General features: G+C 54.8%; 50 protein-coding genes, 1 tRNA gene and 1 other RNA gene (2 of these 52 running past the window's edge). 31 read left to right on the forward strand and 21 right to left on the reverse strand.

Translation table 11 applies throughout. The features are described from left to right. Nucleotides 1-145: the beginning of a TraB/GumN family protein gene (locus tag ACN0YD_RS11535; protein WP_417319902.1), read on the reverse strand. 785 nt of this gene lie to the left of the window's left edge; 145 of the gene's 930 nt are visible here — the first part of the coding sequence; it begins with the start codon at nucleotides 143-145; the stop codon falls past the left edge of the window. 284 nt (nucleotides 146-429) lie between these two features. Here ACN0YD_RS11535 and rpmI point away from each other — a divergent pair, with 284 nt between their 5' ends. The 7 genes from rpmI to lepA all read left to right on the forward strand — a co-directional run bounded on the left by rpmI (nucleotide 430) and on the right by lepA (nucleotide 8642). Then, complete coding sequence (rpmI, locus tag ACN0YD_RS11540) at nucleotides 430-627, forward strand: 50S ribosomal protein L35 (RefSeq protein WP_417319906.1); 198 nt, start codon at nucleotides 430-432, stop codon at nucleotides 625-627. A gap of 11 nt (nucleotides 628-638) precedes the next feature. Then, a complete protein-coding gene (rplT, locus tag ACN0YD_RS11545; RefSeq protein WP_417319908.1) occupies nucleotides 639-1001 on the forward strand; it encodes a 50S ribosomal protein L20 in 363 nt (120 codons plus the stop codon). 98 nt (nucleotides 1002-1099) lie between these two features. After that, nucleotides 1100-2176 carry a phenylalanine--tRNA ligase subunit alpha gene (gene pheS, locus ACN0YD_RS11550; RefSeq protein ID WP_417319910.1) on the forward strand — a complete coding sequence of 359 codons (1077 nt, stop codon included), beginning with the start codon at nucleotides 1100-1102 and terminating at the stop codon, nucleotides 2174-2176. 17 nt (nucleotides 2177-2193) lie between these two features. Next, nucleotides 2194-4581, forward strand: a complete 2388-nt coding sequence (gene pheT, locus ACN0YD_RS11555) for a phenylalanine--tRNA ligase subunit beta (protein ID WP_417319912.1) — start codon at nucleotides 2194-2196, stop codon at nucleotides 4579-4581. A 144-nt stretch (nucleotides 4582-4725) separates the two neighbouring features. Beyond that, complete coding sequence (locus tag ACN0YD_RS11560; RefSeq protein WP_417319914.1) at nucleotides 4726-5748, forward strand: methyltransferase domain-containing protein; 1023 nt, start codon at nucleotides 4726-4728, stop codon at nucleotides 5746-5748. Nucleotides 5749-5762: 14 nt separating this feature from the next. Further along, nucleotides 5763-6746, forward strand: coding sequence for a class I SAM-dependent methyltransferase (locus ACN0YD_RS11565; RefSeq protein ID WP_417319916.1), 984 nt, complete (start codon nucleotides 5763-5765; stop codon nucleotides 6744-6746). A gap of 90 nt (nucleotides 6747-6836) precedes the next feature. Next, nucleotides 6837-8642, forward strand: a complete 1806-nt coding sequence (gene lepA / locus ACN0YD_RS11570; RefSeq protein WP_417319918.1) for a translation elongation factor 4 — start codon at nucleotides 6837-6839, stop codon at nucleotides 8640-8642. Between the two features lie 52 nt (nucleotides 8643-8694). On the opposite strand, the gene ACN0YD_RS11575 is transcribed toward lepA, so the two are convergent. Next, nucleotides 8695-9714 (reverse strand): isoaspartyl peptidase/L-asparaginase family protein, encoded by a 1020-nt coding sequence (locus ACN0YD_RS11575; protein ID WP_417319920.1) that lies wholly within the window; start codon nucleotides 9712-9714, stop codon nucleotides 8695-8697. Nucleotides 9715-9966: 252 nt separating this feature from the next. On the opposite strand from ACN0YD_RS11575, the gene ACN0YD_RS11580 reads away from it, so the two are divergent. Beyond that, nucleotides 9967-10551, forward strand: coding sequence for a hypothetical protein (locus ACN0YD_RS11580; RefSeq protein ID WP_417319922.1), 585 nt, complete (start codon nucleotides 9967-9969; stop codon nucleotides 10549-10551). Nucleotides 10552-10620: 69 nt separating this feature from the next. Here ACN0YD_RS11580 and rpmF read toward each other — a convergent pair whose 3' ends face one another. Next, nucleotides 10621-10806 carry a 50S ribosomal protein L32 gene (gene rpmF / locus ACN0YD_RS11585; RefSeq protein ID WP_139942114.1) on the reverse strand — a complete coding sequence of 62 codons (186 nt, stop codon included), beginning with the start codon at nucleotides 10804-10806 and terminating at the stop codon, nucleotides 10621-10623. A gap of 154 nt (nucleotides 10807-10960) precedes the next feature. Beyond that, on the reverse strand, nucleotides 10961-11203 hold the full coding sequence (locus tag ACN0YD_RS11590; RefSeq protein ID WP_417319925.1) for a hypothetical protein: 243 nt from the start codon (nucleotides 11201-11203) through the stop codon (nucleotides 10961-10963). Nucleotides 11204-11406: 203 nt separating this feature from the next. Between ACN0YD_RS11590 and ACN0YD_RS11595 the strand changes: the two genes are divergently transcribed. Then, nucleotides 11407-11494: transfer RNA gene (locus ACN0YD_RS11595), tRNA-Ser, on the forward strand. Between the two features lie 14 nt (nucleotides 11495-11508). Here ACN0YD_RS11595 and ACN0YD_RS11600 read toward each other — a convergent pair. The 12 genes from ACN0YD_RS11600 to ACN0YD_RS11655 form a co-directional block, all read right to left on the reverse strand. Further along, complete coding sequence (locus tag ACN0YD_RS11600; protein ID WP_417319927.1) at nucleotides 11509-12897, reverse strand: MBL fold metallo-hydrolase RNA specificity domain-containing protein; 1389 nt, start codon at nucleotides 12895-12897, stop codon at nucleotides 11509-11511. Nucleotides 12898-12945: 48 nt separating this feature from the next. Next, entirely contained in the window at nucleotides 12946-13449 is a 504-nt protein-coding gene (locus ACN0YD_RS11605; RefSeq protein ID WP_417319929.1) for a BCAM0308 family protein, read from the reverse strand. Nucleotides 13450-13608: 159 nt separating this feature from the next. Beyond that, nucleotides 13609-14817, reverse strand: a complete 1209-nt coding sequence (locus tag ACN0YD_RS11610) for a M14 family metallopeptidase (RefSeq protein WP_417319931.1) — start codon at nucleotides 14815-14817, stop codon at nucleotides 13609-13611. A gap of 107 nt (nucleotides 14818-14924) precedes the next feature. Then, a complete protein-coding gene (locus ACN0YD_RS11615; protein ID WP_417319932.1) occupies nucleotides 14925-17960 on the reverse strand; it encodes a TonB-dependent receptor plug domain-containing protein in 3036 nt (1011 codons plus the stop codon). Between the two features lie 118 nt (nucleotides 17961-18078). Next, entirely contained in the window at nucleotides 18079-19101 is a 1023-nt protein-coding gene (locus ACN0YD_RS11620) for a hypothetical protein (RefSeq protein ID WP_417319934.1), read from the reverse strand. A gap of 154 nt (nucleotides 19102-19255) precedes the next feature. After that, nucleotides 19256-21007 carry a gamma-glutamyltransferase gene (gene ggt, locus ACN0YD_RS11625; RefSeq protein ID WP_417319935.1) on the reverse strand — a complete coding sequence of 584 codons (1752 nt, stop codon included), beginning with the start codon at nucleotides 21005-21007 and terminating at the stop codon, nucleotides 19256-19258. A gap of 4 nt (nucleotides 21008-21011) precedes the next feature. Next, on the reverse strand, nucleotides 21012-23618 hold the full coding sequence (locus ACN0YD_RS11630; RefSeq protein WP_417319937.1) for a TRAP transporter permease: 2607 nt from the start codon (nucleotides 23616-23618) through the stop codon (nucleotides 21012-21014). Then, a complete protein-coding gene (locus tag ACN0YD_RS11635; RefSeq protein WP_417319939.1) occupies nucleotides 23603-24601 on the reverse strand; it encodes a TAXI family TRAP transporter solute-binding subunit in 999 nt (332 codons plus the stop codon). The genes ACN0YD_RS11630 and ACN0YD_RS11635 overlap by 16 nt, the downstream gene beginning before the upstream one ends. 3 nt (nucleotides 24602-24604) lie before the next feature. Beyond that, the gene (dgcA, locus tag ACN0YD_RS11640) at nucleotides 24605-25621 is read right to left on the reverse strand and encodes an N-acetyl-D-Glu racemase DgcA (protein ID WP_417319941.1); all 1017 of its coding nucleotides are present in this window, start codon (nucleotides 25619-25621) and stop codon (nucleotides 24605-24607) included. Continuing rightward, nucleotides 25618-26616 carry an N-acetyltransferase DgcN gene (gene dgcN, locus ACN0YD_RS11645; protein WP_417319943.1) on the reverse strand — a complete coding sequence of 333 codons (999 nt, stop codon included), beginning with the start codon at nucleotides 26614-26616 and terminating at the stop codon, nucleotides 25618-25620. Before dgcN ends, dgcA begins: the two co-directional genes overlap by 4 nt. Nucleotides 26617-26645: 29 nt before the next feature. Then, the gene (locus ACN0YD_RS11650) at nucleotides 26646-28739 is read right to left on the reverse strand and encodes a CapA family protein (protein ID WP_417319945.1); all 2094 of its coding nucleotides are present in this window, start codon (nucleotides 28737-28739) and stop codon (nucleotides 26646-26648) included. A 120-nt stretch (nucleotides 28740-28859) separates the two neighbouring features. Beyond that, nucleotides 28860-29789 carry a LysR family transcriptional regulator gene (locus tag ACN0YD_RS11655; RefSeq protein WP_417319947.1) on the reverse strand — a complete coding sequence of 310 codons (930 nt, stop codon included), beginning with the start codon at nucleotides 29787-29789 and terminating at the stop codon, nucleotides 28860-28862. A 176-nt stretch (nucleotides 29790-29965) separates the two neighbouring features. Here ACN0YD_RS11655 and ACN0YD_RS11660 point away from each other — a divergent pair, with 176 nt between their 5' ends. The 3 genes from ACN0YD_RS11660 to ACN0YD_RS11670 all read left to right on the forward strand — a co-directional run bounded on the left by ACN0YD_RS11660 (nucleotide 29966) and on the right by ACN0YD_RS11670 (nucleotide 37030). Continuing rightward, nucleotides 29966-30685 (forward strand): SapC family protein, encoded by a 720-nt coding sequence (locus ACN0YD_RS11660; RefSeq protein WP_417319949.1) that lies wholly within the window; start codon nucleotides 29966-29968, stop codon nucleotides 30683-30685. A gap of 205 nt (nucleotides 30686-30890) precedes the next feature. Beyond that, on the forward strand, nucleotides 30891-32663 hold the full coding sequence (locus tag ACN0YD_RS11665; protein WP_417319951.1) for an autotransporter assembly complex protein TamA: 1773 nt from the start codon (nucleotides 30891-30893) through the stop codon (nucleotides 32661-32663). Beyond that, complete coding sequence (locus ACN0YD_RS11670; RefSeq protein WP_417319953.1) at nucleotides 32663-37030, forward strand: translocation/assembly module TamB domain-containing protein; 4368 nt, start codon at nucleotides 32663-32665, stop codon at nucleotides 37028-37030. The genes ACN0YD_RS11665 and ACN0YD_RS11670 overlap by 1 nt, the downstream gene beginning before the upstream one ends. A gap of 28 nt (nucleotides 37031-37058) precedes the next feature. Here ACN0YD_RS11670 and paaI read toward each other — a convergent pair whose 3' ends face one another. Further along, nucleotides 37059-37529, reverse strand: coding sequence for a hydroxyphenylacetyl-CoA thioesterase PaaI (paaI, locus tag ACN0YD_RS11675; RefSeq protein WP_417319955.1), 471 nt, complete (start codon nucleotides 37527-37529; stop codon nucleotides 37059-37061). Nucleotides 37530-37610: 81 nt separating this feature from the next. Between paaI and paaX the strand changes: the two genes are divergently transcribed. From paaX to ACN0YD_RS11710, 7 genes are all read left to right on the forward strand, one after another. Next, nucleotides 37611-38531, forward strand: a complete 921-nt coding sequence (gene paaX, locus ACN0YD_RS11680) for a phenylacetic acid degradation operon negative regulatory protein PaaX (RefSeq protein ID WP_417319957.1) — start codon at nucleotides 37611-37613, stop codon at nucleotides 38529-38531. Nucleotides 38532-38654: 123 nt separating this feature from the next. Continuing rightward, nucleotides 38655-39653, forward strand: a complete 999-nt coding sequence (paaA, locus tag ACN0YD_RS11685) for a 1,2-phenylacetyl-CoA epoxidase subunit PaaA (RefSeq protein WP_417319959.1) — start codon at nucleotides 38655-38657, stop codon at nucleotides 39651-39653. Between the two features lie 60 nt (nucleotides 39654-39713). Then, on the forward strand, nucleotides 39714-40019 hold the full coding sequence (gene paaB, locus ACN0YD_RS11690) for a 1,2-phenylacetyl-CoA epoxidase subunit PaaB (RefSeq protein ID WP_417319961.1): 306 nt from the start codon (nucleotides 39714-39716) through the stop codon (nucleotides 40017-40019). 38 nt (nucleotides 40020-40057) lie between these two features. Next, nucleotides 40058-40816: a 1,2-phenylacetyl-CoA epoxidase subunit PaaC gene (gene paaC, locus ACN0YD_RS11695; protein ID WP_417319963.1), complete on the forward strand. Its 759-nt coding sequence runs from the start codon at nucleotides 40058-40060 to the stop codon at nucleotides 40814-40816. 12 nt (nucleotides 40817-40828) lie between these two features. After that, complete coding sequence (gene paaD / locus ACN0YD_RS11700; RefSeq protein WP_417319965.1) at nucleotides 40829-41335, forward strand: 1,2-phenylacetyl-CoA epoxidase subunit PaaD; 507 nt, start codon at nucleotides 40829-40831, stop codon at nucleotides 41333-41335. Between the two features lie 84 nt (nucleotides 41336-41419). Continuing rightward, complete coding sequence (paaE, locus tag ACN0YD_RS11705; protein WP_417319967.1) at nucleotides 41420-42502, forward strand: 1,2-phenylacetyl-CoA epoxidase subunit PaaE; 1083 nt, start codon at nucleotides 41420-41422, stop codon at nucleotides 42500-42502. Nucleotides 42503-42654: 152 nt separating this feature from the next. Next, nucleotides 42655-43353: a hypothetical protein gene (locus tag ACN0YD_RS11710; protein ID WP_417319969.1), complete on the forward strand. Its 699-nt coding sequence runs from the start codon at nucleotides 42655-42657 to the stop codon at nucleotides 43351-43353. Between the two features lie 6 nt (nucleotides 43354-43359). On the opposite strand, the gene ACN0YD_RS11715 is transcribed toward ACN0YD_RS11710, so the two are convergent. After that, nucleotides 43360-43989 carry a glutathione S-transferase family protein gene (locus tag ACN0YD_RS11715; RefSeq protein WP_417319971.1) on the reverse strand — a complete coding sequence of 210 codons (630 nt, stop codon included), beginning with the start codon at nucleotides 43987-43989 and terminating at the stop codon, nucleotides 43360-43362. A 76-nt stretch (nucleotides 43990-44065) separates the two neighbouring features. Here ACN0YD_RS11715 and ACN0YD_RS11720 point away from each other — a divergent pair, with 76 nt between their 5' ends. The 3 genes from ACN0YD_RS11720 to ACN0YD_RS11730 all read left to right on the forward strand — a co-directional run bounded on the left by ACN0YD_RS11720 (nucleotide 44066) and on the right by ACN0YD_RS11730 (nucleotide 46808). Continuing rightward, the gene (locus tag ACN0YD_RS11720) at nucleotides 44066-45481 is read left to right on the forward strand and encodes a leucyl aminopeptidase family protein (protein WP_417319973.1); all 1416 of its coding nucleotides are present in this window, start codon (nucleotides 44066-44068) and stop codon (nucleotides 45479-45481) included. A 69-nt stretch (nucleotides 45482-45550) separates the two neighbouring features. Continuing rightward, nucleotides 45551-45907: a MarR family winged helix-turn-helix transcriptional regulator gene (locus tag ACN0YD_RS11725; protein WP_417319974.1), complete on the forward strand. Its 357-nt coding sequence runs from the start codon at nucleotides 45551-45553 to the stop codon at nucleotides 45905-45907. Nucleotides 45908-45935: 28 nt separating this feature from the next. Next, nucleotides 45936-46808 carry an NlpC/P60 family protein gene (locus ACN0YD_RS11730; protein WP_417319976.1) on the forward strand — a complete coding sequence of 291 codons (873 nt, stop codon included), beginning with the start codon at nucleotides 45936-45938 and terminating at the stop codon, nucleotides 46806-46808. Nucleotides 46809-46858: 50 nt separating this feature from the next. Here ACN0YD_RS11730 and ACN0YD_RS11735 read toward each other — a convergent pair whose 3' ends face one another. Further along, nucleotides 46859-47437, reverse strand: a complete 579-nt coding sequence (locus tag ACN0YD_RS11735; protein WP_417319978.1) for a c-type cytochrome — start codon at nucleotides 47435-47437, stop codon at nucleotides 46859-46861. Between the two features lie 258 nt (nucleotides 47438-47695). On the opposite strand from ACN0YD_RS11735, the gene ACN0YD_RS11740 reads away from it, so the two are divergent. Continuing rightward, a complete protein-coding gene (locus ACN0YD_RS11740) occupies nucleotides 47696-48577 on the forward strand; it encodes a prephenate dehydratase (RefSeq protein WP_417319980.1) in 882 nt (293 codons plus the stop codon). 38 nt (nucleotides 48578-48615) lie between these two features. Here ACN0YD_RS11740 and ilvD read toward each other — a convergent pair whose 3' ends face one another. Next, entirely contained in the window at nucleotides 48616-50466 is a 1851-nt protein-coding gene (gene ilvD, locus ACN0YD_RS11745) for a dihydroxy-acid dehydratase (RefSeq protein ID WP_417319982.1), read from the reverse strand. A 227-nt stretch (nucleotides 50467-50693) separates the two neighbouring features. On the opposite strand from ilvD, the gene ACN0YD_RS11750 reads away from it, so the two are divergent. The 3 genes from ACN0YD_RS11750 (at nucleotide 50694) to ACN0YD_RS11760 (ending at nucleotide 53379) form a co-directional block, all read left to right on the forward strand. Continuing rightward, nucleotides 50694-51545, forward strand: a complete 852-nt coding sequence (locus ACN0YD_RS11750) for a LysR family transcriptional regulator (protein WP_417319984.1) — start codon at nucleotides 50694-50696, stop codon at nucleotides 51543-51545. A gap of 73 nt (nucleotides 51546-51618) precedes the next feature. After that, nucleotides 51619-51894 (forward strand): hypothetical protein, encoded by a 276-nt coding sequence (locus ACN0YD_RS11755; protein WP_417319986.1) that lies wholly within the window; start codon nucleotides 51619-51621, stop codon nucleotides 51892-51894. Between the two features lie 42 nt (nucleotides 51895-51936). Continuing rightward, nucleotides 51937-53379 carry a TrkH family potassium uptake protein gene (locus ACN0YD_RS11760; protein WP_417319988.1) on the forward strand — a complete coding sequence of 481 codons (1443 nt, stop codon included), beginning with the start codon at nucleotides 51937-51939 and terminating at the stop codon, nucleotides 53377-53379. A gap of 12 nt (nucleotides 53380-53391) precedes the next feature. On the opposite strand, the gene nudC is transcribed toward ACN0YD_RS11760, so the two are convergent. Next, a complete protein-coding gene (gene nudC, locus ACN0YD_RS11765; protein WP_417319990.1) occupies nucleotides 53392-54339 on the reverse strand; it encodes an NAD(+) diphosphatase in 948 nt (315 codons plus the stop codon). A 118-nt stretch (nucleotides 54340-54457) separates the two neighbouring features. On the opposite strand from nudC, the gene ffs reads away from it, so the two are divergent. The 5 genes from ffs to ACN0YD_RS11790 all read left to right on the forward strand — a co-directional run. Beyond that, nucleotides 54458-54553: signal recognition particle sRNA small type (gene ffs, locus ACN0YD_RS11770), an RNA gene on the forward strand. Between the two features lie 105 nt (nucleotides 54554-54658). Continuing rightward, nucleotides 54659-56473 carry a DNA polymerase III subunit gamma/tau gene (locus tag ACN0YD_RS11775; protein ID WP_417319992.1) on the forward strand — a complete coding sequence of 605 codons (1815 nt, stop codon included), beginning with the start codon at nucleotides 54659-54661 and terminating at the stop codon, nucleotides 56471-56473. Between the two features lie 97 nt (nucleotides 56474-56570). Further along, entirely contained in the window at nucleotides 56571-56894 is a 324-nt protein-coding gene (locus ACN0YD_RS11780) for a YbaB/EbfC family nucleoid-associated protein (protein WP_417319994.1), read from the forward strand. A gap of 31 nt (nucleotides 56895-56925) precedes the next feature. After that, nucleotides 56926-57534 carry a recombination mediator RecR gene (gene recR, locus ACN0YD_RS11785; RefSeq protein WP_417319996.1) on the forward strand — a complete coding sequence of 203 codons (609 nt, stop codon included), beginning with the start codon at nucleotides 56926-56928 and terminating at the stop codon, nucleotides 57532-57534. Between the two features lie 9 nt (nucleotides 57535-57543). Next, nucleotides 57544-57671 carry the 5' end (the start) of a GFA family protein gene (locus ACN0YD_RS11790; protein WP_417319998.1) on the forward strand. 250 nt of this gene lie beyond the right edge of the window, so only the first 128 of its 378 coding nucleotides appear in the window; the start codon lies at nucleotides 57544-57546; the stop codon falls past the right edge of the window.

Genomic DNA, 57671 nt, shown 5'->3' on the forward strand with positions numbered 1-57671 from the left:
TTTTCCATAAAGCGGGTGTGGCTGTTGTTGGCAGGCCTTCTGCAGCCTGAACCGCACCCCCTGAAAAAATAATAACAACAACCAGAAAGGCTGTAATCTTCCTGCTGACGCCATGGCTGAACTGCTGTAGTGCTGTAAAAAACATATCCGGGTATACCTTTGTTTGATCTTCTTATTTTCTCAACTATAAAGCGGGAATAGACCCTCTGTATATGTCTAAAATCGGGCACATTGATGAACCGTGTGTGAAACAGCCGGAAAATCCCGCTGCGGGGCTGTTTTTTTGCCCCTGAATCCCCTTGCAATTGGCTATAAAGGGCGTTATAAGCCTTGCTTCCGTTGGATGGTCTGGCCATGGAAGGGCATGCCTCGCCATCCGGAAAGCTTCCGCAGGCAACTGCGACAGGAATATTTGAGAAGGAAAGCTAAATGCCCAAACTGAAGACAAAAAGTGGCGTCAAAAAGCGCTTCAAACTTACCGCCAGTGGTAAAGTGCGTTCTGGCCAGGCCGGCAAACAGCACGGCATGATCAAACGTACGAACAAACAGATCAGAAACCAGCGCGGCACGACCATCCTGTCAGACCAGGATGCCCGTATCGTCAAGAAGTTTCTGCCCTACGGCTAAGGAGAAGCACAATGGCACACGTCAAACGCGGCGTCACATCGCACGCCAAACATAAAAAAGTTATCAAGGCGGCCAAAGGCTATCGCGGTCGTCGTAAAAATACCATCCGCGTTGCCAAACAGGCCGTGGAGAAAGCGGGTCAGTACGCTTACCGGGACCGGAAAGTCCGGAAGCGTCAGTTCCGTGCCCTGTGGATCCAGCGCATCAATGCCGCTGCCCGCCTGCACGACCTGACCTACTCACGATTTATGAACGGCCTGAAACTCGCAGGCGTCGAACTTGACCGTAAAGTTCTGGCCGATCTGGCCGTTCGTGAACCGGAAGCCTTCAAAGCCCTGGCTAGCCAGGCACAGTCTGCTCTCAGCGCAGCCTAAAGCTTACCGGTTTATTTCAAGTTTGAAGGGGCCTGCTCTTGGCAGCAGGTCCCTTTTTATGTATGCACTAGGTGAAAAAGAAAACTACGGGTGTAAATATGGAAGACCTCCAGTCACTGGAACAGGAAATCCTGGGACAGATAAATTCCGCGAATGACATTGAGACCCTTGAGGAAGTGAGGGTTTCCGTGCTCGGCAAGAAAGGCCGTGTCAGTCTGATGATGCGTGAACTCGGCAAAATGACGCCCGAGGAAAAGCAGGAGTACGGGCCAAAACTCAACACCCTGAAAAACACGCTCAACGATGCCATCGGTGGACGGCGCGAGGCGCTTGAGGACGAAATCCTCAACAAGCGCCTGCAGTCGGAAAAACTGGACATCACGCTGCCTGTTGCCCCCTCGGAGCCGGGCAGCATACATCCGATCAGCCAGGTGATTGACGAAGTCACCGAAATTTTCACGGAACTGGGCTTCAGTGTGGCCGAAGGACCGGAAATCGAGGAAGATTTCTATAACTTCACCGCCCTGAACATCCCGCCGGAACATCCGGCGCGCCAGATGCATGACACCTTCTATTTTCCGGAGGATGCGGAAGGCAATCGCAAGGTATTGCGCACCCATACCTCGCCGGTGCAGATCCGCACCATGATGAACGGCAAACCTCCGTTTCGCATCATTGCCCCGGGCCGGACCTATCGTTGTGATTCCGACGCCACCCATACTCCCATGTTCCATCAGGTGGAAGCCCTGGTGATCGACAAGGGTATCCATATGGGTCATCTGAAATGGAGCATTGAGGAATTCTGCCGCAAGTTCTTTGAAGTGGACAATGTAAAAATCCGCTTCCGGCCCAGCTATTTTCCTTTCACCGAACCGAGCGCCGAGGTAGATATCGGCTGTGTTTTCAAGGACGGTGAAGTGCTGATCGGCGAAGGCGACGACTGGCTGGAAATTCTCGGTTGCGGCATGGTCAATCCCCGCGTCCTGGAAAATGTCGGGCTTGATCCCAATGAATATCAGGGTTTCGCCTTCGGCATGGGGCTGGACCGTATCGCCATGCTGAAATGGGGTATTCCCGATCTCCGCGATTTCTTTGCCGCCGACCTGCGCTGGCTGAAACATTATGGTTTCGCCGCGCTGGATATTCCGGCGCTGAGCACCCGCGGCGTTAAATAGGATAAGGGCAAAGTACAATGAAGTTCACACTTTCCTGGCTTAAGGAATATCTGGATACGGATGCGGACCTGGCCACCATCACTGAGAAACTGACCGCCATCGGGCTGGAAATCGAGGAAGTCGAAAATCCGGCTGATGTGCTGAAACCTTTTGTCATCGCTGAAATCATCGAGGCCGAACGGCATCCGGACGCGGACAAGCTGCAGGTCTGCAAGGTTAATACCGGCAGCGAGGTACTGCAGGTGGTCTGCGGGGCCCCCAATGCGCGGGCCGGCCTGAAAGGCGCCTTTGCACCTTCCGGTGCGGTAATCCCCACCAACGGCATGAAGCTGAAGCCCACCAAAATACGTGGTGTGGAAAGCAACGGCATGATGTGTTCCGAGCGGGAGCTGGGCCTTGGCGAGGACCATGACGGCATCATCGACCTGCCCGCCGATGCGCCGCTGGGCACACCCTTTGCCGACTATGCAGGCCTTAATGATCCGATCATTGAAATCGCCATCACACCGAACCGGCAGGATGCCCTTGGTGTTTATGGCATTGCCCGGGATCTGGCGGCCGCCGGGCTTGGCACCCTGAAACAACCTTCTTTCGAAAAGGTTACACACAGCGGGGAAAGCCCGATCAAGGTGAAGCTGGAAACGGAACAGTGCCCGGCATTTGCCGGATGCTACATCAGGGGTGTGAAAAACGGCCCGAGCCCGGACTGGCTTCAGAAACGTCTGAAAGCCATCGGCCTGCGCCCCATTTCCGCACTGGTGGATATTACCAACTATATCACGTTCGATATGGGACGGCCGCTGCACGTCTATGATGCTGATCGCCTGCAAGGCGACATTGTGGTGCGCAAGTCAAAGGAAGGAGAAACCCTTTCAGCCCTCAATGACAACGACTATACCCTTGACGCGGGCAGCTGCGCCATCACCGATGGCAGCGGTGTCATCGGCCTTGGCGGCATCATCGGCGGCACCTCCACCGGTTGTGAGGAAGAAACGGTCAATGTCTTTGTGGAGTGCGCCTGGTTCGACCCGATCGCCATCGCCATGACAGGCCGCAAGCTGGGCATTGACAGTGATGCGCGCTATCGCTTTGAACGGGGTGTCGACCCGGATAGCCTCATTCCCGGCATTGAGCAAGCCGCCCGCATGATCCTTGATCTTTGTGGCGGGGAAGCCAGCGAGATTTTTGTCGCCGGACAGGCGCCCGACATTACCAAGACTATCCAGGTACGTCCGGAGCGCATCCGGTCGCTGGGCGGTGTTGACGTCTCCGGCAAGGATATGGCGGATATTCTCGTCCGTCTCGGTTTTGGAGTCGAGGACAAAGGCGAAGTGTTGAATGTGACCACTCCCTCCTGGCGTTGTGACATCGACGGTGAAGCTGATTTCGTCGAGGAAGTACTGCGTATCTACGGATTTGAACATATTCCTTCAACCCCGTTGCCGAAATCCAGCCGGGAAATCGATACCGGCCTCTCCCGGCTGCAGAAACGGGTCCGGATGGCCAAACGTACAGCAGCGGAACAGGGGCTCAGGGAGGCCGTCACCTGGTCCTTCCTGCCTTCCGCCCAGGTCGGCCTTTTTGCTGAACTCAAACCGGAAATAGTTCTGGAGAACCCCATCAGCAGCGATCTGGATGCCATGCGTCCCAGCCTCCTGCCGAACCTGATTACTGCCGCCGGCCGAAATATCGACCGGGGTTTTAAAAATGTCGCCCTGTTCGAATCCGGCAGCCAGTTTTCCTCTGATACGCCGGAGGGCCAAAGCCTTGTACTGGCTGGTATACGCCGGGGACAGACAGGGGCGCGCCACTGGGCCGATGCGCCGGAAAATGTATCAACTTTCCATGCCAAGGCAGATGCGGAAGCGATACTTCGTGGGGCGGGTGCAAAAATCGACAATGCCCAGATTGTCCCAGAAGCGCCATCCTGGTATCACCCGGGCAGAAGCGGTGCCATCCGCCTCGGCCCCAAGAATGTGCTGGCCTATTTCGGGGAACTGCATCCCAAGGTGCTGAAAGCACTGGATGTGAAAGGACCGCTGGTCGCTTTCGAAATCCTGCTTGAAAACATTCCCCTGCCCAAAGGCAAGGGTGGTAACAGTCGCGGACCGCTGAAAGCCTCCGACTACCAGGCGGTTGAAAGGGATTTTGCTTTTGTCGTCGACCAGAATGTGGCCGCCGCGGAAATCATGAAGGCGGTACGCGGGGCAGATAAGAAGCTGATAGACGATGTCAGTATCTTTGACGTGTATCAGGGGCAGGGCGTTCCGGAAGGACAGAAGTCTGTCGCCGTCAGTATGCGCCTTCAGCCGGACGACAGGACCCTGACCGATGAGGAAATCGAGCAAATTGCCGATAAGGTTATTGATTCGGTGAGTAAGGCCACCGGGGGCAGCCTGAGATAACATTAAATATTTAGGATATTCTTGCATGAAAGGCTATGCCACGTAAAATTGCAGAACCCTTTGTAATCTCAAGCATTAACCATATTTAAAGGGCTTAAATTTATACTCCTTGGGTTAGTTGTAATAGTTCCCGGGGAAACAGAGATGGCAGACGCTCAAAAAGCGGAAAAAATTCCTCTCAAGCTGCGCCTCAAAGCGTGGTGGGAGGGATATGATGTAAACGACATGAAAAACCGGCTGAAATCAGACGATTCAGCCGATGATGTCGGAAATGCGGATGCTACATCAACCGAAAGCAGTGACGAACCAAAGGCTGTGCCGGCACCGGAAGCCGCTGTTTCCGAGAGCAAGGAACGCCTGAGCGGCAATCTCGCCGTTCTGCCCTGGGATGAAACCAGAATGGAAATTTCCCAGCTGGTCTGGGGTGAAGGATACTGCGGACCGGGGGGACCGGACCACATCAAAACCATGTCAAAACTGCTGGCCATGACACCTGAAATGAGCGCTGCTGTGGTCGGAGCCGGTCTTGGCGGACCCTGCCGTGTTATGGCCGAGGAGTTCGGCGTCTGGATCACAGGTTACGAAGAGTCACCTGAGCTTGCCAAAAAAGGCATGAGCATTTCCACCATGGCCGGATTGGGCAAGAAAGCAGAAATTTCCAGCTATGACCCCAACTCGGAAGAGCCCTTCAACCGTCGTTTTGACAGGGCATTTTCCAAGGAGGCCTTGTACACGGTTAAGGAAAAAGGCAATCTCCTCACCAAAATGTTTGAGAAACTGAAGGATGATGCCCTTTTTCTGATTTCAGACTATACTTTGTCTGGACCGGAAGTCCTGGAAGACGATAATGTGCAGAAATGGCTGAAACAGGAAATCAACCGTCCTTATCCGGTTACGGCTGAAATGATGACAGCAATGCTTGAAAAAGCCGGCTTCATGCTCCGGGTCAACGAGGACATTTCCGATCTCTATATTGATCTGATCGCCAAAAGCTGGTCAAATGCGGATAAAATTGCAGCTACACTTGCCACCGACAATGGGGAAAACTGTCCGGAAATCGGTGTGCTTATGAAAGAAGCCTCTTTCTGGTCCTTAAGGGCCAAGCTGCTCAAAGAGAAAAAAATCCATGTCTGGCGTTTTCTGGCCTATAAGCCGGCAGAAAGCTGAGAAAGTGGGGGATCGTGTCAAAAGTGGCAGTAGCTGAAAAAGATATAAAAGTACCGTTCCGCTGGCGCCTGAAGGCCTGGTGGGAAGGTTATGACGTTGCCGACATGGAAGCGAAGCTCCGTGCGCGCAACGGTAATGCCACGTACGAGGAACTGACCAGGGACGATTCCAAGCTGGAGGCGGAGAAAGAGCCGGAAAACGAGAAATTCAGCTGGAGCGACGCCCGCATCCAGGTTGCCCAGTTGATCTGGGGACAGGGGTACTGCGGTCCCGGTGGGCCGGAAAACGTGATCGCCATGTCCAAACTTCTTGCACTGACACCAAAACACAGCGCCATGGTGATTGGCGCCGGCCTCGGCGGCCCCGCACGTGTGCTTGCACAGGAATTTGGTGTCTGGATCAGTGGTTACGAACATACCGAACAGCTGGCCGCCAAGGGCATGCAGATGTCAAGGGATGCCGGCCTTGAGAAAAAAGCGCCCATCTACTACAAAAATTTCGATACGATCGAACCCTTTGAGCGTAATTTTGACCGCGCTTATTCCAAGGAAGCCTTCTTCACCATTGAGAAAAAAGAAGAACTCCTGATTGAAATATGCAACAACCTGAAGGAAGACAGCCTGTTCCTGATCACCGACTATGTCATTCGGGATGCAGAAGCACTGGAAAATGCGGGTGTCCAGAAATGGCTGAGGCAGGAACCGCTGGACCCCTTCCCGGTCACCTCGGATACCATGATCAAGCACCTCAAGGACGCTGGTTTCAACATCCGTGTGAATGAAGATATCACAGATCACTATATCGAACTGATCCAGGATGCCTGGGCAGAAGCCGACAAAGTTGTTAAGACGCTTTCGGCCCGGGGGCCCGAGTCCGCCGAAAACCTTCAGATGATCATGCAGGAAGCTCAGTTCTGGTCCCAACGCACCAAGCTTCTGCGCAGTGGGCTTCTGCAGGTGCACCGTTATCTGGCGCATAAACCTTCTGTAATCAGGTAAGGCACTATTATCAGATAAGCTTGGCAAAAAACGCATTGCCCTGCACATCTCGCTTGTATCTCCATATCAAGGAGTGATAAAAGCGCCTTCATGACAGACATAGACAAGATTAGAAACTTCTCGATCGTTGCCCATATCGACCACGGCAAGTCCACGCTTGCCGACCGGATGATCCAGTTTTGCGGCGGCCTGACTGACCGTGAGATGAAGGAACAGGTGCTGGATAGCATGGACATCGAGCGGGAGCGCGGCATCACCATCAAGGCCCAGACTGTGCGCCTTGAATATACCGCCCGTGACGGTGAGACCTATACCCTGAACCTGATGGATACACCGGGCCACGTGGATTTTGCCTATGAGGTCAGCCGCTGTCTTTATGCCTGTGAAGGATCCCTGCTTGTGGTGGACTCCAGCCAGGGCGTAGAAGCCCAGACCCTGGCCAATGTTTATCAAGCCATTGACAATGACCATGAAATCGTCCCTGTCCTGAACAAGATTGATCTGCCGGCCGCCGAACCGGAACGGGTGCGCGAACAGATCGAGGATGTGATCGGCATTGACGCCTCGGAAGCCATTCTCGCCTCGGCTAAAACCGGCGAGGGGATCGAGGACCTTCTGGAAAGCCTGGTGCACAAACTGCCCGCCCCCACAGGCGACAGGAATGCGCCGCTGAAGGCGCTGCTGGTGGACAGCTGGTATGACTCCTACCTTGGCGTGATGGTTCTGGTCCGCATCATGGACGGGGTGATGAAGAAAGGTCAGCGCATCAAGATGATGGCTGCCGGTTCAGACCACCTGCTTGACCGTGTCGGTGTCTTTACCCCCAAGGAAAAAATGGTCGACGAACTGGGCCCCGGCGAAGTGGGCTTTTTCACCGCCTCCATTAAGGAAGTCGCCCAGACCCACGTGGGGGATACCATTACCGACGCCAAGAAACCTTGTGAAAAAGCGTTGCCCGGCTTCAAACCGGTACAAAGCGTGGTTTTCTGCGGCCTGTTCCCGGCTGATACCTCTGACTTTGAAGTACTGCGCGAAAGCATGCACAAACTGCGGCTCAACGACGCCAGCTTTGAATTCGAGACGGAAACCAGCGCCGCCCTGGGTTATGGCTTCCGTTGCGGTTTCCTCGGCATGCTGCACCTGGAAATTATCCAGGAACGCCTGATGCGGGAATTCGACCTGGATATCATCACCACCTCCCCGAGCGTGGTCTACAAGCTGCATATGACCGACGGGACCTTGAAAGAGCTTCACAACCCGGCTGACATGCCCGACCCGGTGAAGATCAAGGAAATCGAGGAACCCTGGATCAGGGCGACCATTCTTGTACCCGATGATTATCTGGGACCGGTTCTGACCCTGTGCCAGGACAAGCGTGGCGAGCAGATCGAACTGACCTATGCCGGTAACCGGGCCATGGTGGTTTATAAACTGCCGCTTAACGAAGTGGTCTACGACTTCTATGACCGGCTCAAATCCATCAGCCGCGGCTACGCAAGCTTTGACTATCAGATGGATGAATACCGGGTCGGCGACCTGGTCAAGATGTCCATTCTGGTCAATGCGGAACCCGTGGATGCGCTAAGTGTGATGGTACACCGCTCCCAGGCGGAATATCGCGGCCGGGCGCTCTGTGAACGCCTCAAGGACCTGATCCCGCGCCAGCTGTTCAAAATTCCGATCCAGGCCGCCATCGGCGGCAAGGTCATCGCCCGTGAGACCATCTCTGCCATGCGCAAGGATGTGACCGCCAAATGTTACGGTGGTGACATCACCCGTAAACGCAAGCTTCTGGAAAAACAGAAGAAGGGCAAGAAGAAGATGCGCATGTACGGCAAGGTGGAAATCCCGCACGAGGCCTTCATCGCCGCCCTCAAGATGGGCGACGATAAATAGAACAAAAAACCCGGGTCTGAACCCGGGTTTTTCATACTCAGTTCTGCCGGGTTCAGTTTTTATAGATATGAACCGCCGGCTTGCCTTCCCCGGTGATATATCCGCGGTACATACCCGGTGTGTTAAAGGTCATGGAAATATTTCCGGCGTGGTCAAGCGCGATGATGCCGCCTTCTCCCCCCATCTTTACCAGCTTCTTCATGATGATCTCGTCAGCAGCGTCCTGCAGGCTGAGCCCCTTGTATTCCATCAGGGCACAAATACTGCGGGCCACGGTGGCACGAATGAAAAATTCACCGTGCCCGGTGGCGGATACGCCGCAACTGTTGTTGTCTGCATAGGTCCCCGCCCCGATCACCGGACTGTCGCCAATCCGGTTATAGCGCTTGTTAGTCATCCCGCCGGTAGAGGTCCCGGCCGCCAGATTGCCATGCACATCAAGGGCGACAGCCCCGACGGTTCCGAATTTGTGATCCGGATCTTCCGGGTCCACCCCTTCTATGACGTCAAAATCCTCTTCCGTATGGTCAAGGGAAAGCTCTCCCTTCTTGAGGGCATTCTGAAGCTGATCCCAGCGCCGCTGGGTCCTGAAATAATCGGGATTGACCAGGTCCATGCCCCGCTCCACGGCAAATTCCTCTGCCCCGCCGCCGGCCAGCATCACATGGCGGGAATTCTCCATCACCTCGCGGGCCAGATCAATGGGGTTTTTGATCCGGGTGACCCCGGCAACCGCGCCCGCATTAAGGTCCCGTCCATCCATGATCGAGGCATCCATCTCGTTGCGCCCCTCATGAGTGAAAACCGCCCCCTTACCGGCATTAAACAGCGGAGAATCCTCCATGATATGGATCGCGGCTGTCACCGCATCCAACGCTGCGCCGCCATCGGCAAGTACTGCCTGACCGGCCTTCAGCGCCTCTTCAAGCTTGGCCCGGTAGGCCTGCTCTTTCTCCGGCGTCATATTTTCCTTAAGAATGGTTCCGGCGCCACCATGGATCACCAGCCGGTAGCTGGCCGTCCCGGACTCGGACGCCCGGGCGGAACCGGATGAAAGTTCCGAAATGCTCATGATTAATATCCCGATCAAAAGGCAGATACGTTTGGAAAAACTCATTTTGTCTTTTCCTTATTTTTAATCTGAAAGAATAACGTCGAAGCGCTTTAATTCAAAGAAGAAACTTAGAATTGTATACAAAAGAATATAATCAAGCTCCTTTGGCGAGATCCTTTGATCGGGTATACTCTTATCGGTATAGTGAAAAACTCAGAAAGACCATCACATTGTGAAACAGGAACTACTTTTCTAAAAACCGAGATCAGAATGCCAATTTTTAGAAACGATAATATTATTGGCCTTATCTATTTCATCATAGGTCTCGCAATCCTGATTTTCCATGGCAGTTCAACTGCTCCATTAGCCTTTCTGGTCTTACTCGCTTTCGCCCTACGAAGATTTTGGCGCGGAAAATTGCTCTATAAGGCCGGTGTTATGAAGCCCAAGCCAGTCCCCAAAGAAGAAATCAATGAACTGGAAGCGCTAAAGAAAAGAAAGAAAAAATCTGCATATGATGACAGCTGGAGGAATCGTCGTGCGCGGTTTATCCGCGAGATCAGGTCCGCAAATATCTATGACGCTGTATGTTTGATAAGGGTCTACAACAAATGGTATGCAGAAAAGATACCACTGACACCGCAGAAAATCATAAGGAACTATGACGAAGAGTCATTCTGGCAAGCCCATCAGAAATATCAGGAACTTTACAATGTGCTGGGTACAGTAGTGAACCAGAATTATCACTCCCCAGATCTGAAAGTAGAGATAGAGCAAATTCTGAAAGGTTTTCCCGAATTCAGCAGCGCAAGTGTTTCACCGCTTTTGGACTTTTTCTATTTTGTTTTTCGATAGAAGAAACGGGACTATTCCACAAAAAAACCGGCCAAAAGGCCGGCTTTTTCAAAATTCTTTTCAACTAACTTAGTAGTTGTCGGAAGGCTCAAGGATCTGGCGACCGCGGTATTTGCCGGTGCTCAGGTCGATGTGATGACGACGGCGCAGTTCGCCGCTTTCCTGGTCTTCCACATATTTGTCCACGCTGAGGGAGTCGTGTGAACGACGCTGGCCGCGGCGGGACTTGGAGATCTTACTCTTTGGAACTGCCATAGTTCTTTCCTAACATCTGCGCCCTGTGAAGGGCTTGTTATTAACCGGAATCGGCCATCAGGCCTGATCCCTAAATTCTGAATGGGGTCTTATCGTTAAACTGCACCGGATTGTCAAGCATTACTTTGAGTATAGCGGCAGAATCCAGCCTTTCTTATCCAAGGTATCTGTGACGAAAGCTGAAAAGCATCAGCCCTCCGACAACAATCAGGAAAATCGCTGCCGGAACCGCCAGAACAGGCATCATGACATCCTGCCACACACCCGGAAAACGGCCGGAAGTGACCTGCTCTTCCAGCGTCATCAGCGTGCCTTCATTAAAAAGGCTCCACAATTCACCCAAAGACAGCAGCTCCATCTGGCGAATCTCAAGCATTCTCAAAATATCGGCACCCATTACAAGAAATGCCGCCGTCAGGCATAGATATCCGATCAACCGACCTATAAACATCTCAAGGTCCTCAAGCCATTTTTCCTTTTCGAAAATATGAGGTAAATCTTATGGCCATTTAAGGGCATATGAGGAAAAAATCAAAATAATTTCAGCTGAGCCTTGCCATGCTGCGCAAGATTTTATATATCCCTCCTACCGTTCGTTGTAGAGAGGTGGCCGAGTGGTTTAAGGCGCACGCCTGGAACGCGTGTTGGGCGCAAGCCCTCGAGGGTTCGAATCCCTTCCTCTCTGCCATTCCCTTTTCAGTATTACAGCTGTATAACCTGTTTGAATTCCGCCGTTGTCACGTCGGCCTGATAATCCTGTTCCAGTTTTTCCGCCAATATATCCATGGCTTCGGGCTCACCATGCACAAGAACTACAGGCGGACGTCCCTTGAAATGCGAATACCACTCCAGTAGACCATGCTGATCGGCATGGGCCGAAAGGCCGCCAACTGTATAAATTTGCGCCTTGACCTGATGTTCATCCCCCCAGAGGTGGATCGTCTTGGCGCCGTCGACAAGGGCGCGGCCAAGGGTGCCCCGGGCCTGGAAACCCACGATCATCACATGGGCATCCGGCCGACCGACATTATGTTCCAGATGCCGCTTGATCCGCCCGCCGGTACACATGCCGCTGCCGGCAATAATAATGGCCCCGGATTTGATTTTATTGATGCGGGCAGATTCTTCCGTGCGCTGGGTCATATGTAAATTCGGCAAATCAAAAGGATCGCCATCCGTTTCATAAATCTCCCGGGCCCGGGAATCATAGACTTTCGCGTGTCGCGCATAAACTTCTGTCGCCTCGATCCCCATGGGGCTGTCAAGAAACACTTCCCAGTCACCAATTCCCCAGTCCCGGTAATAACGTTTGAACATATAGATAATTTCCTGGGTACGCCCGACAGTAAAGGCCGGTATCAGGATATTCCCCTTGTTGCTGCGGGCACTGGAGATAATTTCGCCCATTTCCTGCCAGGTCTTGTCCCAGCTCCGGTGACAGCGGTCGCCATATGTACTCTCCAGGACCACAAGATCAGCCTGCTGAACCACATACGGGTCGCGCAGGATAGGTGCTCCCCTGTGGCCAAGATCGCCACTAAAGACCACCTTTCGATGCTTGCCGGCCTCCTCCAGCTCCAGCTCGGCAATGGCGGAGCCGAGAATATGCCCGGCATCCCTGAGGGTCAGATGCACCCCGGGAAGCAGCTGCGTTCTCTTGTCATATTCAAGGGAATGAAAATGATTGTGGGCCTTGCGGGCTTCCTTGCGGGTATAAAGAGGCTCCAGCAGCTCCCTGCCTTTGCGTTCCCGCCGCTTGTTTTCCCACTGCACCTCTTTTTCATGCAGATAACCGGAATCCTCCAGCATGATGGAGCAGAGATCGGAAGTTGCCCGGTGAGTATAAATTTTCCCCTTGTAGCCGCGCTTGATCAGCAACGGCAGCCTGCCCGAGTGATCAAGATGGGCATGGGTCAGCACCACGGCATCAATATTCTTCGGATCGAAGGGAAAGGGGTCATTGTTGTGCCGTTCATGTTCACGGCTGCCCTGAATAAGTCCGCATTCAACCAGAATCCGAAAGTCACCAACAGTCAGCAAATAACACGAGCCGGTGACTTCCCGTGTTGCGCCAAAAAACTCTATCTGCATTGGTTCTATCTTGTACCTGTTTATATCATTATGACTTGCCGTTGCAGGTTACCGTTCCCAGGAGACACGCACAAGATATTCATCCTTCGGCGCGTTGATTTCCAGGTCTCCCTGATAGGCATGCCTGATGGCTTCTCCCACTCCCCGTGGCAAGTGCACATCGGTGAATGTGAGAAGCAGGGAACCGTCTTCCTGATCCTCCGCAGACATGATCCGGTTGTTCGGGTGTTCCTGCATTTCCTGTTCAACCTTGTTGTGCACCAGGTTCATGATCTCCTGACGATGATCTTCCAGAAAGTCTCCCTTAAGTGTCAGGAAACCGGCAGGGGCCTTGTCCCTGATCCGCTGGCATGCCGGACAGAATTCCTCATGAGCGCCTTCCGGTTTCGCCTCGGACCAGTGCCACCTGCCTTTGCTGAACACCACCTCGCAGGACGGACAGACTGTCGGCTCGGCAGGTTTGCCACGCTTTCTGTACGGATCATGGACTTCCTCCCTGATCAGGCGATCCCCGCGTACCCGATGGGTTACATCTCCTTCTTTTCCGCTCATGATTTTCTCCTTGTTGAACCCTGTATGCCTCTACAATGGACCTTTCCGCCTGCTGTATCATTGATATTCATCAACAACAGGTCTCATATTCACAAATAACTCTGCACCGGGAAAAGGACTTGCTTCCCAGTGTACAACAATCAGGGCAATGATCACATGTTAATCTGTGGTCGGCGATGTCTGTGGTGGCGGCCCGGCGGAGAGCATGATTTTCATCATTTCCTCTGCGGCGATGACAGCCAGACGACGGATGTTATCACGGTCCGCCTCGTCACCCATCTCGTAGGTGATGGAGGGTATGCCGTAGGTAACATAGAAGTATCCCTTGGAGGTTCCTTTCTTCAGCCCGCTGCTGCCGGGCGCAAGACGCAGGGGAATATCGCCCGCCCGCCCCCTGATTGCCGAATGCCAGTTGACGGCAAAATTCTCCGGAAAGGTCCGGTCTTCGTTTTTCTGGGTATAGATCAGGTTCTCCCAGGTGGAATGGAAGTCAAGCATCAGGGCGATGCCCCCCTCCTCGCCATCCTCGAACCTGAGCAGTTCCCGACGCACAAGCTCCGTTTCCGGCTGGGTAAACCTGCCCCAGTCGCGGTTCAGGTCCTGTCCGTTTCTATTTCCGCGCCAATTTCCACGGGCAACACCGTCGGGATTGAGATTGGGAATCGCAAGGATACGGTATTTCGCCCGGAACCTGTGTGCCAGATCGCTGTCGCCAAACAGGGTTTCCATAAAGGGTATCATGGCCAGGGCGCCGGTCACTTCCGGCGGATGTTGCCGGCCCAGCAACAGAATGGTTCTCGTTTCAGGCGCTGCAACCCGGGTTTCCAGTTTATAGATATCCCGTCCCTCTGCAGATTGTCCCAATTTGTACATATCCAGGAACTTATGCTCGCGGGCCGCTCCCACCATCCACAGGGTGTGCTGCCGGCTGGTGAGAATCTCCTGTCCGGCAACCCAGAGAGGCTCGCCTTTTTTGACCTTGATGCGGAAACGGACATATTTCCTGTCTTCAGAAATCTTGATATCCCCGGCCTTGACAGTATGCCATTCCCGCCCATCCGTACTGTATTTGGGCCAGTAGCGATGTTCCCCGTATTCATACTTCAGAATGACGGCGATCTTGCCATTCATGGCGCTTTCAATTCGGAAGGCATACCATGGGCTGGGGTTGATCGGCTCTTTCTCCGGCCGGATGGTCAGATAATATTCACCGCCCTTTTCCTCACAGCCATTGATCCGCGCCGTGGGGAAATCTGCCTTGAACTTGACCCTGTCAAAATCGCAAATCGCATTTTCGGCAAGGGCTGGCTGGAAATAGCCCAGAAGGACCGTCGCCAGAACCAGAATATACTTCGCTGTCTTCATCATGGTCGACATCTTATGTGTTTTTAAGAACGGGACAAAGAAAAAAGGTGGCGGCAGGAAACCGCCACCTTTCCGGATTCGGGGAAGCTGGCGCCTCCCCTGAGGGTTGTTCAGAATGTCTTACGTACCGACGCATACCAGTAACGGCCCTCGCTGCTGTGCAGACCGGAATCATAACCATAAGTGTCATCCGCCAGTGGAGGTTTCTTATCGAAAATATTCCGAGCGCCGATCCTGATCCGCGTGCCGTCCAACGCACCTTCATCAAAGCTGTACTGGACGTAGGCATTCATGCGGAACCATGACTCGACAAGCCAGTAGTCACCGGTCTCATCCTGCACGGCGCTGGAGTCATAAAAGGAGCTTGTATATTTCGCCCACAGGCCTGCTCCCCAGCCATTTTTACGCCAGGTCAGGGTACTGGTCAGCTGCCATTTCGGACGACCGCCTTCCTCAATCAGGTCTTCACCTTCCCCGGAATTACCGAGGTAAATGGCCGCCAGGCTGCCCTCCTCGGTAAGGGTCTGCTGGGCTTTCAGAAGATGAGAGGCATTGAGTTTGAAGGAAAAATCACCCATCGCCGTATCGTCCAGTCTGAATGCCAGGCTGACATCAAGGCCTTCGGTGCGCCGTTTGTCAAAGTTGAAGAAGGGGTCCAGTACATTCAGCACTTCACCCGCCGGAGCCAAGCCTGATCCCGCATAGAAGTCGATATCGTCGGCTGTAGGGGCAGCCCTGACGATGTTATCGGGAAGCTCAAGCCCCTGTGAAGCATAGTATCCTTCAAGGGCCAGCCAGTCGTCATCCCCGAACAAACCAACGATACCGTTCTGGTCAATCCGCCAATAATCAACCGTAATGACCAGGTCAATATCTGTTTCCGGCGCAAACACCATACCGATGGAATAGTTTTCCGTTGTCTCCGGTTCGAGGGTATCGCTGCCGAAACGGATTGATTCCACACTGTCGCTGAAATCGTCGCAATTGCTTGTGTCGTCAACATCGCCCTTGTTGATTGCCGCCTGACAACGGTAATAGTCTGTCCGGGTGTTCGAACGGGTGAATGTCTCCGTATTCACCACCTCGAGCGCCGGCGCCCGGAAACCGCCGGTATAGGCGCCGCGGATTTTCAATCCCTCGGCAACACCCCAGGCAACAGCGATCTTGGGTTTGAAAATGCTTCCCACATCATCGTAATGCTCGAACCGGCCCGCAAGCTGCATATCCAGACTGGTCAGGAAGGTGCGGTCAGCATCATAGGCCACCAGAGGCACGGCCAGTTCACCAAACGCGGAGAAGGTATGTCGATCACCGGAAGAATCCTCCGTCGGGCTGGACCCCATCACGTCGGAACCATGTTCTTCGCCGGTGACGGAATCGGTGAAGGTGATGGTGCCGTCGAGGCGGTCATCGCGATCCTCCGCAAAGCTTTGATAGCGCCATTCCACCCCGAGAGCCGCGCCGATTTCATTACCAAATAGCTCGAACGCCGCCGGATTGGACAGTTTAAAGTCCGCCGAGGCCAGTTCGGTGGTGTTAATCCTGCTCACATCAACAATGAAGCTGTCGATGGTGGCCTGATCGTTACAGGTTCCTGCACAAAATGGGTTATAGGCGGAACTGTCTGTTCCGTTCACCGCCTCCTGGAACAGGGTGTTGCTGATCCTTGAAGTGGTGTCATTGGTTTCCGCCCGTGAATAGAGCACGGCCCCTTCCCAGTCCCAGGTGCTCCACTGACCACGAAGACCGGCAAGGGCCCGGTAGGACTCATTATCCACACGGATCGCGCGCTGAGGAGCATCGGTAACGCGGTAGCGGTCGATTTCAATTGCCAGTCCTTCATCGGGAATATCCCAGCCTCCGCTCAAACGCCCGGGTGTTCCCAGCGCGCCGAAAATATTGTGATAAGCTGTCGGAGAAAGATAGATCGGTGTAGAGGAAAGCAGTGAGGAATGTTCACGAAGTTTGTCAGATTCCGCCCTGTAGTAGGACAGCTCGCCAAAGAACTCCATCCCGCTGTCAAATTCATGATTGACGAACAGGAAGGCGCTGCCCCGTTCCGTATCGGAAATCATCTGCCGGTACATATTGGAATCATAATATTGATCCCGGCTGATTGAACCGCTGTCAATACACAGGCCATTGGCCAGGATACAATCCTGAGCCACGGAACCGCTCTGATCATTTTCATCATATTCTTCAATATGAAATAGCCCGGAGCTTGATGTCAGGCCGGGGACATTGTCATCCGCATAAAAACGGCCCCAGACGTTGCTGCTGGAACGGTTGTCGAAATTGGTGTCTCCCTCGAAATCCGTTCCCTCCACAAAGGAGCGACGATCGGAAGAAGCTGCATAGTCCAGCTCGGTCGCATCAACACCTGCCCCCTTGTAATAATTCAGGGACAGCGAGATATTCGTCTTGTCGTCATTCAGGTTCCAGCCGCCAAGGAAATCTGCATTGAGCTTGGTGCGGTCCGTGTTTTCGGCAAAGCCATACTCGGCGCCAACCCGATAGCCTTCGAAATTATCCCGCATGATGGTATTGACCACACCGGCCACCGCATCGGACCCATAAAGCGCGGACGCCCCTTCCTGCAGGACCTCGACCCGGCGAATACCATTTACCGGCAACGCATTCATATTTGATGTGGTGACGATAACAAGGTTTTCTGTCTGGGTCCCCGGATGCTGAACCACGCGACGGCCGTTGAGCAACACCAGGGTATTGCCTGAACCGATACTGCGCAGGTTGATGGACGCCACATCACCGCGGGCGCTGTTCACCCCGCCACTCACTGTATCCGTCCCATTAAAACTGACCACGCCGTTGGACGGCAGGGCATCGAACAGTTCAATGCCGGATGTCGCCGCAATGGCGTCCAGATCATCCTGCCCCATCACAGTCACCGGAAGATCACCGGTTACAGTTGCCCCCTTGATCTGGGAACCAACCACAACAATTTCTTCAAAATCGCTTTCATCTACATCGCCGGGTGCCGCTTCCTGAGCCATGGCGGCATGTGCCGCCAGGCCGCAGACTCCGGACAATAAAACAGCTTTCAACGCACTCTTTTTACTCGTGTAAAACATTTCTTCCTCCATTTTGACCCTGGCCGGTTTTCCGGGCCGGGTTTTATCGGGCATAAATTCCCCTGTATCCCCATTATTCTTGAGGATTGTACGATGATCCAATAACAGTGTTTGAGACGGGTATAACCTTGGGCTATACCCGCATAAGACTGGATTGAGCCTCAGCCCCGGACTATTTTTTGCTTTTTCGGCTCAATGCCAGAAAACCAAGGCCGGCCAGCATGGGCATGAAAGGCGCAGGCGAGGGAACATCGACGGACTGTTGCACAGTCGCCGTAGCCTGGATTACACCGACGATGGCCTCGGCGAGAAGCTGGTCACGACGGGTCGGTGTTGTCCGCATATAATAGGAAAATTCGGCATGGACGAAAGTCCCACCCTGGTCGCGGGAATACTGGCCCTGCGGATTATTGCGGGCGCCAAGACGCCAGAAGGGGCTGTACCCATTCACACCTTCTCCGTTGACCTGCTCGTTTAGCGGATCATCCGTCTCCAGTTCGTTGAACACATAGGCATCACCAAACAGACCGATCCCTTCCAGGGCCGCATCAAGAAGCTGCATCTCGACAGTCACATTTCCGGCCCCGTCAGAAAGAACCGCATCGGTGCCATCAGGAAAATGATCCGCCGTGCCGCTGCCGTAGCCGTGCATCTGCCAGGCTGTGCTATCGCCGTAACCGCCGTTCCATACCTCGTGAACTTCCTGGAATATTGAATAATCCAGGCTGGTCGGGTTGGCGGTCTGGCTGCCGTTGGCGGAACGATGGGATCCGGCCATCATGAAACCCCGGGCGTCTGCATCTTCAAACACCCGTGCGCCAAGACGATGGGTATTGGTGTCATGCACCGGATGTGGCACCTCGACAGTCACCGTCGTCACATAGTCTTCATTGATAAAGAAAGAGCCCCAGCCCTTGGTCTGAGCATTATTAACAAGTGTTTCCCGAACCCCCCAGTAGGTGGATCCGGTTGTCGTGTTGGTGAATTTGACCAGTTCATAGCCAAGCGCGGCAGCCTGGGTATCCGCAGTCGGCCAGTCATTGTCGTAAAGGCTCTGGGCCAACGCACGGAAGTCCTGGCGCTGGTTTTCTGTTGGCGGTACGTAAAGTCCGGAATTTTCCGCAAAGGCAAGGTTTTTCAGACGAAGAGCTTCGTCGTAAAACTCACCACTTTCCACAACAAGGGCATTGGCCATTGCTGGGAAAAAAACGAGGGCGGTGCAAGTTACTGCAATTTTTCTAAACATCATAATTCTCCCCTTTGGTTGTCTCCAGAGTATCGGGAAGAATTATTGGAAGTTTAAATACAATAACTTGCGAAGGGTATAACCAAACGCTATAGGCTTGAATTCAGGGCGCCACAGCACGTGCTCCGGGCCGTCTCGGATCCGCTGCACCGAGAAATACACCGTCACGATACATGATGGACTGCAGGCTGCCCATGGTCCATCCCTTGCGGATTTCATACCCCATGGATCGGAGGACAGAAACCGTATCCGGGCTAAATCCCGGTTCCATCTGCAGCACATCGGGCAGCCACTGGTGATGGATGCGCGGCCGGCTTGTCGCCTCGGCGACATTCATGTCGAAAACCAGCACATTAACCAGAAGCTGGAATACCGTGGAAATAATCCTGCTCCCTCCCGGACTGCCGGTCAGCAGATAGGGCTTGCCGTTTTTCATGACCATGGTCGGCGTCATGGAACTCAGGGGCCGCTTGCCCGCCTCAATGGCGTTGGCTTCTCCGCCGATCAGCCCGAAAGCATTGGGCACACCTGGCTTGGCAGAAAAATCGTCCATTTCGTTGTTGATCAGCATGCCGGTGCCGGGGACAGTGATGCCGGTGCCGTATGAAAAATTGAGCGTGTAGGTATTCACCACCGCATTGCCCCATTTATCCATGACGGAAAAGTGAGTGGTGTCCGGACTTTCATAGGGAAGCGGATCACCGGGCAGAATTTGCGATGACGGCGTCACACAGCAGGCCTTGATCTGCTTTGCCAGTTCGGCAGCATAGGCGGGATCAGTCAACCCTTTCACCGGCACATCGGCAAAATCCGGATCCCCAAGATATTTGCTGCGGTCCGCATAGGCGCGCTTGAAAATTTCCGTCAGATAGTGAACCGACAGGGCGCTGCCTGCACCGCTGTCTGCAACAGGTAACTTGTCCAGCATATTCAGCATTTGAACGATATGCACGCCGCCGGAACTTGGCGGCGGCATGGAAATGACCTCATATCCCCGGAAAGACCCGCGCACCGGTTCACGTTCCCGCACATTATAGGCCTTGAGATCCTCCAGGGTGATCCTGCCGCCGTTTCTTTCCATTTCCTCGACAATAAGCTTTGCCGTCCGGCCCGTGTAAAATTCTTCAGGCCCGTTCTTTCTCAGGCGCTTCAGAGTCTCGGCGAGGTCCTTCAGGACCATCGTCTCTCCGGCCTCATAGGGCACACATCCCGGCTTGAAATAGACCCGGCAGGTTTCCTTGTTTTGACGCAGACGATCACGCCGCGCCAGGTTCTCCGCCATATCAAAGCTGACCGTAATCCCCTTGCGGGCCAGGTCCTCGGCAGGTTTGATCACCTCGTCCCAGGACATGGTGCCATATTTCTCAAGAGCGTGGTAAAGACCGGCCACCGTCCCCGGAACCCCGGCAGACAACAGGCTGTAGCGGGACTTGCTTTCGTCCACATTGCCATCCTTATCAAGAAAAAAATCCCGATGCGCCGCTGCCGGAGCCTTTTCGCGATAGTCAATGGCAATGGTCTTGTTCTCTTTTGCCAGATGGACAATCATGAAGCCCCCACCGCCAAGGTTTCCGGCCCGCGGCAGGCTCACCGAAAGACCGAACCCAACGGCCACGGCTGCATCGACGGCATTCCCACCCTTGCGCAGGATTTCTGCCCCGATCTCACTGGCATAATAGTTCTGGCTGACCACCATGCCCTCCCGGCCCGCCACCGGATGATGGACAGCGGAATAGTCGATGATCGCCTGTGAAAATGCGGCAGGAACAAAGGCCAAGAACAACAAAAAGACCGTTATCCCCCTGCTGATCCGTCTGGCCGATCCGGTCACAATATTTCCAATGTGATTTCGCATTTTCCTATCCCTTTACTGGTTTTCTTCTCCGCTGAAGCCCGACAATCATACCCAATATCAAAACCGCAGGTATATACATCCACTGGTCCGCAGGCTGTGCTTTCGGCACTTTATAAGACAGTATTTTTAGCCGGGCGTCCAGTTTCGGATTATCAAGCGGTCCGTTAAAAATGGCTTCAGCGGAGAAGTATCCGCCTTCATCCTTCAGCCGTTCAAGGCCGAGAGTTTTCAGGCGGGCGTCCCGTCCTCCCTCACTGCCAACGCTCGCCGTGGCCAGGGAGGTTTTCACTTCATCATTAAAGTCCGTCCGCTCCAGTTGCAATTGCAGCAGACTGTTGTCGGCAATACCTTCCATATCTTCGACAAATCCGCTCACCGGACGTTCTTCCCAGGCCTCAAAGAACCTGTCGATCCAGAAACCGGGGGCCAAAAGAATAAAGGCCGTGAGCAGTAGAGACACAGATTCCCAGTGCCGGCTGCGCACCAGGAAGTATCCCCGAAGCGAAGCGGCAAAACACAGCATGCCGATCACCGCCGTCATCACCACCAGCGCCAGATGAAGCGGGCCCTTAATGCCAATCATCAAAAGTTCCGGATAGAAAATGAAAATAAACGGCAGCACGATCATGCGCAGGCTGTAGACAAACGCCGTCATCCCGGTGCGGATCGGATCACCGCCGGACACCGCCGCCGCGGCAAAGCTGGCAAGCCCCACCGGCGGCGTCACATCGGCCATGATCCCGAAATAGAATACAAAAAGATGCACGGCGATCAGCTCGATCACCAACCCGTTCTGGGCACCGAGCGTGGTAATCACCGGCACCATCAGGCTGGAGACGACAATATAGTTGGCGGTGGTCGGCAGCCCCATCCCCAGCACCAGGCTGATCAGGCCGGTAAAGACCAGCATCAGGATCAGATTACCGCCGGACAGGATTTCCACAAAGGACGCCAGCACCTGCCCGATACCGGTCAGGGACACAGCGCCCACAATAATTCCCGCCGTAGCTGTGGCAATGGCGATACCGATCATGTTACGGGCCCCGCCATAGAGCGCCCCTCTGAAGTCGGTGAAACCGGCCCTCAGTTCCCGCCCTGCTGTTTCATGTCCCCGCAGAAGGGCCTTGAGCGGTTTGTGGGTCAGCAGAATGAATACCATCAGCAAGCTTGCCCAGAAAGCGGACAGGCCGGGCGACAAACGCTCCACCATCAAACACCAGATCAGAAGCGCCACCGGCAGAATATAATAGAGGCCGCCCCTGAAAATATGACCGGCCGGCGGCAGATGCTCCAGATCGGTATCTTCCTCAATCTCGGGCACGGAGGCAGAAATTTTCAACAATCCGCCATAGGCCAGCAACAGTAGCAGGATGGTCACAATCGTGGCGAACGAGCCGAATACCCCCCTGATCCAGCCAAGACTGAAGTAAACCACAGCGGACAGAAGGGAAAGCCCGGCAATGGCCGCTGCCCACACATAAAGAAGCTGCAACAGCGTCAGTCGCTCGCCCCGCCTCGGAAGCCCGGTCATACCCTTGCGCTGTGCCTCCAGATGAACCAGATAGAAAAGCGCGATATAGGAAATGATCGCCGGCAGGAAGGCGTGCTTGATAATTTCCGTATAGGGCAGGCCCACATATTCCACCATCAGGAAGGCGGCCGCGCCCATGACCGGCGGCATTATCTGGCCATTGACCGAAGAGGCCACCTCGATGGCACCCGCTTTCTCACGGCTGAACCCCACCTTCCGCATCAGCGGGACTGTGAAAGTACCAGTGGTCACCACGTTGGCGATGGAAGAGCCGGAAATGAGGCCGGTAAGAGCCGAGGCAATTACCGAGGCCTTGGCCGGACCGCCCTGCAGATGACCAAGCAGGGAAAAGGCGAGACGGATAAAATAGTTGCCAGCGCCGGCTTTTTCCAGCAACGCGCCGAACAGGACAAACATGAAAACAAAACCGGTGGAAACGCCGAGAGCGATGCCGTAAACCCCCTCGGTGGTCAGCCAGAGATGGGACATGGCCTTGTGGAAGGAGGCCCCCTTCCAGCTCAGGGCATCGGGCACCCAGGCACCATTGCCATAAAAGATATAGACGAGGAAGAAGAGCGCCACTGTGACCATCGGCAGGCCAAGTGTCCGCCGTGCCGCCTCCAGCAACAGCAGGAGACCACAGCCCCCTACTGCCAGATCAAAGGGATCGTAGGCGCCGACCCGTTCCGAAAGCGGAATATATTCAAGACAGACATAAAACGCGGCATACCCGGCCAGCAGGGCAATGGCCCAATCGTGACGAGGAATGTGACTGTCCGGCGAAGACCGTCGAAAGCTGTGCATCAGGAATGCCAGAACAATGGCAAATGTCAGATGAATGGCGCGGGCCTGCGTATCATTGAAAAGAACAAGAAACCGGAAAGCTGCAGGCACCAGTTCACCCAGCAGGTAAGGCAACGGCGAAGCATAATAAAGCTGGAACAGGGACCAGGCAATGGCAAGTGCGGTGACAATGCCGCCCGGAATTCCCCCCGGATGGCGGATATGTTCCACCTTTTCTTCCAGTGCGTCGACATCCGGCCGGACCCGTCGTTTCCAGAACTTCAGTTTTGACAGCATTCCGACCCCGCGGCTTCCTGCTCACTAATCAGGCCGGCTTCCCGGTAATATCGTATCGCGCCCGGGTGCAGCGGTGCGATCAGGCCGGCTGAGATCATCTCCTCGGCTTTCAGAAAAGAGAACGCGGCATGCAGGCGCCTGAAATCCGCCAGGTTTCCGACCACCGCCCTGGTCACATGATAGATCACATCATCCGGAATCTGGTCCGAGGTAACAAACACCGCTTTCATGCCAAAGGTTTTCACATCATGGTCCGTACCGTTATAGAGGCCCGCCGAAATAACCGCCGGGGCATAATAGGGATTTTCCGCAAGCAATCTGTCAATTGCCGGGCCGGCAACCTCGACAATCACTGAGTCACAGCTGGTTGTAGCCTCCTTGATGGCGCCGCTGGGCTGACCGACCACATAGGCGATGGCATCCAGTTTATTATCGCACAGGGCCTGAGACTGTTCCGCCGCCTTCAATTCCGCAGCGATGGCGAAGTCGCTTTCCTGCCAGCCCAGAACCTTCATAAGGGTTTCCATGGTTGCCCGGGTCCCGGACCCCGGATTGCCGATATTGACCCGCTTTCCTTTCAGGTCATCAAGAAGCCTGATTCCGCTGTCGCGGCGGGCGACAATGGTCAGAGGCTCTGAATGGAGGGAAAACAAAGTCCTGAGACCGGGCCAGGCACCGTCCCTTTGAAAAAGCTTTTTGCCGGAATAGGCGTGGGATTGCCAGTCTGACTGTGTGACGCCAATATCCAGTTCACCGCGACGAACCGAGCGGATATTATATATAGAGCCCCCTGTCGCCTCCACCGAGCAACGCAGGCCATGCTCACTGCGGTGCCGGTTGACCATTCGGCAAATGGCCGCCCCTGCCGGATAATAGATTCCGGTCACCCCTCCGGTACCAATGGTGATAAAGCGGTCTGCCAGCACGGTGGTGGCTCCGAAGAGGCACAAAAACAAAACAGGAAACACGCGCAGAAATATCATCAGTTATCCCACCGCCGCTTCCGCCTTTTCCGTTCCACCCCACAGGTTGCCTGAAATACTCCGGATGATACCATTGTTGATTTCGAGGCCGTTCTCCCGGTCCTTTGCCATCCACCAGGGGCCGTCCAGATCTATAAAATCAGCCCCGCTACACAGCAATATCGCCGGCGCCATGGACAGGGAAGTGGCCACCATGCATCCAATCATGAGGCCAAATCCCTGTTCAAGCGCCCGTTCCCTCAGCCTGACTGCTTCAGTAAGTCCACCGGTTTTATCCAGCTTGATATTGACATACTGATATTTTCCCTTGAGGGACGGAAGATCATGCGACGTATGGCAGGATTCATCGGCACAAACCGGCACCCTTGCCTGATAGTCTTTCAGAGCATCGTCTTCACCCGCCGGAAGAGGTTGCTCCAGAAGATTGACCCCCAAACCGGCCAGATCCTCATCAACCGATTTCAGGATATCTATGGTCCAGCTTTCATTGGGATCAACAATGATCCGGCTTTCCGGTGCTGCGGTCCGCACCGCCCGCATCCGGTCGAGAATATTATCCTGATCCAGCTTCACCTTCAGCAACGGCGCACTTCTGCTGAGCGCGGCCTTTTCCGCCATTTTCTCCGGCGCATCGACACCAATGGTGATGGCGGTTTCCAGTTCTCCTGGCATATCCAGATCCAGAAGGGAAGCAACAGTCCTGCCCTGCCAGCGGGCCATCAGATCCCAAAGGGCGCAATCTACTGCATTGCGAGCCGCACCAGGCGGCAACAGGCCCAGGAGTTGTTCAGGGCTTACACCTTCCTCGACATCCGGCAGGACCGCGTTAATCTGGTCGAGCACCGACTCCACTGTCTCCCCATATCTGGCATAGGGCACGGATTCCCCTTCCCCCTTTACCTGGTCACATTCAATGGTGACGTGGATGACATCGGCGCCTGTCTTGACACCACGGGATATTCGAAAGGGTTCTCTTAGCGGCCAGTGCTCGTGACATACGGTCAGGCGTTTGTTGATCATGAAATAAAGTCCACAATTTCCGAAACACCGTCCCTGAGCGGATCGACGCAGGGAACATCAAAGGTTCCGGCAAGTTCATTCATATAGTTTCGCGCCTTGACCGCATCATAGCCCGAGGTATTCACGGATATTCCCCCCAGCCTGACCCAGGGATTTGTCAGGGAGGCCGCTCTCAGGTTTGCCTGGATGCAGTCACCGATTCCCGGCACGGGCTGATGCGGCAGGCCACGCATATGCTGTCTGCCCATTTCATGGCAGAGCACAACTATATCCGGCTGGGCGCCATGCAACAAGCCAAGGCTGACACCAGCATAGGATGGATGAAACAGGGATCCCTGACCTTCCACGATATCCCAGTGATCTTCCTCATTGTCCGGCGAGAGAAACTCCGCCGCGCCGGAAATAAAATCGGCCACCACAGCATCAACAGAAAGTCCGCTTCCGGCCACAAGTATACCGGTCTGGCCAGTGGCGCGAAAATCAGCCTTCATCCCTCGCGCGGACATTTTCTTTTCCAGCGCCAGAGAAGTATACATTTTCCCGACAGAACAGTCCGTACCCACGGTCAGCAGCCTTTTTCCCTTGCGGCGAATACCTGTCCCCACGGCCAGCTTTTGCGAGGAATGCCGTACATCGAATATCTGGCGGCCTTTTTCCTCCGCCAGGGACTTGATTTCGGGAATATCAGCAAGTTTCTGATGGAGCCCGTTGGCCACATCCATACCATTCTCCAGTGCCTCCCGGATGCAGGACATCCAGCTCTCCGAAATATGCCCTCCGGCGTTGGCCAATCCGAGAATGAAGGTCTTGGCCCCCTTCTCCGCCGCCTCGGCGATCGTCATGTCCGGAAAGCCCAGACTGATTTCGCAACCGGGCATCCTGAACTGCCCGATGCATTTTTCAGGCCGCCACTGTGCAATTCCGCGGGAAGTCTTGACCGAGAGGGGGTCTCGTACATCACCAAGAAAAAGAAGATATGGTGATTCAATCTGCATAGCTGTCGATACCTTTAGTTTATTGTCGTTTAGTTTATTGTGATTGTCTGGGCCGAACGGGAATTGTCGGTTGCTAGCGGCGCTGAATATCCTTCAACGATTACAACAGACGGCTCCGCCGGTGTGGCATTAAACTCCACAAAATCCATTCTGAATAGTGGATTTATTCCGTCTTTCTTATTTTTGCCTGACATGTCTGCCTGCCATTCCACAAGAGACAGATCATCAAGATAAATCGCTTCGCCGCTATCATCCCCGTTTTCCAGGATCAGTCTGAAGCCCTTGACTTTCTTTTTATCCGGCGCAGGAAATTCAATGGAGAACTCCCGCCATTCATCACCTTCGGCCTCTATCCGGCCAAGCTGCACCATCCGCCCCTTTTTCAGCGCCGCGGCGCGGCGGGCCCCTTGATCCCAAAAGCCGAGCGAGACATTCAAGGGCGCCTCCTTACCGGCGCGAATAAAGCCGTGCAGCGTCAGGGGCGCACCCGGAACATAGTCATGGGTTCTGATGAAATTTTTAAGCTCGGTCCGACTTCCTCCCGGAAGACACAGGGCATGACTGCCGCGATAGACCACTTCTGACTGCACCGCACAGGTCTCATCGGGATAAATCCAATTCCTATCGGAAAGCCCCCACAGGCCTTCCTGTTCGAAATCGCCAAACAGCAGACGGTCCCTGCCGAGACGAAAAGCGCCCGTATCCCCGGAAATCTTCAGCGGGTAGCTGTACCAGGGAAATTCCAGGGGCAGGATTTTACTTCCGCCGTTGATCCGGGCCACCTTCACCGGCTGCAGTGCCTGTCCGCCCGCCTGCACCACCGCGTGGCCGCCGGACCGGGACAGAATAACGCCCCGCCGGGAGGACTGGTCAGCAAGCCGCCTCAGGACATATTGCCTGATATTGCCCACAGCCGGCGTCGGGCGATAGTTCTTGATATACAGCGGCACCACTTCCGCCCGGTGGAATTTGTCGCCATCCATCCACACATAAAGCAGAACTGACGGATGGGTTTCATACCGGTACTGATCGAAGACAAAATTTCCCAGGGAATAGGCGATCAGCTTATCCTGATAGATTTCGAAACCGTGCACCACATGGGGGTGATGACCGATGATCAGATCGGCGCCGCTGTCCACCGCCAGCTTCATACGCCCTTCTGTGGTCTTGCTGGGACCATAGGAATATTCCCTGCTGCCGTGATATTGCATCACGACAAGGTCGCTCGCTTCGTTCTCCGTCAATACAGTTTGGCGAATATTTTCATCCGACCCATAGGCCGCACCGCTTTTGTCCGGTCCGTCTGCCACCTGGTTTGGCGTTACCCGGCCTTTCCAGCCCACAAATCCCAGGTGAGAGGTTTTCACGCCGTTGATTTCCTGACGCCAGGCCTTCAGGGATTCCGCCCGGTTCATCCCGCCGCCGGAAAAACCGATAGCACTGTTTTTCAGGGCCCGCATGGTGGAGGTTGCGCCTTCCTCTATAAAATCATTCACATGATTATTGCCGAGACTAACAAAATCAACCCCCGCCTTTTTCAGCGCCGACAACATGGTTGTGGGACTGTAAAACACATAGGACTTGGGAGCCGCCGCTTTGGGTTCGACGTCCATCAATGGCGTTTCCATATTCACCGAAGCAAAATCTGCAAGCGCCATATAGGGGGTAATAGAAGACAGAATTGCGGCAGCATCCTCTTCCTCGTGACCGGGACGTATCAGCTTCGGCTCTCCCCGTTCAGGATCCTTGAAGCGCCTCCCCATCATGGCGTCGCCTCCAAAGGCCAGCATGACACGCCCCGGCTTTTTCCGGACCAGAACAATAGGAGGGACCCTGTATCCGTTTTTATCCTTTTCCAGTTCCAGATCGGCAAAACTGTGCACAATTGAATAGTGGCCTTCCGCAGAAATTACGAGGCGAAACAAACCGGCGCCGGCTGTCGCCAGGCGATATTGTCCGTTCCTGCCGGTTCGCACTTCCGCCCCGTCAAGACGGATGGAGACATTTTCAACAGAACGACCCTGCTCATCCAGAATGATCCCTGAAAGGAACGACTGTGAAGCCTGACTTCCCGGGACGACCAGAAAAAGGCAGATAATCAGAAAAGTGATATATTTGTTCATGACTTATGCTCTGAAAGAAACTGTTTCCGGTCAACCGGATAAGGCAGATTACTCTGGCAGAACCGACCTGTATAATTCCCGTTCTTCAACCGCATATAACCTTTGGTTATACGTCAGGCATCAGGAGATGTAGTTTTCGTAAGTCAGCTTGAAGAATTCCAGGAAATTCCGGCAGGCTGCGGAAAGCGGGCTATTCTCCAGATATAATCCCTTGACCGAGTAACGGATCGGAGGATCAAGCTCTCTGATTTCGATATTTCCCGGCCCTTCGGACAAGGCCGTCACCTGGTCAACAATCGCCACCCCTCCGCCATAGCCGACAATATTCTTGGCGATATAATAGGTTTGCACCGTTACCACCGACTCCAGGTCGATGCCCCGGTCCACAAGGCTGCTGTAGAGTATCTCCGCAAGCGGACCACTGTCCTTGATGCCGATGACGTCCTTGCCTTCAAGCTCTTCCAGCCGTATTTTCCGGCCCTCTTTCCCGAAATCCCCTTCGTTGCAGATACAGACAAACTCGCCGCTGCCAAAGTCATATTCCTGAATGCCTTCCGTCTGCGGCGGGTTAAATGCCAGACCGATATCGTCTTCGTGTTCATTCAGGGATTTGACCAGATCGTCATAATGCCGGGTCTGCACATCGAAGGTCACTTCCGGATACTGTCGGCGAAAATTGGCTATGGTCAACGGCAGGATATTCAGACCAAGCGCCGGCATCACAGCAATCCGCACATGTCCCGACTTTCCGCCCCTCAGATTGCGTGACTTGGCCTGAAGGGTCCGCATCTGGCGGTAGACCTTGTGCACCTCGCCAAACAGGGCATGGGCTTCATTTGTCGGTATAAGCTTGCCCTTGACCCGTTCAAACAGCGGGTATCCAAGCTGATCCTCTGCATGATGCAGAACCTTGCTGATGGACGGTTGGGAAACATTCAGGCGCTTCGCCGCATTGCTGACAGTGCCTGTTGTATAAACCGCGTGAAAAACTTCGATATGACGCAAGCGCATTGTCGGATTTCTTTTTGGTTCCTGATCCTGACTCGCCATTCATGCTGACCGGGAAAACCGAAAAGTGCAACATTTTATCTTTAGGGCATCTTTTGACCTGCCGCCATTCGGCCTTGTTTTTCCCGGGTAAACACAATAAAACTGTCGCCATGAAAACAGTCCGGAAAAGTAAGAAACATACCGGACAAAAAGGTATTTGCTAAACACGGGATATAATGATGACCGCCAAATTTGCTACACTAAACCATGAAGCTCACAAAAATCTGAGAGTCAGGAATCACACCGACTTCGCCCATGTCAAAGACCAGCACCTTGCTCCGATGGCACTGCATGAATTTGTCAAGGCAGCAAGCAGTTTGCCTGTCGTCTTCATCAAACCACAGGATGATGGCAAGTTTCACGCTGTCGCCATGATGGGGCTGACGCCAGGAGAAAACCTGGTTATCAAGAAGGGTTCATGGGATGGGATTTATGTGCCCGCCAGCGTCATTATCTATCCTTTTAGCCTGGCGAGAGCCCCAAGAGAAGACAATGAAACATTCGTTATGACCATCGATGAAAACAGCCCGCTGGTCAGCAAGGATGACGGTAGTGCACTGTTTGACGACGAAGGTAACGCGACAGAATTCCTTGAAAACTGCAAGAAGACGGTAACAGCACATTTTGACCATATTCAAATGTCGAAACAGTTTATCGACCTGCTGGACACAAAGGGCCTGATAACGGAACAGGGCCTTACAGTAAATTATGGCGAGGACCAGGAGAACGTCAATATCAGAGGCATTTATGCCATTGACGAAAAAAAACTGGATGATCTGCCGGCCGAGGATTTTGAAGAATTACGCAAACTGGGGCTATTGCCGGTAATCTACGCGCAGTTGGCCTCACTTCACCAGATTCACAGACTGCGCGGAATGAGCCTGTCGCAGCAGTAATTCACGTCAGAATATGGATCGTAAAACCCTGTCCTCCCAAGGACAGGGTTTTTTATTGGTCCGAATTGTAGATAATGGATATATTTCGAACAAGATTCACACCTACATTGCGTAGAACATAATTATTAGTCAGGTTAATCAGGAAGTCAGTTCTTTGCAGGCAAAAACAACTGGAACCGGAATATTCGATCGCTCCCGGACTCTTTTGAGTCCAAAGTCATATGCGATACTAGTTCTTCTGCTTACCTGCTTCACCAGCCCTGCCCTGGCGGCGGGTGATTTTTCCTATGACCTGAAGTTACATGGATTCGAGAAATTGCCGGACGAAACCGTTCGACGCAGCTTCGAGGAGCACTCCGTACTGTCAAACCGGAAGTCCGAGAACTTTGTATCCGTGTCCAACCTGAGATCCCGGCTGAGGCAGGATGTGGATCTTCTGGAACGCATTTTGCGGGCAGAAGGCTATTACAACAGCAAGATCACCGAAAAACTTTCCCGCCGGGAAAACAAATTTGCTGTCTCCATATCCCTGGCTCCGGGACCGCGATATCTTCTGGATAAAATACGGATTACATACCCGGAAGCCCCGGACATGGAAATTCAGCAGAAAGCCACGGCAGCACTGAGCCTGAAAGAAGGCACCCCCCTGCGCTCCGAAGAAACCCTGGCCGCCCAGACAAGAATGATTGTCGCCTTTCCGGAAATGGGATATCCGCTGGCCCGGGTAGAAGACCGGAATATCATTGTGGATCACGCCACCCAAACCGCTTCGGTAGAGTTCATTGTCGCGACAGGTCCACACACCCGCTTTGGCGCAGCCCGTTTTGAAGGACTGTCATCAGTCAACAGAGCCTATCTTGAACGCATGGTGACCTGGCAGAAAGGCACTGTTTATGCCCAGAAGAAGGTTGATGCCCTGAGATCCCGCCTGTCCGGCACTGGTCTGTTCAGAAGTATTCAGGTCACTCTTGCCGAGCAGGAAAGCGAGGAAAGGGATATCCTGGTCAGGCTGGTGGAAAACAAGCACCGGACCATCGGACTTTCCGCTGGCTATGCCACCAGCGACGGTCTCAGCAGTGACGCCTCCTGGCAGCACCGCAACATTTTCGGCAACGGGGAAAGACTGCTGATCGGTGCCCATCTGGCGGAAATAGAGCAGTCCCTGACAGCCAGACTGGACAAGCCAAATTTCAAGAGGCTCGACCAGACACTGTTCCTGGAAACCAGCGCCAGAAACGAAAACACCGACGCCTATGACGCCCTGACCGCGGATGCCCGGGTCGGACTGGAACGTCTGCTGACAAAAAATATTGCTGCAAACCTCTCTGTATTTACCCAGTATGCCGACATCACCAACTCCGACAACGACAAAAAATACTGGCTGGCAGCATTACCCGCCGGGATACGCTGGGATAACTCGAATGATATTCTTGATCCGACAAGCGGTTTCAGGGTTTCACTGACCTCGGCACCAACATTTATCTTCAACGGGTCCAAAGAGTTTTATCTGCGTAGCGAAGTAAACCTGAGCGGCTATTACCCGCTGGACGGCGACCGTGATTTCGTACTGGCCGCACGGGTCAGGGCCGGATCAGTCTATGGCATCAGCTTTGACGAATTGCCCACCAAGGAAAGATTTTTCAGCGGTGGCGGCGGTTCTGTCCGGGGATACGGCTATCAGGACATCGGTCCCAGGGATCCCTCCGGCGATCCCATTGGTGGCCGCTCTGTCGCCGAAATCAACGGGGAAGTGCGGGTCCACATCAGCAAAACCCTGAGCCTTGTTCCCTTCATCGATGGCGGTAATGTCTATGAGAGCGAGCTGCCTGGTTTCAAAGGTTTCCGTTGGGGAACGGGCCTGGGTGTGCGTTATCATACCAGCTTCGGCCCCCTTCGGATTGATGCCGCCACGCCGTTGAACCGGTTGCCCGGGGAAAGCCGGTTTCATCTGTACGTCAGCCTGGGACAGGCCTTCTGATGACGCCTGATAGTGCGAAATATTTCTCCTCGCGAACTGCCGTCAGACTGGCGGTCTGGAGCGCCCTGGTCCTCGCCGTCCTGCTTGCAGTAGCAGGGACCGGCCTCCTGATACTGGACACACCTTACGGCAAACGACAGCTTACGAGCTGGCTGAACGGGGAACTGGGCGATGACACCTCCGGCATCGAAATTGGTACCGTCACAGGCACCCTGTTCGGCAAGTTCCGGATTGACCGAGTCCGTTTCAAGGATACAGAGGGAGTCTGGGCCGAACTTCATGCCACAGAGGTGATCTGGTCGCCCTGGAAACTGGTCGGCGGAACCCTTGATATCGAAAGCCTGCATGCCAAAAGATTAAACGTCCGCCGACGACCCGCCAGCCGGAACGAAGCCGCTGACATGCAAGTCCCCTCCTCTTCACCTCTGGCTGTGCCGGAACTGCCTTTTGATCTGCGGATTGGCGAATTCGACCTGGCTGAAATAAATCTCCGCCGTGCCGTCGCCGGCCGGCCCATGCAATTGACCAGTCATGGTCAGCTTGTCGAAGAGGAAGACCGGCGCATTACGCTCGGTTTTTTTCTGCAGCGGCGGGGAGATATCCGCGAAGAACTGGCCCTGGACCTGATATTTGACAAAGTGGATGACTATCTTGCTCTTGACGGAAAGCTTTATATCCCCCCGCGTGGCCTGATTGCCGCACTGACGGGAACCACTCTTGATCAAGATTTCTCCCTTCAGCTTCAAGGCGAAGGTCCCCGGAGCAACTGGGCCGGCAAATTTGCCGTCTTGCAGGGAGAGGTCCTGCTTGGCGAAGCGTCTATTACCAACAGAAATCATGTTTTTTCCATCGCCGCCGATATTGATCCGGGTCTGCAGAAGAATCTGAAGGATGTGGAGATGTTGGGGGGCAATATCGGGCTGTCTGTACTTCTTAAGCCGGACGCAGAGGAATATCACAAATATCTGACTGTGGAGATGGAAACTGCAACGGCAGCCATCAGGGCGGAAGGGCGGCTGAACACCAAAGATATTACCCTGCTCGATAATATCCGTTATTCCGGCAGGCTGAAACATGAAACCGCCTTTGGCAATGTCAAGTTCAGTCCTTTCACTGTTCAGGGTGTCATCAGCGGTACGCTCAGTGAGCCTGCCTTTACCCTGAAAAGCGACAGCCTGGCCGTGCAGACAAACGACGGAACCCGTCTCCGGGTGACAGGCACCCTGTCCGCAAACAGAACCGATTCCGCCCTGCGCTATACAACTGCGGGCACAGTTACAGAATTTGCCCTTGGCAGTGCTGACCAGCCGCCAGTCTATCTTCCCCTGCCCGTTTACTGGCGGGGGGACGGACAGCTCGACCTGGCCGGTAACCTTGCCGTGCTGGACAGCCTGGAGCTGAAAAACGAGCCCTCACAACTAACCTTGAGCGGTTCAGTCGGCCTCGGCGGCGATAGCCTCGATCTGGCCGGACGACTGCGCAGCAGCCTTGCTCCTCTCGGCGAGGCCTTGTCCGGCACAATGGCCCTTGACCTGTCCGCCAAACGGGAGAATGGCGGTGAGCCGCTGCTGCTGGACATTAACGCCAGCAGCCAGGATATTTCCTATGGCAGCCCCCTGCTGGACAACCTGACCGGTCCGGCGCCAACCGCCAGAGTTAGCGGAACATTACGCCCGGACGACAGCCTGTCGGTAACGGCGGAAATTGCCGGTTCACACGTCAGCCTGTCGGCCGATCTGACCGCTGATAAAAACATGCTGCTGCAGGACAGCAGTTATACCCTGTCCCTCATCGACCTGAATACAATGGAGAAGGCGGGAGGTCTCAGCCTGGCCGGAAAGCTTGACATTTCCGGTGTTCTGTCAGGCCCTCTGGCTTCCCCCGACATGACCGCAGAGACAAGTCTGAAAAACCTGGACATTCAGGGCATCACTCTCACCGATCTCGCCCTTTCTGCCAATCTCAGGAATATCGTAAACAGCCTTCAGGGCATGGTCACACTGACCGGCAGCTCCGGCTACGGCCCGCTTGACCTCTCCTTCACGGTGGCACAGCCGGAAAAAGATATTTTCCGGCTTTCGGAAATTTCCGCCCTGGCCGGCCCCCTCATGGCGACAGGAGACCTCTCCATTCCGTCCGGCAAGGCATTGAACGGGGAAATCAGCCTACAGACCCTGCCCGAAAAAGAGCGCGCCGCGTCGGTCTCGGACCTTTTCGAGGGAACGCTGGAAGCTGCCCTGTCTCTGGAAGACCGGAACGGACAGCAGCAATATTCTTCATCGGGCACGGCAAGGGACCTCCGCATCACCCTGCCGGGCGGAGACATACTTACCCTCCGTCAAACCGACTGGTCGGGCCAGTTGCTGACTGATGACGACTTGCCGGCGCTTGATCTTTCCGCCAGTGCCAAAGACCTGTCCCTGCCCAGAATCGAACTCTCGGAGCTGAAGATAAATCTGGATCATGATGACCGCAAAACCGCATTCAGGATAGATGCCGGTGGTACAGAACTCTATCCCCTCGAGCTGTCCGCCCGGGGCCATGTCGAAACAGGATCAGGGAAAAGTCTTGAGCTGGAACTTTCCCTTGACGGGCAGGCCAACAACATCGGGTTCAACACCCCCGCCCCCCTGCATTTCGAAAAGACAGGGGACAGTCTAAGCCTCAGTCCGGCAAAATTGTCTCTGGGCGATGGCACACTCGGGGTCAGTTTCTCCCGCACCCCGGAAGATATCAAGGCCCACGTGAAGGCAGATCAGGCGGATTTGCGCTTGCTCAATCAGTTTATCCCGGAACTGCCGTTCACAGGCACAGCGGACGGCCGGATTGATCTGTCCGCCAGCAGCAAGGCTCTCAAGGGAACCGCTCTACTGACCCTGACCGGCCTTGATACGCCGCAGCAGCTTTATGCCATCGATCCGGATCTGAAAATCGGTATTAATGCAATCCTGTCAGAACAGCAGATATCACTGACAGGCCGGGTAGACCTTGCCGCGACAAAGTTGGCGGGGCTGTCGGCAACACTGCCTGTTGACTATAATTTCGGCGGCGGAGACTACAGCATTGACACTCAATCTCCCCTTTCAGCCGATCTTGACTGGGACGGCCGGGTGGAACCACTATGGCCAATGCTGAACCTGTTCAACCATGATCTTTCCGGGGCCGCCAGTGGCCGGATTGCCGTAACCGGATCACTCAACGAGCCACATTTCAGTGGCAAGATCGGATTCGATAACGGCCGCTATGAAAATATCCAGAGCGGATTTGTCGCCGACAATATGGAGTTGGACGCTGAAGTAAGTGACAACAGATTGACATTGCGAAAATTTACCGCAACTGACGGCGGCAGCGGTACTCTGGGCGCAGACGGTTGGATTCAGGTTTTCCCTGATTTGTCCTATCAGGCCGATATTAACCTGCGGGCGGACAGGGCCCATCTCTATCGTCAACCCAGTCTGGAAATCACCGCCTCGACTGAGCTGTCTCTGAAAAAAGACGAGGAACGCCTGACCCTCGACGGAGAGGCGGAGGTGAATAGCGCCAATATCAATCTGGTAGATCAGGGCCCGGGTAATCTGATCGAAACCGATGTGGTGGAAATCAACAATGGCCGACCGGTGATTGAGGACGAAGATCTGAAGAAACGGCATATTGGCCCGCTCTACCTTGATCTTGCCCTGAAGGCACCCAAGCGGGTGTTTGTCCGGGGCCGAGGCCTGGATTCCGAATGGGCCGGCGATCTGGACATTACCGGTTCCTCTGACGAAGTTATCATCAACGGCAGCATTTCCCTGATTAAGGGAACCTTCAGCTTTTCCGGCAAGCGTTTTAACCTGACGCACGGAGAAATAAGGTTCCCCGGCAATCAGAGCAATGATCCCTCCCTGAATATCGTGGCCCAGCTGGATATGGTGAATCTGACCGCCTTTATCAAAATTGGCGGCACCGCGGCCCAGCCGGCGCTGACGATAACGTCTTCACCGGAACTTCCCCAGGACGAAATAATGGCCAGGATACTGTTCGGGTCTTCGGTTACTGAACTCACTCCCTGGCAGGCCCTGCAGCTAGCAAGCTCCATCCAGGCCCTTTCCGGCAGCGGCGGGCCGGGCATGCTGGACAAAATGCGTGGAAGTATCGGCATTGACCGCTTTTCCATTGCCTCGGACGCAAACGGCCAGCATGGGACGCTTATCTCCGGCGGTAAATATCTGACCGATAAAATCTATGTGGAAATCACCACGTCCAGCACATCCGGTGCCACTGCCCAGTCCGTGGAGGTGGACCTGACCAAAAGCCTGTCCCTGGTGACCAGGCACACCCTGGACCAGGATAACAGCCTGTCTATTCGCTGGTCCTGGGATTACTAGTAAATAGGATGATATTTCAGGCGAACCGCTAGAGATCGGCGCTGGGCATATCCTCGACAATCTTGCTGCGCAGCCGGTAACTGTTGCCGCGAACCATGGCGATCCGGGTCCCTTCCTGATTGGTGATCACCACATCGCACAATCCGGTGCGCCCGGCCTGATTCTGTACTTCCGCCACGGCGGTCAGCAGATCGCCCTCCCCCGCCGGGGTAAGAAAGGTGATATTGTTGGTCAGGGTCACTGTGGTGATGTTTGCCGTGTTGCAGGCAAAGGCAAATGCGGTGTCGGCCAGGGCAAAGATATATCCGCCGTGACAAATGGCATGGCCATTCAGCATTTGCTCCGTCACCAACATGGTCATGACAGCATAGCCCGGACGCACTTTGGTGAGTTTAATTCCCATATTTTGTGCCGCAACATCCTTCTTATACATGGCATCCGCCACCTGTCGCGCGAAGGACAACGGGCTTTCGCGATCACGGACATCTTTCTCTGTCATTGTGAATTCCTGACTGAAATGATAGACATACTGAAAATACATGCTGTAATGAGTAACAAAATTAACAACAAGAATATGTAGATGTCCTCAGCGTCGCAATTAAAAAAACTGATCAGGGAATTTCAGCAGAGACAGCCAATACGCGCCGGATCCCTTATTATGACTGTTTACGGAGACGCCATTGCGCCCCGTGGCGGCACCGTCTGGCTGGGCAGCCTTATCAATCTCCTGGAACCTCTCGGCCTGAACGGGCGGCTGGTCAGAACCACCATTTCCCGGCTCAGCAAGGATAACTGGCTGGCGCCAAACCAGGTCGGGCGGAAAAGCTACTACAGTCTGACAGCAAGCGGACGAAAAAGATTTCAGAATGCGACGCCGCGTATTTATGCGGGCCCGCAGACGGACTGGGACGGAACATGGTGCCTTGTTTTTCTGCCGAACCACCTCCGTCAGAAAAAAGACACGCTGCGGCGGGAACTGGGCTGGCTCGGCTTCGGTAACCTTGCCGCCGGCCTTCTCGCCCACCCCAATCCGGATATGGAAGCCCTGAAACAAACTCTGGAACTCAATGAAGTCGAGGACGAGGCCATTATCCTGAACAAGGCCCGGCACAGCCTGACCAGCGGCAAGGCGCTGGACAAACTGGTCCATGAATGCTGGGATCTCGCAGACCTGGGACAACATTATCATGAATTCCTGAGCCGCTACCGGCCGGTATACAAATCCCTGAAAGAATCAGCCCTTGCATCGGACGAGGACGGCGCTCTGCTGCGAATCCTTATGATTCACGATTACCGGAAGATTCTTCTCAGAGATCCCCTGCTGCCCACCGGCCTTTTGCCCGCCCAGTGGGAAGGCACCTCGGCTCATCAGCTCTGCCGCAATATCTATCTGCTGCTGCTGGATGGCTCGGAACGCTATTTCAGCAAGAATCTGGAGACCGCAGACGGCCCTCTACCGGCTCCATCCGCCATATTCTACCAACGCTTCGGCGGACTCTAGGGATTTTTTTTCCTTTAGAATCAATCGTATGTAAATGTGATACATTTTTTATTGATTTATTTGTTTTTTTGTAACATATTAAACCCGGAACTGAACAATAGAAATCATATTGAAAGGGGTCTCATGTACGGCGATACATCCATTCAGAAAGCAATCAAACTGGCTGAACCCACAAGTGAGGAACAAGCCCGCCTGGAAGAGATTTTCCAGGAAAAAGTCGACAATGACATCAAGATTGAACCGCAGGACTGGATGCCTGCCGCATACCGCAAGACCCTGGTGCGCCAGATGTCGCAGCATGCCCATTCCGAAGTGATCGGCATGCAGCCGGAAGGGAACTGGCTCACCCGCGCACCGTCCCTGCGCCGCAAAGCCATTCTGCTGGCCAAAATCCAGGATGAAGGCGGTCATGGCCTCTATATCTACAGTGCCGCTGAAACCCTTGGCACCTCCCGTGCGGAAATGGTCGAGCAGCTACATGCCGGCAAGGCCAAATATTCCTCCATCTTTAACTATCCGGCGCTGACCTGGGCTGACATCGGCACCATCGGCTGGCTGGTTGACGGCGCCGCGATCACCAACCAGGTTTCCCTCGCCAAAGGCTCTTACGGACCCTATAGCCGGGCCATGATCCGGATCTGTAAAGAAGAAAGCTTCCATCAGCGCCAGGGATATGAACTGCTTCTCTCCCTTGCCCGCGGCACGGATGAACAGAAAGCCATGGTTCAGGAATCCGTGAACCGTTTCTGGTGGCCGTCACTGATGATGTTCGGCCCCAGCGACAAGGACAGCGCGCATACCGCCCAGTCCATGAAATGGAAAATCAAGCGGAAAACCAATGATGCTCTGCGTCAGGAATTTATTGATGCCACCGTGCCCCAGGCCGAGTTCCTTGGCATCACCCTGCCTGATCCGGATCTGAAATGGAACGAAGAAACCGGTCACTATGATCACGGAGAGATCGACTGGGAAGAATTCCACAATGTCATTCAGGGTAACGGCATCTGCAACAAGCAGCGTCTGGAAACTCACATCAAGTCTCATGAAGACGGCGAATGGGTCCGCGAAGCTGCCATTGCCTATGCCGAAAAGCAAAAAGCCAAAAAAGAAGCTGCCGCCTGAGGCTCGATAGAAATTCCGATCACTGATATCGATCGAAAGAAGATATAAAAGGACATCCAAATGAGCGACAAACCCAATTCACACAACAAGGATTGGCCCCTGTATGAAGTTTTCATCCGCAGCAAAGCGGGCCTTGATCACAAACATGCCGGCAGCATCCACGCCAGCGATCCTGAAATGGCCATCGAGGCGGCCCGGGACGTATACACCCGCCGCGGTGAAGGCGTGAGCATCTGGGTCGTGCCATCCAACGCCATTACGGCTTCCAAGCCGGAAGACAAGGACAGCCTCTATGAGCCGGCCGACAGCAAAATCTATCGTCACCCGACCTTCTATGACATCCCCAAGGAAGTGGGCAAAATGTAATCCCCCCGCGGGAAACCCAAAGACCTAAGGAGTGACAAATGACTGATAAAGATCGTAAAGCCGTTGCGGAATACGCCACCCTTCTGGGGGATCACGCCCTGATCATGGGCCATCGCCTGTCGGAATGGTGCTATCTTGCCCCGTCCCTGGAGCTTGATGTGGCCATGTCCAACTGCGCCCTGGACTATATCGGCCAGGCCCGGGAACTGTTCACCTATGCCGGCGAAATGACCGGCAAGACCGAGGACGATATCGCCTATCTCCGCGACGAGATGGACTATCGCAACCTGCTGCTGACCGAAATGCCCAACAACGACTGGGGCTACAGCATGGCCAAGCTGTTCTTCTTCAGCACCTTCGCCAAACTGTTTTATGAAAAACTGATGCAGAGCAAGGACGAGACCCTGTCCGCCATTGGCGAGAAATCCCTGAAAGAAGTGAAGTACCATATGCGTTTCAGCGGCGAATGGCTGATCCGCCTTGGCGACGGCACCGAGGAAAGCCACGAACGCGCCCAGAAAGCCGTCGACGATGTCTGGATGTTCACCGGTGAAATGTTCACCATGAGCGACTTCGAAAAGCAAATGGCCGACAAGGGTATCGCCGTGGACGTCACTGCGTTGAAGTCCGACTGGGACAAGGCCGTCGATGAACTTCTGGCGGAAGCAACCCTGAAACGCCCGGAAAGCAACTGGATGCAGTCCGGCGGCAAACAGGGGCAGCACAGCGAATATATGGGCCATATCCTGTCAGAAATGCAATATATGCAGCGCCGCTACCCCGATTGTAAGTGGTAGGATTACCGCAAGATGACTGTTGCCAGCCCCTCATCTGAAACGGAAAAGGTCTGGGCCCTTCTCGAAGACGTGAAGGACCCGGAAATCCCTGTCCTGTCCATTGTCGATCTGGGCATTGCCCGGGAAGTCAATTTTGAAGATGACGGCTCTCTGGAAGTGGTTATCACGCCGACCTATTCCGGCTGCCCGGCCATGGATATGCTGGAAGAAGATATCAAGGCCGCCCTGGACAGTCACGGCTATAGCGGCTACCGGATCAAAACCTCCCTGTCACCTGTCTGGACCACAGACTGGATGACGGAAACGGGCCGGGAAAAGCTGCGGGCCTACGGCATCGCGCCGCCGGAAAAAAGCACCGCCAACAAGAAGGTCCTGTTCGGCGGCCAGAAAGAAGTTTCCTGCCCGCATTGTGGATCAGATCATACCGAACAGATCAGCGAATTCGGGTCGACGGCCTGCAAGGCGCTCTATCGCTGTCTCGACTGTCAGGAGCCGTTCGATTACTTTAAATGTATCTAAACAATACCAGCTTAAAATAGACCCATAAATTACAAGAAATATTGGGGAACCCCGGTTCCCCGATCGTCTTATCAGGAACTTAATATGCCGACTTTTCACAAACTCAAGATTGCGAACCTGCGCAGGGAGACGGAGGACACTGTCTCCATCGCCTTTCACGTGCCCGACAAGCTCAGGGAAGAATACAAATACATTCAGGGCCAGTATCTGACACTGAAAACCGTGATCGACGGCGAAGACACCCGCCGCTCCTATTCCATCTGTTCCGGCCTGTATGACGACGAGCTGAGGGTTGCGGTCAAGAAAGTGAAGGGCGGTCTGTTTTCCTCCTTTGCCAACGAGGTGCTGAAAGAAGGGGACGAGATTGACGTCATGACCCCCATGGGCAACTTCTATACGGAGCTGCATCCGGAGCAGGAACATCATTATGTGGGCTTTGCCGCCGGCAGCGGCATTACCCCCCTGATGTCCATCATCAAAACCATTCTGGCCTATGAGCCGAAGAGCATTTTCACCCTGGTCTACGGCAACCGCTCCCGCAAGGAAATCATTTTCCGCGAGGAACTGGTTGATCTTAAGAACCGCTTCATGGGGCGCTTTAACCTGATCAATATCCTCAGCCGTGAAGAATCCGAAGTGGAGCTGTTCCACGGGCGCATTGATCGGTCAAAAGCTGCTGAAATTCTTGACCGGCTGATTCCGCCGGGCGGCGCCGATGAATATTATATCTGTGGCCCGGAATCCATGATCCATGATGTTTCCGGTCTTCTGGCAGAGCACAAGGTGGAAAAAAAGAATATCCACTTCGAACTCTTCACCTCTCCCATTGTACAAAAAGGCGAGGCCGCAGAGGTTGCGGAAGTCCCGGAAACCCTCTCCGACCATGTTGCCAAGGTCACCATCATTGTCGATGGCAACAGCACGGAATTCGAGCTGGAAACCGTCGGTGAAAACATCCTGGATGCAGCGCTGGAGAAAGGCGCCGACCTGCCGTTTGCCTGCAAGGGCGGTGTGTGCTGTACCTGCCGCGCCAAACTGATCGAGGGCGAGGTAAATATGGATGTGAACTATTCCCTTGAGGAAGAGGAACTGGAAGCCGGCTTTATCCTGACCTGCCAGGCTCATCCGATCACCGACAAGGTTGTCGTCGATTTCGACGAGCGATAGTCTCGGTCATAGAACAAATTAAGGGGGTCACCTGTGGGCGGCCTCTTTTTTGTTGCCCCACTTTTGACATGTTGGCGTGAAAAAAGCTTGCAACTTAGGACTACATTTTCCACATTAGCCATAATGCAATAAAGACAGCGCGGATAAAAAACATGTCACTCGGACTGGCCCAAAGAAAAGAACTCCAGAAACGCAAATCCCAACGCATGTGGATGCTCGTAAAAATGATCTTTTTCGCCACTCTGATCGGCGGAACGGCCTATTTCTCCTATGACACGGGACAGGAAATCGCCCGGCAGAACTACCGCTTTGCCCAGGACAAGTATGACCAGCTGGAAAAGGAAAACCAACAGCTCATCAAAGATCTGGGCAGCAACAAGGCCGAACTGGAACAAATGCAGACCCTTATCCCCAATGACGAGATAAAGGGTCTTCTCCAGGTGGTCAGTAACAAGTCCTCAGAAGGTGTGGGCCTTGATCGAATGTCCCGCCTGATCAGTGGTATGACCGCAACAGAAAGCTGTTCCGAGGAGTCCGAAGTGAAACGCTTCATGATCTCCACTATCGTCAATGTCACCGACAGCAATGTCAGTTTCGAGCGCGGCCTGATCACCATCACCGGCAGCGGCAGCCCGACCCTGAATGAGGAAGGCAACCCGGAAGCCTGGTTCGATCCGGCCAAGCCGGTCACCATCACCTTTACCCTGCCAGGCGGGGAAAGCCAGGAGACCAGCGGCGTCCTGCCCCTTCATCAAAGTATCGTGCAGGGTGAAAAGGAATATCGTTTCAGCATGACACCGGGTCGACGCAGCTTTGTTGACGTGACGTTGCTCACCTGCGGTGTAAACTAGCCAGCCTTATTCCACATCAGTCGGAATGCACTCCTGGAACCAGTCCTTCATGGCAGTATGTTCCAGCATCCTTTCCGCATAAGCCTCTAGTGGAGCCTCCAAAAGCACCTGATAGGTTTTAAAACGGGAGACCACTGGTGCGTACATAGCATCAGCGATGGTAAAATGGCCGAACAGATATGGACCGCCGTAGGTTTCCAGACACTGCCTCCAGATTTGACATATCCTGTCCACTTCCCAGCCTAGCCTCCCCTCCAGTTTCGGCGGAGGAAATGTCTGCAGACACGCCATCGGCATTTGTCCGCGCACAGTAGGGAACCCGGCATGCATTTCTGCACTAATGGAACGGGCATGAGCCCGGGTGGCCCGGTCCTCTGGCCAAAGATGTTTTTCCGCCGCGATTTCAGCAATATATTCACAGATCGCAAGGCTGTCCCAAATCAACTGATTACCGTGACGCAAGGCCGGCACCCGTCCCGCAGGATTAAGCTTTAAAATCTCCGCCTCTCGTACGTCTGAAAACAAATCAACCAAGACTTCATGGAAAACAAGACCCGCTTCCTTCATGACCAGCCAAGGGCGCATAGACCAGCTGGAGGCATTTTTATTACCAATTATCAAAGAAAATTCTGACATCTTTATCCCCGTTGCTTTATAAATTGTGGAAAGAAACAGTGAATCTGTTGCACATATCATAAGAGGTTATTTTCACGTGGTCACATTAAATCTCGAAGGCCTGTCCGCCTTTTTCTCAGATCAGCTTTCCGCAAACAGTATTCCGGTTCATACGGTAAGCAAGGCCGGATTCAAGGACTGGCTTTCTTCTCTGACTGAAGCAGAGAAAAACTGGGTGAATGCCAACGACTTCAACGGCAGCCGTCATTCCCGGCTGAGCTTCGCAGATGACAACGGCCGGATTTCCCGGGTCATTCTGGGTCTTGGCGACGGTGACGAAAGGGCGGATCCCTGGGCCTTTGGCGGTCTTGCGAAATCCCTGCCGCCCGGAGACTATCATCTGGCGGATATTTCCGATCCACACGACCTCTATCACGCTTCCCTCGGCTGGGCGCTTGGTCAATATCAGTTCGAAAACTACCTCAAAGCGAAAAACAACAAAACCTCAAGGCTCTATCTGCCTGAAACACAGGACAGGTCCCTGATCGCCTCTATTGTCCGCTCAACTTTTCTGGTCCGTGACCTGGTCAACACACCGACCTGCGATATGGGGCCGGACGAGCTTGCCGCTGCGGCATCAGAAATCGCCCGGGAATTTTCCGCCTCGATCCATGTCACTGTCGGCGATGAGCTTCTGGAAAAAGGCTACAATGCCATCCATACCGTCGGGCGAGCCGCGGAGAAGGCCCCTCGCCTGATCGACTTTTCCTGGGGCGATGAGAAGGCGCCCAAAGTCACCCTGGTGGGCAAGGGCGTCTGTTTTGATACCGGCGGCCTTGACCTGAAACCGTCAAGCGCCATGCTAATCATGAAAAAGGATATGGGCGGCGCCGCCCATGTGTTGGGCCTCGCGCGCCTGATCATGGAGCAGAAGCTCAATGTACGGCTCAGGGTGTTGATCCCGGCGGTAGAGAACAATGTCTCGGGCAACGCTTTCCGTCCGGGGGACATTATCCGGACCTACAAGGGCAAAACCGTGGAAGTGGGCAACACGGACGCGGAAGGACGGCTTGTGCTCTGCGACGCCCTGGCCCTGGCCACCGAGGAAAAACCGGAACTGATGATCGATTTTGCCACCCTGACCGGTGCGGCCCGTGTCGCCCTGGGGCCGGACATTCCGCCCTTTTTCACCGACAGCCAGAAGCTGGCAGACGATCTTGGACAACATGCCATCAGGCAGGGGGATCCGGTCTGGCGCCTGCCCCTCTACGGCCCCTATCTGAAGTTCATGGACAGCGACATCGCCGATCTGAACAACAACGGCTCCAGCCCCTTTGCCGGTGCCATTACCGCTGCCCTCTTCCTCAAGGAATTTACTGAAGGCGCTCGCGAATGGATGCATATCGACACCTATGCCTGGAACCAGTCCCCCCGCCCGGGACGACCAAAAGGCGGGGAAGCCATGGGCCTCAGAGCCGTCTTTTCCTATCTTGCAGACAGGTTCAAAAACTAATTAGCAAAAGCTATTGCGCATTGGTTAATATCTTGGCAATATCCCCCCTGACAAAGTTAAGGGGATACCATGGAGTTTGAACTTAGTGGTCATCAGGGCCTGCGATTGTGGATGGAAACCCTGACCAGTGGAGTGACCAGCAAAATTCCCGATCTGACCTCCCGGCAGATGGCTGTTCTGATGCGTGTCTACCTGGAAACTCAACCGCATACCGTCCGTGGGCTGGCCGCCGAGCTTGGCGTCTCGAAGCCGGTCATCACCCGGGCAATCGACACATTGAGTGCGCTTGGCTTTCTCAAACGTGTACGTGACGAAGCGGACAAAAGAAACGTGCTGATCCAGCGCACGGTCAAGGGAGCCGTGTTTCTGACCGATTTTGCGGAAATGATGGAAAAAGCGAACGAAAACGCCAAGACTAAACAATAGCGAAATATAGTGCCGAAAGGGGACAGTTATGTCGCAAGAGACACCTGACTCCAGAATTACTCCCTGCCGCAAGGATATTGCTGCCGACTTCCTGAAAGATACTGTTCAGGCCGAAAAATATGTCCCCGGAGCCACATATCAGGTGGCCCGCGGCCTTGCCCCCCTATACGGCATTCCCGACAGGCATACGCCGTTGGTCAGCCAGTTGCTTTATGGTGAGATTTTCACGGTTTATGAGGAAAAGGACGGCTGGGCCTGGGGACAGGCGGCCCGTGACAACTATGTGGGATATTGCCCTCTCGATTGCCTGAGCCCGGACATTTACGACAGTACCCATCATGTGGAGGCCCTCAGCACCCACATCTATGCGGAACCGGACCCGAAGAGCGAGCCCCTGCATCATATTTTCCAGATGTCCGAAGTCTGTGTTGCCAACCCCGCCCAGAACAAGGGCTTTGTCCAGCTTGTGGACGGCAACTGGATTTACGCCACCCATATCAGCAATCACTATGGCACCGACCCGGTCGCCGAAGCCCTGAAGCTTCTTTATGCGCCCTATCTGTGGGGCGGAAAGAGCTGCGCCGGACTGGACTGTTCAGCCCTGATCCAGCTTTCCTTTGCAACAACAGGTGTCTTCATGCCCAGGGACAGCGACCAGCAGGAATCCTGCATCGGCAGGGTGCTTGACGATGATGACATCCCGCAGCGGGGTGACGTCGCCTTTTTCCCGGGACATGTGGGGTTCATGCTCGACGATATGCATCTTCTGCATGCCAATGCCCATCACATGCGGGTCAGCATCGATCCGCTGAAAGACGTGATCAACATCGTCAGCTTCCAGACCGACAAGCCGCCGCTCAGCTGCATCAGAAGACCGGAAAAACCATCCCCGACGGCATAAAAAAAGCCGCCTGAAAACAGGCGGCTTTTCAACTAATTATCGGAAAATCCTTACTGGACTTCACCTTCCACGGCGGCTTCTACAGCCTCTGTAACTTCTTCAACAGCCGGCAGACCCATCGGGCTTGCACTGAGGGAACGCAGATACAGGATCAGTTCGGCGCGATCTTCAGCTTTTTTCAGACCGGCAAAGGCCATCTTGGTGCCAGGCACAAAATCTTTCGGCTTGGTCAGGAAGTGGTCAAGGTCTTCATATGTCCAGGCACCGCCTTTGGCGACCAGGGCGTCGGAATAACCGAAGCCGGCAACCGAGGCCTTCTCGCGGCCGACAATGTTCCACAGGTTCGGACCTGTACCGTTCTTGCCGCCTTCATCCGCGGTGTGACAGGCTTTACATTTCTTGAAGACTTTTTCACCGTCTTCTGCGCTGACGTCCTGAAGCAGGGCAGCCAGGGTCGGTCCCTTTTCTTCTACCTCGGCAGCAGCGCCCGCATCGGCAGCAGCCATTTCAACTTCGATCGGATAAGCATTCGCTTCCAGCGTTTCCTCATGGAAAATAATGTCGCCGAGATTGTTAATACCGATGACCACCAACAGTGTAAGCAACACAGCCAGTGCAATTTTGTTCAACTCAAAGGAATCCAAAGCTCTTCCCCGTGGTTATTAATTCCAAATACCCGGAAACTGGCGATATCTGAGGGAAACAACAGAATATGTGGCCAATTCCACCCTCTAGGATGTTCTTGTACAGATGTTTTTATTTAGTGACAAGAGATTCTTGTTGCAAAATACGCCCGATATGTAGTCTATCTGAATGATCCTGTAGCAACGCAGGTCAAAGCCACAATTAAGAGAATAATTCGTCAGGAAGACAGACAGGGACCACAAATGGCCACCACAGAGCAGACAAGCAGTACTTCAACCAATATGATCGCCTTTCAGGGAGAACCCGGTGCCTATTCCCATCTGGCCTGCCGGACGGTTTTTCCGGATCGTGAAGCCCTGCCCTGCGCCACATTTGAAGCCGCCTTTGCCGCCGTGGAAGAAAAGCGTGCGGAATATGCCATGATCCCCATCGAAAATTCGGTGGCCGGACGGGTGGCCGACATCCACCAGCTTATGCCGCACAAAAACCTCCATATCGTGGGAGAGCATTTCCAGCGGGTCAATCATCACCTTCTGGTCCTGCCGGGAACGAAAATGGAAGACCTGGACCTGGTGCGCAGCCACGAGCAGGCGCTGGGTCAGTGCCGGGAACATATTTCCAAATGGGGCCTGAAAGCTGAAACCTATACGGATACGGCCGGGGCCGCCAAGCTGCTGGCCCAGATCAAGGATCCGGGCATGGCCGCAATCGCCTCTTCCCTGGCCGGAGAAATTTACGGCCTTGAAAGCCTGAAACAAGGCATTGAGGATGCGGATCACAATACCACCCGCTTTCTGATTCTCAGTCGGGAAAACAAGGTCGCGCCGCTGGACCTCCCCTGCGTCACCACCTTCATCTTCCAGACCCGCAACGTGCCGGCATCACTCTACAAGGCGCTGGGAGGCTTTGCCACCAACGGCATCAACATCACCAAACTGGAAAGCTATCAGCTGGAAGGCACATTCAACGCCACTCAGTTTTATGCGGATATAGAGGGCCACCCCGAAGACCCGAGCGTCAAGCTGGCTATGGAAGAGCTGGACTTCTTCACAAATGAAGTCCGCATCCTCGGCACTTACCCGCAGGCCGATTATCGCATCGAGCAGCAAAAAAAATACAGCTGAGCCTGTTTCTGGGCCTGAGCTTACTTCCGGGCCTAAGCTTACTTCCGGGAAAGACCGGTAATATCCCGAACGGCACCCTTGTCCGCTGAAGTCGCCATCAGGGCATAGGCCTGCAGTGCCTGACTGACCACCCGCGTGCGGGCCTCGGCCGGCTGCCAGGCCTTTTCGCCTTTCGCTTCCATAGCCGCCCGCCGTTTCGCCAGTTCATCTTCGGAAAGGCGCACACTGATGCTGCGGCCGGGGATATCGATATCGATCATATCACCTTCTTCCACCAGACCGATGGTGCCGCCTGAGGCCGCTTCCGGGCTCACATGGCCGATGCTGAGGCCTGAGGTGCCGCCGGAAAAACGCCCGTCGGTAATCAGGGCGCAGGCCTTGCCGAGTCCCATGGATTTAAGGAATGACGTGGGATACAGCATTTCCTGCATGCCGGGCCCGCCTTTGGGACCTTCATAACGGATGATGACAACATCGCCCTCGACAATCCTGCCGCCGGTGATGGCCTCCACCGCAGAATCCTGACTTTCAAAGATGCGGGCCGGGCCGCTGAATTTCAAAATGCTTTCATCCACACCGGCCGTCTTCACAATGCAGCCGTCCAGCGCCAGGTTGCCCCTGAGCACAGCCAGACCGCCGTCCTTGCTGAAGGCATGTTCCACATTACGGATACAGCCGCCTTCACGGTCCGTGTCCAGCGCCTCATAACGCTTGCTCTGGGAGAAGGCCACCTGGGTCGGCATCCCACCCGGGGCGGCGCGGAAAAATTCCTTCACCTTGTCGTCTTTTGACGTCATGACATCAAAATAGTCAATGGCCTCGCCCAGGCTGTCCGCATAAACGGTCGGGCTGTCGCGATGGATCAGGCCGCCCCGGGCAAGCTCGCCAAGAATAGCCATAATCCCGCCGGCCCGGTGCACATCCTCCATATGATAATCCTGGCTCATGGGCGCCACCTTGCAGATATTGGGCACCTTGCGGCTGAGCCGGTCGATATCGGTCATGGTGAAATCGATCTCGCCTTCCTGCGCAGCGGCCAGGATATGCAATACGGTATTTGTAGAGCCGCCCATGGCGATATCCAGGGTCATGGCGTTCTCGAACGCATTGAAATTGGCCACCGAGCGCGGCAGCACGCTTTCATCATTTTCCAGATAATATTTCTTGCAGTTTTCCACGATCCGGCGCGCCGCCTCCAGGAACAGGTCCTTGCGGTCCGCATGGGTCGCCAGCGCGGTGCCGTTGCCCGGCAGGCTGAGCCCCAACGCCTCGGTCAGGCAGTTCATGCTGTTGGCGGTGAACATGCCGGAACAGGAGCCACAGGTCGGGCAGGCGCTGCGTTCGACCTGCTCCACCATCTCGTCACTGACCTGGGGGTCAGAGCCCATGACGATGGCGTCCACCAGATCGAGGCCGTGATTGATACCTTCGGTCTTGCCGGCCTCCATCGGGCCGCCGGAGACAAAGATCGCCGGAATATTGAGGCGCAATGCCGCCATCAGCATGCCGGGGGTGATCTTGTCGCAGTTGGAAATACAGACCATAGCGTCGGCACAATGGGCCTGCACCATATATTCCACGGAGTCTGCGATGATCTCGCGGCTCGGCAGGCTGTAGAGCATGCCGTCATGGCCCATGGCAATACCGTCATCGACAGCAATGGTGTTGAATTCCTTGGCGATGGCGCCGCTGGCCTCGATCTCCCGCGCCACCATCTGGCCCAGGTCCTTGAGATGCACATGGCCCGGCACGAACTGGGTAAAGCTGTTGACCACCGCCACGATCGGTTTGCCGAAATCCTTGTCCTTGACGCCTGTGGCCCGCCACAGGGCGCGCGCACCGGCCATATTGCGGCCGTGGGTGGAGGTCTTTGAACGATACTCGGGCATGGTCTTTCCTTTGTGGTCTTCTGGCTTTGGTCTTCTATGATTCGGGTGGCTTTTCCCTTTACGGGATATAGTGGCCTATTAGGCCGTTTTACGGCTGGAAGTCAAGTGCTTCAGCGGACCTGAAAGAACGATTAAGCCATATAACTGACCTTTTTATTATCAATAATAACGAATTTAAATAGACATGAATTCATTTTAATTGTATTTAAGCCGCCATGGATGTCACTTTGGCCCAAACATTTCTGGCGATCATCGACTGCGGCAACTTCCGGGAGGCCGCGGAACGGCTGGGTGTCACCCAGTCCACCGTCAGCGCCCGCATCAAATCGCTGGAGGAGCAGCTGGGCAAACCGCTGTTCGTGCGCAACAAGTCCGGCGCCACCATGACTGCCGCCGGGCAGAATTTCCGCGACTACGCCCAGAGCTTCGTACAGCTCTGGGAAAAGGCCCGGCACAAGGTGGCCAGCACCACAAGTTATCAGGATTATTTCCGCATCGGTGTGCGGCCCAGCCTGTGGCACCCGCTGACCATGAACTGGCTCAAGGATGTACGGGAACAATTCCCCGCCGTGGCCTTTCATCTTCATTTCGGTATTGCCGGCGACATGATCCGCAAAATGAAAGAGGGGGTGCTGGATCTGGCCGTCCTGCTGACCGCGCCGTCCCTGCCGGAGATCAAGGTGGAAAGGCTTTTCAAGGAGGATTTCCTTCTGGTCGGCCGCCCAGGCGACCCTGTCCCCGACCCGCAACAGCCGGAAGAGTTCGCCGCCCGCTATATCGATATCGAATGGGGCGAGGAATTCCGGGCCAGCCGGGATCATTATTATCCCTTTCTGGCGCTCGCGGGCCTGACCTTCAGTGTCGCCAGCTACGGCCTGCAATATCTGCAGGAAAACGGCGGTTACGGCTATTTCCCCCAGAGCATGATCCGGGCGGAGCTTGACCGCGGCGCGCTTTCCGTCGTCGAGGCCGCCCCGGTGATCAGCCAGCAGGTTTACCTGGCTTATGTGAACGCAAAAGGCAGCAATATCCTGCCGGAGCTTATTGACCGTTTTCGCCTGCAGGCAAAGGAGCTATAATGACCAACCCCCTTGAGCCCCATCTTCAAATCAACCTGCGGCGGCACGGCCCGAAAACCAAGGAACATGGGAAATGACGGAACCGCAATTTTCGACCCACAACATCCGCAAGGTCCTGTTTGTCATTGTCCTCGCCATCATGGGTGCCTGCCTTCTGGCGCTGGTCACTTTTGAACTGGAATATGCGCTGGCCGCCGGGCTGGAACATTTCCTGGAATGGATCGGTCTGGTGGATAGCGGCTGGCTGGAAAAACACAGAGAAGGCTTCCTGCAGGAAGTGGTGCTGGCCGCCGTGGTCACCTTTTTTGTCGCTATCATCCTGTTCCTCAGAAACATCTGGAAGGATTAGTGAGCTTGCGTATCTATATTGCAACAAGGGGCGTCTTCCGCCATGAAACTGCATAGCCTTCTCTATATCACCGGGCAGTTCCTTGTGGCGTTAAGCCTGACCATGCTGATTCCCCTGTTTCTGGATCTGGAGGAACATAACCCGGACTGGCAGGCCTTTATCCTGTCGGCTGTACTAACCGCCCTCAGCGGCATCCTGATGATTGCCGCCTTCAGGGGCGAGATCATCCAGTTGAGCCTGAAACAGGGTTTTATCCTGACCAATCTGATCTGGATCAGCTGCTGCCTGTTCGGCGCCCTGCCGCTGGCCCAGGCCGATCTGGGACTGAGCTATACGGACGCTTTTTTCGAAACGGTCTCCGGGCTGACCACCACCGGTTCCACCATTTTCACCGATCTGGAACAACTGCCGCCGGGGATCATCCTCTGGCGCTCGATCCTGCAATGGATCGGCGGCATCGGCGTGGTCTTTATGGTGATCATCCTGATGCCGTTCCTCAAGGTGTCCGGCATGCAGCTGTTCCGCATCGAATCCTCCGACACCCATGAAAAACCGGCAGAACGCACCCACAAACTGATGGGAAAAATCGCGCTCTGGTATGTGTTTTTGACCGTGGCCTGCTTTCTTTTTTACCGGCTTTCCGGCATGGGATTTCTGGATGCCATGAACCATGCCATGACCACCCTGTCCACCGGCGGCTTTTCCCCCTATAACAGCTCGGTGGGATATTTTGACAGCGTGGCCATATCCTGGGTGGCCATCAGTTTCATGATTCTGGGGTCCCTGCCCTTTACTTTCTATCTGTTTTTATCGTCACCCTTCAAAAAGAAACCGCCGCTGTCACAGATCAAAGGCTTCCTCAGCCTCGTCGCCCTGCTGTCCCTGTTTACCACTGCCTATCTGCTGGTGAGCCAGCATGGCGGTTTCGGTCACAGCCTGACCTCGGCAACCTTCCATGTGGTGTCCCTGATCACCACCACCGGCTATGCCCTGGAAGACTACGGCCTGTGGGGACATCCGGCTGTCGGCCTTCTGTTCATGGTGACTTTCATTGGTGGCTGCAGCGGCTCCACCGCAGGCGGTATCAAGATTTTCCGCTTCCAGATCATGGGACAATATTTCAGCAACATGCTGCAGTCCCTCTACCTGCCGAAAAAAATCTCGGTCAATCTGTTTAACAATCAGCGGGTGGACGAAACTGTGATCGCCGGGGTCATTCTCTATTTCAGCATCTATTTCCTCAGCCTGCTGATCATGACCTTCCTGTTGTCCCTTACAGGGCTGGATTTTATCACCAGCATTTCCAGCGCCGCCACAGCCATTGCCAATGTGGGGCCTGGCCTTGGCGACATGGTCGGACCGGCCGGCAATTTCGCAGGCCTGTCCGATACGGCCAAATGGATCATGGTGGCCGGCATGATTCTCGGACGGCTGGAATTCCTCAGTGTGATGGTGATTTTTACACCGGCCTTCTGGCGCGCCTGACAGGCCGGAACGTCACTCTTCCATATCCACCCATTTTTCGATCAGGTGGCGGGCGATGGCAATATGAAAGGGGGTCAGGCGAATATCCTCGGAACCGCCGGTCAGGAGGAGCATCTTCGCCTGGGCCCGGTTGATCCAGCGGGCTTCCTCCAATTCCTTTTCATCAAGCCGGATGTCCTCGGTCTCCGCCTCGGCAAACAGGCCGATCATCAGACTCGACGGGAAAGGCCAGGGCTGGCTCTTGATATAGTCCACCCGTCCGATTTCGATCCCGGTTTCCTCCTTCACCTCCCGGCGGCAGGCTTCCTCGATGGTCTCGCCCGGCTCCACAAAACCGGCAAGTGCAGAATAATTGCCTTTGGGCCAGCCGGGACTGCGCCCGATCAGCATTCTGTCACCCCTATGGACCAGCATGATCACCACCGGGTCGGTGCGGGGAAAATGCTGGGCCTTGCAGGACGGGCATTCCCTCAGATATCCGGCCGTGCTTATTTCCGTGGCGGCCCCGCAAACCGCACAGCAACCGTGCCGCGCGTGCCAGTCCAGCAGCGACTTTGCCTTACCCAACAGGGCCGGCAACGGCGAGAATTCTTCCTCAAAAAGCTGCAGGGCGACACTGCGAAGATCGATGAATTTTACACCATTCCCCGTCGCCTCTCCCTCGGCAATGCTTTCGCCCAGGTCTACGGCAAAAATCGCTGTTTCTTCCAGAAGCCCCAGGAAAACCGCCGTCTCCATCGCCTGATCCGGGATCTGTGCACGATCAAGGAAACCGGGCACCGGATTTGTCCTGTCCGAAACATCCATCAAAGGTTTCATCTTATGAAAAACCAGAAACAGACTGCCCGGATCCCCAAGGCGCTCGCCGATCCATTTCGCGTCGCTACGCAGGTGATCGGCCGGGTCCAGGGGAAAGCCGGCAAAGGCGCAGGGCTCCTGGTAGAGGGCACGTGTCGACATGAATATCTCCTTTTTATACGGGCAGACTGCCACTTTGGCACGGACAATACCATACAGGGAGGACAGATGGAGTCTGTTTTTCCCTTGAATTTGTTCTGAAAAAAGACCATATAGGCCCCGAGAGATTGGCGGACGGGCATCTTCGCCAACCCGGTCAGGCCCGGAAGGGAGCAGCCGCAACGAAACATCCCGGGTCGTCCAGTCTCTCACCATTCCTTCCCTGCCGACAAAATTCCCCGTTCTTCAATTCTTCTGTGGCAATGATCATCAGAGCCGATATAGTATCCCGTAGAACCAGAGAACATGATATATTGAGTCCATGGCAGAAACTGACAACACTACCGAATACCGCGTCCTTGCACGCAAATATCGCCCGACGAATTTTGACGAGCTTATCGGCCAGGAGGCAATGGTCCGCACCCTGTCCAATGCCATCGAAACCGGCAGGCTGGCCCACGCCTTTATCCTGACCGGCGTACGCGGTGTCGGTAAAACCACCACCGCCCGCATCATCGCCAAGGCACTTAACTGCATAGGCCCGGACGGGAACGGCGGCCCCACCATCAGTCCCTGCGGGAATTGCGAAAACTGCAAGGCCATTGCCGAAAGCCGCCATGTGGATGTGATGGAAATGGATGCGGCCAGCCGCACCGGCGTGGACGATATCCGCGAAATCATCGACGGTGTACGTTATGCCAGCACCAATGCCCGCTATAAAATCTATATCATCGACGAAGTGCACATGCTGTCCCGCAACGCCTTTAACGCGCTGCTGAAAACGCTGGAAGAGCCGCCGGAACATGTGAAGTTCATCTTCGCCACTACCGAAATTCGCAAGGTGCCCGTAACTGTGCTCAGCCGCTGCCAGCGCTTTGACCTGCGCCGGGTCTCCATCGAGGAACTTTCCGCCCACTTCGGCCGCATCGCCGAAAAGGAAGGCTGCGAGATTGAAGAAACTGCGCTCGGCATGATTGCCCGCGCCGCGGAGGGTTCCGTGCGTGACGGTCTCAGCCTGCTGGACCAGGCCTTTGCCCATGGCGCCGGCAAGGTCAGCGAGGAACAGGTGCGCGACATGCTTGGTCTCGCCGACCGGGCCCAGGTGCTTGACCTTTACCAGGCCTGCATGAAGGGCGATGCCGCCGGCGCGCTGAAATTGCTGCGTCACCAGTATGATCACGGCGCCGATCCGGTGGTTATTTTCCAGGACATGCTGGAACTGACCCACTGGCTGACCCGTCTCAAGGTGGTGCCCGATGCCGGCGAGGAAGTGGTCACGTCCGAAGCGGAACGCTCCCAGGGCAAGGAAATGGCGGAGAAGCTGGGCATTCCAGCACTCACCCGCGCCTGGCAGATGCTGCTCAAGGGCCTTGAAGAAGTGCGCATCGCCCCCTCGCCGCTGCTGGCGGCGGAAATGGTGCTGGTACGCCTCACCCATGTGGCCAACCTGCCCACACCGGGCGATCTGGTGAAACAGCTGAAGGACAATCCGGCTTCCGCCGGTGCGGCACCTGCGGCCCCGATCGGCAATGGTGGCGGTGCAACAGCACAAGGCAGCAGCCATATTCAGGGAACGGCCCCGTCCGGTGCGCCCCAGGCCTTCCGGGTGATTCAGGGGGCGACGGGCCAATCCTCCCAGCTTGCCGTTGATCCGCATCCTGATCAGGGAACCGGCCTGCCCTCCCCCAATACATTTGAGGAAGTGGTCAAGCTGTTTGAAGAGCATCACGAAGCGAGCATCGCCTTTCACCTGAAGGAAAACTGCCACGAGGTCAGCTTCAGCCGGGGTCGGATGGATATCCGCCTCAATGACAAGGCACCCCGCGACCTGATTGGAAAACTGTCCGAGAAATTACGGGAATATACCGGTGAACGCTGGGTCATTTCCCTGTCCTCCGAGACCGGCGAAAAAAGCCTCTATCACAAGGAACAGGAGGAAGCGGAGAAGCTTCAGGCCCGCATGTCGGCAAATCCGCTGGTGAAAGCCGTGCTCGAGACTTTTCCAGGCGCAAAGATCAGCGACATTCGTAAAAAGATCGAGGAATTTTCGCCGGAAGCATTTTCCGGCGACCTGGTCGATAATGGTGACTTTATGGTCAGTGCCGACGAATTTGGCCTGGATGCGGACGATTTCTGATCCGTTTTCGCGAAAAGACGATTGAAGAAACTGCCGCCAGAACCTACATAAAGGCCGTATCCCGGAATAGCTGCCCGGACTATCTCAAGGAGCGATAATGAAAAACCTCGGTAAAATGATGAAACAGGCCCAGGAAATCCAGGGCAAAATGGCCGAAATGCAGGCCTCTCTGGAAGATCTGGAAGTCACCGGCACGGCTGGCGGCGGCCTGGTCAGCGTGACCCTCAACGGCAAGAGCGACGTGAAAAAAGTCAAGATCGATCCCAGCCTGTTCACCGGCGATGACGTGGAAGTGGTCGAGGACCTGATCGTGGCCGCCTGCAACGACGCCAAATCAAAGGTGGAGGTCCGCACCCAGGAAGAAATGCAGAAACTGACCGGCGGCCTGCAACTGCCCGAAGGTTTCAACCTGCCTTTCTGACCACCCCAAAGGATAGCCCGAAGGATTCATCGTGTACCGCAGCCGCACGTCCAATAGTGAACTTGACCAGTTGATCCAGCTTCTCAGCAAGCTGCCCGGCTTTGGTCCCCGTTCCGCACGCCGCGCGGTCCTGCAACTGGTCAAGAAAAAGGACACGTTGATGAAACCGCTGGCGTCCAGCCTGGCCAGCGTCGCGGAACATGTCCATCCCTGCTCCACCTGCGGCAATCTTGATGTCTCCGACCCCTGTCACATCTGTGAAGACGAACGCAGGGACCAGAGCACCATCTGCGTCATTGAAGAGGTGGCTGACCTCTGGGCCCTGGAACGGGCCGGAAGCTATCGCGGCCTCTATCATGTGATCGGCGGCACCCTGTCCGCCCTTGACGGGGTGGGCCCGGACGACCTCAATATATCCGGCCTGGTCGAACGGGCCGGGGAAGAGGCGGTGAAAGAAATCATCGTCGCCACAAATGCGACCGTCGACGGACAGACGACAGCTCATTACATCACCGACCGGCTGAAGAACAGCGGGGTCACGGTCTCGCGCCTCGCCCACGGCGTACCGGTGGGCGGAGAGCTGGATTATCTGGATGACGGCACCCTGACCACGGCCCTCAATTCACGACAGCCTTTCTAGGAATAAATTATGAAACACCAGGGTTCCTGCCATTGCGGCGCGGTCAGTTTTGAAGTTGAGGCCCCGGCGGTCATTGATGCCGTGCGCTGTAACTGCTCCATGTGTTCCATGACCGGCTTTGTGCACCTTATCGTGCC

Origin of the sequence: Emcibacter sp., from assembly GCF_048269205.1 — a bacterium.
Lineage (GTDB): Bacteria > Pseudomonadota > Alphaproteobacteria > Sphingomonadales > Emcibacteraceae > Emcibacter.

Coding starts and splice junctions, on each gene's coding strand:
- rpmI (WP_417319906.1), top strand. CDS start 430: ATGCCCAAACTGAAGACAAAAAGTGGCGTCAAAAAGCGCTTCAAACTT.
- rplT (WP_417319908.1), top strand. CDS start 639: ATGGCACACGTCAAACGCGGCGTCACATCGCACGCCAAACATAAAAAA.
- pheS (WP_417319910.1), top strand. CDS start 1,100: ATGGAAGACCTCCAGTCACTGGAACAGGAAATCCTGGGACAGATAAAT.
- pheT (WP_417319912.1), top strand. CDS start 2,194: ATGAAGTTCACACTTTCCTGGCTTAAGGAATATCTGGATACGGATGCG.
- ACN0YD_RS11560 (WP_417319914.1), top strand. CDS start 4,726: ATGGCAGACGCTCAAAAAGCGGAAAAAATTCCTCTCAAGCTGCGCCTC.
- lepA (WP_417319918.1), top strand. CDS start 6,837: ATGACAGACATAGACAAGATTAGAAACTTCTCGATCGTTGCCCATATC.
- ACN0YD_RS11575 (WP_417319920.1), bottom strand. CDS start 9,714: ATGAGCATTTCGGAACTTTCATCCGGTTCCGCCCGGGCGTCCGAGTCC.
- ACN0YD_RS11580 (WP_417319922.1), top strand. CDS start 9,967: ATGCCAATTTTTAGAAACGATAATATTATTGGCCTTATCTATTTCATC.
- rpmF (WP_139942114.1), bottom strand. CDS start 10,806: ATGGCAGTTCCAAAGAGTAAGATCTCCAAGTCCCGCCGCGGCCAGCGT.
- ACN0YD_RS11590 (WP_417319925.1), bottom strand. CDS start 11,203: ATGGGTGCCGATATTTTGAGAATGCTTGAGATTCGCCAGATGGAGCTG.
- ACN0YD_RS11600 (WP_417319927.1), bottom strand. CDS start 12,897: ATGCAGATAGAGTTTTTTGGCGCAACACGGGAAGTCACCGGCTCGTGT.
- ACN0YD_RS11605 (WP_417319929.1), bottom strand. CDS start 13,449: ATGAGCGGAAAAGAAGGAGATGTAACCCATCGGGTACGCGGGGATCGC.
- ACN0YD_RS11610 (WP_417319931.1), bottom strand. CDS start 14,817: ATGATGAAGACAGCGAAGTATATTCTGGTTCTGGCGACGGTCCTTCTG.
- ACN0YD_RS11615 (WP_417319932.1), bottom strand. CDS start 17,960: ATGCCCGATAAAACCCGGCCCGGAAAACCGGCCAGGGTCAAAATGGAG.
- ACN0YD_RS11620 (WP_417319934.1), bottom strand. CDS start 19,101: ATGGCCAATGCCCTTGTTGTGGAAAGTGGTGAGTTTTACGACGAAGCT.
- ggt (WP_417319935.1), bottom strand. CDS start 21,007: ATGCGAAATCACATTGGAAATATTGTGACCGGATCGGCCAGACGGATC.
- ACN0YD_RS11630 (WP_417319937.1), bottom strand. CDS start 23,618: ATGCTGTCAAAACTGAAGTTCTGGAAACGACGGGTCCGGCCGGATGTC.
- ACN0YD_RS11635 (WP_417319939.1), bottom strand. CDS start 24,601: ATGATATTTCTGCGCGTGTTTCCTGTTTTGTTTTTGTGCCTCTTCGGA.
- dgcA (WP_417319941.1), bottom strand. CDS start 25,621: ATGATCAACAAACGCCTGACCGTATGTCACGAGCACTGGCCGCTAAGA.
- dgcN (WP_417319943.1), bottom strand. CDS start 26,616: ATGCAGATTGAATCACCATATCTTCTTTTTCTTGGTGATGTACGAGAC.
- ACN0YD_RS11650 (WP_417319945.1), bottom strand. CDS start 28,739: ATGAACAAATATATCACTTTTCTGATTATCTGCCTTTTTCTGGTCGTC.
- ACN0YD_RS11655 (WP_417319947.1), bottom strand. CDS start 29,789: ATGGCGAGTCAGGATCAGGAACCAAAAAGAAATCCGACAATGCGCTTG.
- ACN0YD_RS11660 (WP_417319949.1), top strand. CDS start 29,966: ATGATGACCGCCAAATTTGCTACACTAAACCATGAAGCTCACAAAAAT.
- ACN0YD_RS11670 (WP_417319953.1), top strand. CDS start 32,663: ATGACGCCTGATAGTGCGAAATATTTCTCCTCGCGAACTGCCGTCAGA.
- paaI (WP_417319955.1), bottom strand. CDS start 37,529: ATGACAGAGAAAGATGTCCGTGATCGCGAAAGCCCGTTGTCCTTCGCG.
- paaX (WP_417319957.1), top strand. CDS start 37,611: ATGTCCTCAGCGTCGCAATTAAAAAAACTGATCAGGGAATTTCAGCAG.
- paaA (WP_417319959.1), top strand. CDS start 38,655: ATGTACGGCGATACATCCATTCAGAAAGCAATCAAACTGGCTGAACCC.
- paaB (WP_417319961.1), top strand. CDS start 39,714: ATGAGCGACAAACCCAATTCACACAACAAGGATTGGCCCCTGTATGAA.
- paaC (WP_417319963.1), top strand. CDS start 40,058: ATGACTGATAAAGATCGTAAAGCCGTTGCGGAATACGCCACCCTTCTG.
- paaD (WP_417319965.1), top strand. CDS start 40,829: ATGACTGTTGCCAGCCCCTCATCTGAAACGGAAAAGGTCTGGGCCCTT.
- paaE (WP_417319967.1), top strand. CDS start 41,420: ATGCCGACTTTTCACAAACTCAAGATTGCGAACCTGCGCAGGGAGACG.
- ACN0YD_RS11710 (WP_417319969.1), top strand. CDS start 42,655: ATGTCACTCGGACTGGCCCAAAGAAAAGAACTCCAGAAACGCAAATCC.
- ACN0YD_RS11715 (WP_417319971.1), bottom strand. CDS start 43,989: ATGTCAGAATTTTCTTTGATAATTGGTAATAAAAATGCCTCCAGCTGG.
- ACN0YD_RS11725 (WP_417319974.1), top strand. CDS start 45,551: ATGGAGTTTGAACTTAGTGGTCATCAGGGCCTGCGATTGTGGATGGAA.
- ACN0YD_RS11730 (WP_417319976.1), top strand. CDS start 45,936: ATGTCGCAAGAGACACCTGACTCCAGAATTACTCCCTGCCGCAAGGAT.
- ACN0YD_RS11740 (WP_417319980.1), top strand. CDS start 47,696: ATGGCCACCACAGAGCAGACAAGCAGTACTTCAACCAATATGATCGCC.
- ilvD (WP_417319982.1), bottom strand. CDS start 50,466: ATGCCCGAGTATCGTTCAAAGACCTCCACCCACGGCCGCAATATGGCC.
- ACN0YD_RS11755 (WP_417319986.1), top strand. CDS start 51,619: ATGACGGAACCGCAATTTTCGACCCACAACATCCGCAAGGTCCTGTTT.
- ACN0YD_RS11760 (WP_417319988.1), top strand. CDS start 51,937: ATGAAACTGCATAGCCTTCTCTATATCACCGGGCAGTTCCTTGTGGCG.
- nudC (WP_417319990.1), bottom strand. CDS start 54,339: ATGTCGACACGTGCCCTCTACCAGGAGCCCTGCGCCTTTGCCGGCTTT.
- ACN0YD_RS11775 (WP_417319992.1), top strand. CDS start 54,659: ATGGCAGAAACTGACAACACTACCGAATACCGCGTCCTTGCACGCAAA.
- ACN0YD_RS11780 (WP_417319994.1), top strand. CDS start 56,571: ATGAAAAACCTCGGTAAAATGATGAAACAGGCCCAGGAAATCCAGGGC.